At 68.1% G+C, this 56322-nt stretch carries 48 protein-coding genes and 6 tRNA genes (1 of these 54 only partly in view); 28 read left to right on the plus strand and 26 right to left on the minus strand.

From position 1 onward, the window contains the following. Positions 1 to 212: 212 nt before the first annotated feature. Together ACZY0Y_RS11255 and ACZY0Y_RS11260 are read right to left on the minus strand one after the other, a co-directional pair. Positions 213 to 1061 (minus strand): cytochrome, encoded by an 849-nt coding sequence (locus tag ACZY0Y_RS11255; RefSeq protein ID WP_463886672.1) that lies wholly within the window; start codon positions 1059 to 1061, stop codon positions 213 to 215. Between the two features lie 87 nt (positions 1062 to 1148). Continuing rightward, positions 1149 to 1220 (minus strand) — tRNA-Val (locus tag ACZY0Y_RS11260). 316 nt (positions 1221 to 1536) lie between these two features. Between ACZY0Y_RS11260 and ACZY0Y_RS11265 the strand changes: the two genes are divergently transcribed. The 6 genes from ACZY0Y_RS11265 (at position 1537) to ACZY0Y_RS11290 (ending at position 2527) form a co-directional block, all read left to right on the plus strand. Further along, positions 1537 to 1609, plus strand: a tRNA-Gly gene (locus ACZY0Y_RS11265). Between the two features lie 45 nt (positions 1610 to 1654). After that, positions 1655 to 1725, plus strand: a tRNA-Cys gene (locus ACZY0Y_RS11270). A gap of 39 nt (positions 1726 to 1764) precedes the next feature. After that, positions 1765 to 1839: transfer RNA gene (locus ACZY0Y_RS11275), tRNA-Val, on the plus strand. A 56-nt stretch (positions 1840 to 1895) separates the two neighbouring features. Further along, positions 1896 to 1968 (plus strand) — tRNA-Gly (locus ACZY0Y_RS11280). A 39-nt stretch (positions 1969 to 2007) separates the two neighbouring features. Beyond that, positions 2008 to 2082 (plus strand) — tRNA-Val (locus tag ACZY0Y_RS11285). 175 nt (positions 2083 to 2257) lie between these two features. Continuing rightward, complete coding sequence (locus ACZY0Y_RS11290) at positions 2258 to 2527, plus strand: antitoxin (protein WP_463958054.1); 270 nt, start codon at positions 2258 to 2260, stop codon at positions 2525 to 2527. 199 nt (positions 2528 to 2726) lie between these two features. Here the strand turns inward: ACZY0Y_RS11290 and zapE are convergent, their stop codons facing one another. After that, a complete protein-coding gene (zapE, locus tag ACZY0Y_RS11295) occupies positions 2727 to 3764 on the minus strand; it encodes a cell division protein ZapE (protein WP_463958056.1) in 1038 nt (345 codons plus the stop codon). Positions 3765 to 3993: 229 nt separating this feature from the next. Between zapE and ACZY0Y_RS11300 the strand changes: the two genes are divergently transcribed. The 3 genes from ACZY0Y_RS11300 (at position 3994) to ybaK (ending at position 5962) form a co-directional block, all read left to right on the plus strand. Beyond that, positions 3994 to 4911 carry a sulfurtransferase gene (locus ACZY0Y_RS11300; RefSeq protein WP_463958057.1) on the plus strand — a complete coding sequence of 306 codons (918 nt, stop codon included), beginning with the start codon at positions 3994 to 3996 and terminating at the stop codon, positions 4909 to 4911. Between the two features lie 61 nt (positions 4912 to 4972). Then, positions 4973 to 5431 carry a SufE family protein gene (locus ACZY0Y_RS11305; RefSeq protein ID WP_202129104.1) on the plus strand — a complete coding sequence of 153 codons (459 nt, stop codon included), beginning with the start codon at positions 4973 to 4975 and terminating at the stop codon, positions 5429 to 5431. A 33-nt stretch (positions 5432 to 5464) separates the two neighbouring features. Further along, complete coding sequence (gene ybaK / locus ACZY0Y_RS11310; protein WP_463884458.1) at positions 5465 to 5962, plus strand: Cys-tRNA(Pro) deacylase; 498 nt, start codon at positions 5465 to 5467, stop codon at positions 5960 to 5962. Here the strand turns inward: ybaK and ACZY0Y_RS11315 are convergent. Then, the gene (locus tag ACZY0Y_RS11315) at positions 5959 to 7272 is read right to left on the minus strand and encodes an alpha/beta hydrolase family protein (protein WP_463958058.1); all 1314 of its coding nucleotides are present in this window, start codon (positions 7270 to 7272) and stop codon (positions 5959 to 5961) included. The two genes, ybaK and ACZY0Y_RS11315, sit on opposite strands and share 4 nt — an antisense overlap. 118 nt (positions 7273 to 7390) lie before the next feature. Here ACZY0Y_RS11315 and ACZY0Y_RS11320 point away from each other — a divergent pair, with 118 nt between their 5' ends. The 9 genes from ACZY0Y_RS11320 (at position 7391) to ACZY0Y_RS11360 (ending at position 17816) form a co-directional block, all read left to right on the plus strand. Next, positions 7391 to 7879 carry a hypothetical protein gene (locus tag ACZY0Y_RS11320; protein ID WP_463958060.1) on the plus strand — a complete coding sequence of 163 codons (489 nt, stop codon included), beginning with the start codon at positions 7391 to 7393 and terminating at the stop codon, positions 7877 to 7879. Between the two features lie 14 nt (positions 7880 to 7893). Then, positions 7894 to 8394: a peptide-methionine (R)-S-oxide reductase MsrB gene (gene msrB, locus ACZY0Y_RS11325; RefSeq protein ID WP_463884454.1), complete on the plus strand. Its 501-nt coding sequence runs from the start codon at positions 7894 to 7896 to the stop codon at positions 8392 to 8394. A gap of 294 nt (positions 8395 to 8688) precedes the next feature. Next, positions 8689 to 10086, plus strand: a complete 1398-nt coding sequence (locus tag ACZY0Y_RS11330; RefSeq protein ID WP_463958062.1) for a DUF6421 family protein — start codon at positions 8689 to 8691, stop codon at positions 10084 to 10086. Further along, on the plus strand, positions 10083 to 10856 hold the full coding sequence (locus ACZY0Y_RS11335; RefSeq protein ID WP_463958064.1) for an SDR family NAD(P)-dependent oxidoreductase: 774 nt from the start codon (positions 10083 to 10085) through the stop codon (positions 10854 to 10856). Before ACZY0Y_RS11330 ends, ACZY0Y_RS11335 begins: the two co-directional genes overlap by 4 nt. Before the next feature lie 63 nt (positions 10857 to 10919). Beyond that, complete coding sequence (locus tag ACZY0Y_RS11340; RefSeq protein ID WP_463884468.1) at positions 10920 to 12008, plus strand: threonine aldolase family protein; 1089 nt, start codon at positions 10920 to 10922, stop codon at positions 12006 to 12008. Positions 12009 to 12105: 97 nt separating this feature from the next. Beyond that, the gene (locus ACZY0Y_RS11345) at positions 12106 to 12756 is read left to right on the plus strand and encodes a DUF3000 domain-containing protein (protein ID WP_463884466.1); all 651 of its coding nucleotides are present in this window, start codon (positions 12106 to 12108) and stop codon (positions 12754 to 12756) included. Positions 12757 to 12854: 98 nt separating this feature from the next. Then, positions 12855 to 14225 carry an HRDC domain-containing protein gene (locus tag ACZY0Y_RS11350; RefSeq protein WP_463884448.1) on the plus strand — a complete coding sequence of 457 codons (1371 nt, stop codon included), beginning with the start codon at positions 12855 to 12857 and terminating at the stop codon, positions 14223 to 14225. 151 nt (positions 14226 to 14376) lie between these two features. Next, positions 14377 to 15654, plus strand: a complete 1278-nt coding sequence (locus tag ACZY0Y_RS11355) for a thiolase family protein (RefSeq protein ID WP_463958066.1) — start codon at positions 14377 to 14379, stop codon at positions 15652 to 15654. Continuing rightward, positions 15651 to 17816: a 3-hydroxyacyl-CoA dehydrogenase NAD-binding domain-containing protein gene (locus ACZY0Y_RS11360; protein ID WP_463958067.1), complete on the plus strand. Its 2166-nt coding sequence runs from the start codon at positions 15651 to 15653 to the stop codon at positions 17814 to 17816. Before ACZY0Y_RS11355 ends, ACZY0Y_RS11360 begins: the two co-directional genes overlap by 4 nt. A gap of 9 nt (positions 17817 to 17825) precedes the next feature. Here the strand turns inward: ACZY0Y_RS11360 and ACZY0Y_RS11365 are convergent, their stop codons facing one another. From ACZY0Y_RS11365 to ACZY0Y_RS11400, 8 genes are all read right to left on the minus strand, one after another. Beyond that, the gene (locus ACZY0Y_RS11365) at positions 17826 to 18920 is read right to left on the minus strand and encodes a nucleoside hydrolase (RefSeq protein ID WP_463958069.1); all 1095 of its coding nucleotides are present in this window, start codon (positions 18918 to 18920) and stop codon (positions 17826 to 17828) included. Between the two features lie 72 nt (positions 18921 to 18992). After that, positions 18993 to 19970, minus strand: a complete 978-nt coding sequence (locus tag ACZY0Y_RS11370; protein WP_463884440.1) for an aldo/keto reductase — start codon at positions 19968 to 19970, stop codon at positions 18993 to 18995. A gap of 82 nt (positions 19971 to 20052) precedes the next feature. Next, complete coding sequence (locus ACZY0Y_RS11375; protein ID WP_463884438.1) at positions 20053 to 20271, minus strand: helix-hairpin-helix domain-containing protein; 219 nt, start codon at positions 20269 to 20271, stop codon at positions 20053 to 20055. A gap of 66 nt (positions 20272 to 20337) precedes the next feature. Then, positions 20338 to 20895: a hypothetical protein gene (locus tag ACZY0Y_RS11380; protein ID WP_463884434.1), complete on the minus strand. Its 558-nt coding sequence runs from the start codon at positions 20893 to 20895 to the stop codon at positions 20338 to 20340. 94 nt (positions 20896 to 20989) lie between these two features. Beyond that, positions 20990 to 22963 (minus strand): 1-deoxy-D-xylulose-5-phosphate synthase, encoded by a 1974-nt coding sequence (gene dxs / locus ACZY0Y_RS11385; RefSeq protein ID WP_463958071.1) that lies wholly within the window; start codon positions 22961 to 22963, stop codon positions 20990 to 20992. 141 nt (positions 22964 to 23104) lie between these two features. Next, positions 23105 to 25918, minus strand: coding sequence for an aconitate hydratase (locus ACZY0Y_RS11390; RefSeq protein ID WP_463958073.1), 2814 nt, complete (start codon positions 25916 to 25918; stop codon positions 23105 to 23107). 170 nt (positions 25919 to 26088) lie between these two features. Continuing rightward, a complete protein-coding gene (locus ACZY0Y_RS11395) occupies positions 26089 to 27435 on the minus strand; it encodes a class I SAM-dependent RNA methyltransferase (RefSeq protein ID WP_463958074.1) in 1347 nt (448 codons plus the stop codon). Then, a complete protein-coding gene (locus ACZY0Y_RS11400; RefSeq protein ID WP_463958076.1) occupies positions 27432 to 29411 on the minus strand; it encodes an APC family permease in 1980 nt (659 codons plus the stop codon). The genes ACZY0Y_RS11395 and ACZY0Y_RS11400 overlap by 4 nt, the downstream gene beginning before the upstream one ends. A gap of 167 nt (positions 29412 to 29578) precedes the next feature. Here ACZY0Y_RS11400 and ACZY0Y_RS11405 point away from each other — a divergent pair, with 167 nt between their 5' ends. Further along, positions 29579 to 30250, plus strand: a complete 672-nt coding sequence (locus ACZY0Y_RS11405; protein WP_463884424.1) for a potassium channel family protein — start codon at positions 29579 to 29581, stop codon at positions 30248 to 30250. Further along, complete coding sequence (locus tag ACZY0Y_RS11410) at positions 30251 to 30976, plus strand: potassium channel family protein (RefSeq protein WP_160666375.1); 726 nt, start codon at positions 30251 to 30253, stop codon at positions 30974 to 30976. Positions 30977 to 30994: 18 nt separating this feature from the next. Here the strand turns inward: ACZY0Y_RS11410 and ACZY0Y_RS11415 are convergent, their stop codons facing one another. The 4 genes from ACZY0Y_RS11415 to dut all read right to left on the minus strand — a co-directional run bounded on the left by ACZY0Y_RS11415 (position 30995) and on the right by dut (position 33586). Beyond that, positions 30995 to 31738: a DUF3159 domain-containing protein gene (locus tag ACZY0Y_RS11415; RefSeq protein ID WP_463884422.1), complete on the minus strand. Its 744-nt coding sequence runs from the start codon at positions 31736 to 31738 to the stop codon at positions 30995 to 30997. Then, complete coding sequence (locus tag ACZY0Y_RS11420) at positions 31735 to 32154, minus strand: hypothetical protein (protein ID WP_463884420.1); 420 nt, start codon at positions 32152 to 32154, stop codon at positions 31735 to 31737. Before ACZY0Y_RS11420 ends, ACZY0Y_RS11415 begins: the two co-directional genes overlap by 4 nt. Continuing rightward, on the minus strand, positions 32147 to 32869 hold the full coding sequence (locus ACZY0Y_RS11425; protein WP_463958078.1) for a DUF3710 domain-containing protein: 723 nt from the start codon (positions 32867 to 32869) through the stop codon (positions 32147 to 32149). The genes ACZY0Y_RS11420 and ACZY0Y_RS11425 overlap by 8 nt, the downstream gene beginning before the upstream one ends. A 177-nt stretch (positions 32870 to 33046) precedes the next feature. Beyond that, the gene (dut, locus tag ACZY0Y_RS11430) at positions 33047 to 33586 is read right to left on the minus strand and encodes a dUTP diphosphatase (RefSeq protein ID WP_463958080.1); all 540 of its coding nucleotides are present in this window, start codon (positions 33584 to 33586) and stop codon (positions 33047 to 33049) included. Between the two features lie 120 nt (positions 33587 to 33706). Between dut and ACZY0Y_RS11435 the strand changes: the two genes are divergently transcribed. Further along, complete coding sequence (locus ACZY0Y_RS11435; RefSeq protein WP_463958082.1) at positions 33707 to 34192, plus strand: DUF3093 domain-containing protein; 486 nt, start codon at positions 33707 to 33709, stop codon at positions 34190 to 34192. Here ACZY0Y_RS11435 and ACZY0Y_RS11440 read toward each other — a convergent pair. Continuing rightward, positions 34189 to 34488: a DUF4193 domain-containing protein gene (locus ACZY0Y_RS11440; protein WP_463958084.1), complete on the minus strand. Its 300-nt coding sequence runs from the start codon at positions 34486 to 34488 to the stop codon at positions 34189 to 34191. The two genes, ACZY0Y_RS11435 and ACZY0Y_RS11440, sit on opposite strands and share 4 nt — an antisense overlap. A gap of 357 nt (positions 34489 to 34845) precedes the next feature. Here ACZY0Y_RS11440 and sepH point away from each other — a divergent pair, with 357 nt between their 5' ends. Beyond that, positions 34846 to 36195: a septation protein SepH gene (gene sepH, locus ACZY0Y_RS11445; protein WP_463958086.1), complete on the plus strand. Its 1350-nt coding sequence runs from the start codon at positions 34846 to 34848 to the stop codon at positions 36193 to 36195. Positions 36196 to 36247: 52 nt separating this feature from the next. Here the strand turns inward: sepH and ACZY0Y_RS11450 are convergent, their stop codons facing one another. The 3 genes from ACZY0Y_RS11450 to ACZY0Y_RS11460 form a co-directional block, all read right to left on the minus strand. Then, positions 36248 to 37474 (minus strand): alkaline phosphatase family protein, encoded by a 1227-nt coding sequence (locus ACZY0Y_RS11450; protein WP_463884464.1) that lies wholly within the window; start codon positions 37472 to 37474, stop codon positions 36248 to 36250. Between the two features lies 1 nt (position 37475). Next, positions 37476 to 38219 carry a DUF5998 family protein gene (locus ACZY0Y_RS11455; RefSeq protein ID WP_463884408.1) on the minus strand — a complete coding sequence of 248 codons (744 nt, stop codon included), beginning with the start codon at positions 38217 to 38219 and terminating at the stop codon, positions 37476 to 37478. A gap of 108 nt (positions 38220 to 38327) precedes the next feature. Continuing rightward, positions 38328 to 41018 (minus strand): bifunctional acetate--CoA ligase family protein/GNAT family N-acetyltransferase, encoded by a 2691-nt coding sequence (locus ACZY0Y_RS11460; protein ID WP_463958088.1) that lies wholly within the window; start codon positions 41016 to 41018, stop codon positions 38328 to 38330. 67 nt (positions 41019 to 41085) lie between these two features. On the opposite strand from ACZY0Y_RS11460, the gene ACZY0Y_RS11465 reads away from it, so the two are divergent. Together ACZY0Y_RS11465 and ACZY0Y_RS11470 are read left to right on the plus strand one after the other, a co-directional pair. Then, complete coding sequence (locus ACZY0Y_RS11465; protein WP_463884404.1) at positions 41086 to 43617, plus strand: DNA gyrase/topoisomerase IV subunit A; 2532 nt, start codon at positions 41086 to 41088, stop codon at positions 43615 to 43617. Between the two features lie 682 nt (positions 43618 to 44299). Beyond that, complete coding sequence (locus tag ACZY0Y_RS11470) at positions 44300 to 44818, plus strand: DinB family protein (RefSeq protein ID WP_463958090.1); 519 nt, start codon at positions 44300 to 44302, stop codon at positions 44816 to 44818. A gap of 15 nt (positions 44819 to 44833) precedes the next feature. On the opposite strand, the gene ACZY0Y_RS11475 is transcribed toward ACZY0Y_RS11470, so the two are convergent. From ACZY0Y_RS11475 to ACZY0Y_RS11500, 6 genes are all read right to left on the minus strand, one after another. After that, a complete protein-coding gene (locus ACZY0Y_RS11475) occupies positions 44834 to 45826 on the minus strand; it encodes a GNAT family N-acetyltransferase (RefSeq protein ID WP_463958092.1) in 993 nt (330 codons plus the stop codon). Between the two features lie 21 nt (positions 45827 to 45847). Further along, a complete protein-coding gene (cydD, locus tag ACZY0Y_RS11480) occupies positions 45848 to 49375 on the minus strand; it encodes a thiol reductant ABC exporter subunit CydD (protein WP_463958094.1) in 3528 nt (1175 codons plus the stop codon). Positions 49376 to 49381: 6 nt separating this feature from the next. Next, positions 49382 to 50431 (minus strand): cytochrome d ubiquinol oxidase subunit II, encoded by a 1050-nt coding sequence (gene cydB, locus ACZY0Y_RS11485; RefSeq protein WP_463884396.1) that lies wholly within the window; start codon positions 50429 to 50431, stop codon positions 49382 to 49384. 28 nt (positions 50432 to 50459) lie between these two features. After that, the gene (locus ACZY0Y_RS11490; RefSeq protein WP_463884394.1) at positions 50460 to 52055 is read right to left on the minus strand and encodes a cytochrome ubiquinol oxidase subunit I; all 1596 of its coding nucleotides are present in this window, start codon (positions 52053 to 52055) and stop codon (positions 50460 to 50462) included. A gap of 196 nt (positions 52056 to 52251) precedes the next feature. Further along, on the minus strand, positions 52252 to 52575 hold the full coding sequence (locus ACZY0Y_RS11495; protein ID WP_463958096.1) for a DUF6221 family protein: 324 nt from the start codon (positions 52573 to 52575) through the stop codon (positions 52252 to 52254). Next, the gene (locus tag ACZY0Y_RS11500) at positions 52523 to 53083 is read right to left on the minus strand and encodes a hypothetical protein (protein ID WP_463958098.1); all 561 of its coding nucleotides are present in this window, start codon (positions 53081 to 53083) and stop codon (positions 52523 to 52525) included. Before ACZY0Y_RS11500 ends, ACZY0Y_RS11495 begins: the two co-directional genes overlap by 53 nt. Before the next feature lie 349 nt (positions 53084 to 53432). On the opposite strand from ACZY0Y_RS11500, the gene ACZY0Y_RS11505 reads away from it, so the two are divergent. From ACZY0Y_RS11505 to ACZY0Y_RS11520, 4 genes are all read left to right on the plus strand, one after another. Beyond that, on the plus strand, positions 53433 to 54131 hold the full coding sequence (locus ACZY0Y_RS11505) for a GAF and ANTAR domain-containing protein (protein WP_463958100.1): 699 nt from the start codon (positions 53433 to 53435) through the stop codon (positions 54129 to 54131). A gap of 9 nt (positions 54132 to 54140) precedes the next feature. Further along, positions 54141 to 54854 (plus strand): GAF domain-containing protein, encoded by a 714-nt coding sequence (locus ACZY0Y_RS11510; protein WP_463882692.1) that lies wholly within the window; start codon positions 54141 to 54143, stop codon positions 54852 to 54854. Between the two features lie 267 nt (positions 54855 to 55121). After that, positions 55122 to 55508: a BlaI/MecI/CopY family transcriptional regulator gene (locus ACZY0Y_RS11515; RefSeq protein WP_024368330.1), complete on the plus strand. Its 387-nt coding sequence runs from the start codon at positions 55122 to 55124 to the stop codon at positions 55506 to 55508. A 6-nt stretch (positions 55509 to 55514) separates the two neighbouring features. Continuing rightward, positions 55515 to 56322, plus strand: partial view of a M56 family metallopeptidase gene (locus ACZY0Y_RS11520; RefSeq protein WP_463958102.1) — the 5' portion only. It continues 182 nt past the right edge of the window; 808 of the gene's 990 nt are visible here — the first part of the coding sequence; it begins with the start codon at positions 55515 to 55517; its stop codon lies off the right edge, out of view.

Here is a 56322-nt window from a genome sequence, read left to right on the forward strand (position 1 = left end):
ACAAGGAACACTGGAGCATCCAGGTCCGTACCGGCATCCCCTGGTTCATCCCGCCACCACACCTTGACCCCCGCCAAAAACCCCGACGCAACCACTACTTCCGCCCCGCCAACCTCGACACCCCCGGCTGACTTTGGGCCGAAAAGTCGCAAGCGGGCGGGGACCCGCATGACAGGCGAGGGGTGCGTCGCCGATCCCGGCCAGTGTTGGGGCTACCGCGTGAGTGGCGGCGGGAGGAGTGGGAGCAGGGCCGTTCCGGCTGCCGTGGTGTCGGCGGACATTTCCCAGACGCGCCGCAGCGCGCAGAACTTCCACCAGTGGTGTTTGAGGACTTCGGGGTTGGCACGCAGCGGACGGACTTCGGTCTGCCCGATCGCGACCGCCAGCAGGATCGGGGATTCGCCGTGCTGCCAGGCTTCCCACTCCCCTGCCACCGGATCCACCAGGCTTTCCTCCGCCTTCATGCCGGCCACGAGCTGCATGACCACCTTGTCATCCAGCGGTTTGACGGTGCCATCACGGCTGGTGCCCTTGGTCTTGTAGTCGATGAGGCAGGTCCGGCCGTTGATCCTGGCGACAAGGTCCAGGGTGCCGGCGTAGCCGACGGTCTTGTTCCAGACCGTGATTTCCGGGGCGATCGGCTCCACCTGGAAGAGTTCCCACCACTCGTCGAACCGGGCCGCAAAGGCTTCTTCACCATTGGCGGCGAGGGCCTCGCGGGTTTCCTTCATCTGGTGCGGACGGCCCAGGGCCCGCAGGGCCACCTGCTCACAGTAGTTGTGCACCCGGTCCCCGCGCTTCGCGGCGTCGTCGCGGTAGGTCTCCGCCGCCTTGGCAGCACGGCTCACCGCCTGGCGCACCTTGGCCGGACTGCCGAGGATGCCTGGCAGGGTGGGGTCCTGGGCGAGGCTGTTGGCGCCCATGTACCCGAACCAGCCGTCCAGGCCGTGGGGCTGCTGGCCAATAACGGTGGTGATGGAGGGCACGGAGAACTGCTCCGAGGTGGAGCGCGCATACATCCGGCCGTAATCCGTGGCGTGGGCAAGAAGTGGGGCGGTCATGGCAAGACTCTTTCACGGGGGTGTGACAGTGGGCATCAACAAGAAAGGTCCGCCCCGCTGTGTGAGCGGAACGGACCATTCATTGGGTGGGCGATACTGGGTTCGAACCAGTGACCTCTTCGGTGTGAACGAAGCGCGCTACCACTGCGCCAATCGCCCCAATGCCATTGAATGCTAGTCCACCCCGGCGGAATTCAGAAATCGGCCGGCCTGGATGCGCTCTTGGCCCTCGATACGTCGTCCGCGGCTGCCCCGCCGAAGTCCGGCCGGGCACGGGGCCGCCTGGGCGGCGTTGTGAAAACGGCGCCTAATTACATGGCTGTAATTAGTAAAAACCCCTAGAACACAAGGATGCAGCGGTCCCGGCGTCCGCCGTCGTCGTCCCGATTTGTAAGTTCCCTGAACCTCCTATAGAGTTCTTACTCGTTGGAACGCGAGGAAATGCCGATTGCGGCAGGGAATTGCAGACTAAAATGCGGACGTAGCTCAGCTGGTAGAGCACCACCTTGCCAAGGTGGATGTCGCGAGTTCGAATCTCGTCGTCCGCTCGCAGGACACTGTCACGGTAAGGTTCTTCGGAATCCTATCTACACGGTGGGTTGGCCGAGAGGCGAGGCAGCGGCCTGCAAAGCCGTATACACGGGTTCGAATCCCGTACCCACCTCGGTGAAAACCCTGGTTTCCGGTTTAGATCGGATGCAAGGGGCGATTGGCGCAGCGGTAGCGCGCTTCCCTGACACGGAAGAGGTCACTGGTTCGATCCCAGTATCGCCCACCAAAGCAAGGCAACTTGCTTGATGCAGTACCACCGGCCCAGCCGGCATGGACTAAAATGCGGACGTAGCTCAGCTGGTAGAGCACCACCTTGCCAAGGTGGATGTCGCGAGTTCGAATCTCGTCGTCCGCTCTCTTCATTACAACTCCACTCCGGATCCTTCCGGGTTGCGGGCGATTGGCGCAGCGGTAGCGCGCTTCCCTGACACGGAAGAGGTCACTGGTTCGATCCCAGTATCGCCCACCACAAGAGCAGCTCCCCCGGGGCTGCTCTTTTTTCGTGCACTGCAGGTCCTTCTACCCTGTGCACCTGGTCCTCCAGTCTTTACTCTGCGGGCGGACACCCTTGGCACCCCCGCGGCCTCCCGCTAGGGTAGAAACCGCAAGGAGCGATCTGGCTCCGCGACCGAAGGGAGGTGCCCGTGGGTTTACTTGACGATCTAAAGGGCAAGGCTCAGCACATTATTGGTGGCAACGAACAAGCCATCAAGGACGGCATCGAAAAGGCCGGCGATTTCGTCGACTCGAAGACCGGCGGAAAGCACGCCGACAAGATTGATGCCGTGCAGCGGGGCGCTTCCGACTTCGTGGACAAGGCGAACGACCAGCCGAACACGGCCCCGGTCGCCGATCAGGCTCCCGTAGCCGGTGAACCCCCCGTAGCCGGGGAACCCCGCCAGCCAGGCCTCTGACCCAGATACGTCAGCGAGGTGCCGGTCCCGCCGAGAGGCGGCACCGGCACCTCCGGCATTTAAGGGCACCAAAGCTCCTTTTGCGCCGCCTCGCTTGAGGGTATTTAACGAAGAAACGCGGGGTCACCTACGGCCCATCCGGATGCACCGGATGGGCCGTAGGTGACCCCGCGTTGCTGTTGTTGGTGCCGCAGGAACGCTAGGAGGGTTCGCGGCTCTGGCCCTCGCGGGCCAGCGCGGTGAGCCTGGAGACAGCCCGGAAGTATTTCTTCATATACCCGCCGGTCATCATTTCATCGGTGAAGAGCTGGTCGAACGGCACGCCGCTGGCCAGGATGGGCACATCCTTGTCGTACAGCCGGTCTGCGAGCACCACGAAGCGCAGCGCCACTGCCTGCTCGGTGATGGTGTGGACGTTCTTCCAGACCACGCCCTCTATCCCGTCCAGCAACTGCCGGTAGCGGCTCGGGTGGACGCCGGCCAGGTGGTTGATCAGCGTGCTGAACTCATCGCGCGCCACCGTCTTGCCATGGAACTCATTCTGCATGTGGTGGGTCAACTGATCGTTCGGCAGCGGCTGCGGCGCGGCGGGCAGGCCGCGGTGGCGGAAGTCCTCGCCGTCGATCCGGACGACGTCGAACTGGTCTGCCAGTACCTGGATTTCCCGGGCGAAGTCGACGGCGGCAAAGCGGCCGTCGCCGAGAGAACCCGGCAGGGTGTTGGAGGTGGCCGCAAGCTTCACACCGGCGTCGGCCAGTTCGCGCATGAGCCGGGACATCAGCACGGTGTCGCCCGGATCATCGAGCTCAAATTCATCAATGCAGACCAGCTTGTAGTGGCTCAGGGCCTCGACGGTCTTGCGGAAGGAGAGCGCCCCGACCAGGTTGGTGTATTCGACGAAGGTGCCAAACGCCTTCGGACCCGGCGCGGCGTGCCAGAGCGAGGCGAGCAGGTGGGTCTTGCCGACGCCGAAGCCGCCGTCGAGGTAGATCCCGGCGCGGGACGTATCCTTCTTGCCGAAGAGGCGCTTGAAGAGCCCGTCGCCGTCGCGCGCGCCGACGTTGGCCGCAAAACCTTCCAGCGCCCTGACCGCGGCGGCCTGGCTGGGCTGGGACGGATCCGGCCGGTAGCTGGAAAACGAAACCTCACCAAAGCGCGGCGACGGATAAAACCCGTTGAGGAGTTCATCCACTGAAACTGCCGGGGTGCGGGCGGCGAGCTGTTCGATCTGTACCAAGGTGGTCCGTTCTGCTGGTCTCTTGTCCCCAGAAAGAATACCGGCAAAGCGCAGGCCCCTGTCGGCACACGGGCCCGGGGTGGACAGCACGTGACGAAGGCCATATTTCCGAGAGTGAACCGGGAGGGGCAATCCCGGCGGGGCGTGGCTAGTGTTGGAGGAGGCCCGGCGCCGCGTTCGATCCTTCCATGGCCCGGCCTCCTGACCGTTTCAGTGAAAGGCCATCCCCATGCCCTACCCCGTTGAGCAGAACGAGAAGTTCGCCGCGTACGCCCACCCCGAGCGTCTCGTGTCCACCGAATGGCTGGCCGCCGCGATCGGCTCCGGCGCCCTCAACGACGGCAAGCTCGTGGTGGTGGAATCCGACGAGGACGTGCTGCTCTACGAGGTCGGCCACATCCCGGGCGCGGTGAAGATCGACTGGCACACCGACCTGAATGACGAGGTCACCCGCGACTACGTCGACGGCGCAGCGTTCGCCGCCCTCGCCGCGGCCAAGGGAATCTCCCGCGACAGCACCGTGGTCATCTACGGCGACAAGTCCAACTGGTGGGCAGCGTACGCCCTGTGGGTCTTCGAGCTCTTCGGCCACGAGGACGTCCGGCTGCTCGACGGCGGCCGGGACAAGTGGATCGCCGAGGGCCGTGCCATCACCACGGACAAGCCCGCCATCACCCCCGGCGAGTACCCCGTCGTCGAACGCAACGACGCCCCGATCCGCGCCTTCAAAGAAGACGTCCTGGCCCACTTCGGCAAGCCGCTGATCGACGTCCGCTCCACCGAGGAGTACACCGGCCAGCGCACCCACATGCCCGCCTACCCCGAGGAAGGCGCCCTGCGCGGCGGGCACATCCCCACCGCGGCCTCCATCCCGTGGGCCCGGGCGGCTGCCGACGACGGCACCTACCGGACCCGCCCCGAGCTCGAGGCACTGTACCTCGGCGAGGCCGGCCTCAAGGAGGACGACGACGTCGTCGCGTACTGCCGCATCGGCGAACGTTCCAGCCACACCTGGTTCGCGCTCAAGTATCTGCTGGGCTTCGACTCGGTCCGCAACTACGACGGATCCTGGACCGAATGGGGCAACGCCGTCCGCGTCCCGATCGTCAAGGGTGCCGACCGCGGCACGGTACCGGCCGCCAGGTAGCCCAGCGCATCAGCGGACGCCGATCGGGACACAAGCGGCGCGCGTGCGTAAGCTGGAAGAGATGAATACTCCTGCCCTCCCCACCGCACTGGCGGAAATTGTTGATGACTTCCAGGCCGTCACCGAACCCGAACGGCTCCAGCTGCTGCTGGAGTTCTCCCGGGAGCTCCCGGAGCTCCCGGACCGGCTCAAGGACCACCCGGAACTGATGGAGCAGGTGGTGGAGTGCCAGTCACCGCTGTTCCTGACCATTGAAACGGAACAGTCCGACGGCGGCACGGCCGACACCGTCCGGCTCTTCTTCAAGGCACCCCCCGAAGCCCCCACCACCCGCGGCTTCGCGGGCGTGCTGCACGAGGGCCTCGACGGTCTGAGCCCGGCCGAGATCCTGGCCGTCCCGGACGACATGCCGGAGCTGCTGGGCCTCACCCGGGCCATCACCCCGCTCCGGATGCGCGGGATGACCGCCATGCTGGGCCGGATCAAGCGCAAGGTTGCCGCCCTCCCGCAGCAGCCCTGACAGGCACCCTGACACCCCGAATATCCGAACAGAATGGCACGCAAGCAGGCTTCCCAGGGAACCCCGGCCACCGCAGCACTGGCGGCCGCCGGGGTTCCCTTCGTCGCGCACCCCTACAGCCATGACCCGGCGGCGGCCAGCTACGGGCTGGAAGCTGCGGAGGTGCTCGGCATCGATCCGGCCCGCGTGTTCAAAACCCTGATGGTCGACGTCGACGGCCGGCTTGCCGTCGGCGTCGTGCCGGTGAGCGGCAACCTGGACCTCAAGGCGATGGCGTCGGCGCTGGGCGGCAAAAAGGCAGCGATGGCGGACCCGGCGGTGGCACAGCGCCGCACAGGCTATGTGCTTGGCGGCATCTCACCGCTCGGACAGCGCCAGCCCTCCCCCACGGTTGTGGACGACAGCGCACTGGGCCTGGACACGATTCTGGTGTCGGGCGGGCGGCGTGGCCTGGACCTCGAGCTGAGCCCGGCCGAACTGATCCGGCTCACCGACGCACGCACGGCGCGGATCGGCACCGGCAGGAACTAGACGGGCGCCGGATTTGGCTGGCCCGGGTTCAGGCGGGGCGCGAGCTGCTGCCCCAGCCAGGCCGTGACCAGCCGCTCCCAGCGCTCCGGATCCACGTTCCATTCCTTGGTGTGCCGGGCGCGGTCGAAGGTCTCGAAGGTGACCATCTCAGGGTTCTTCTCCGCCAGGGCCGCGGACGGGCCGTAGGGGACGTATTCGTCGTCGACACTGTGGATGATCAGCGTCGGCGTGCGCAGCTCGACCGCCCGGGAAACCCAGTCCATCGCTTTCAGGTCCACCGGCGCGGCGAGGCCGGTCAGCCGGCGTCCCAGCTTGTGGCTCATCATCAGCTGCCCGTACCGTCCCACCGCGGAGGGGATCCGGTTGAGTTCGGCGTGGTGTGCCAGCACGTTCACCCAGTTGATGACCGGGGCGTCCAGCACCATGGCGCGGATCAGCGGGTGGTAGCGGGACAAGTCCGCGGTCTGGAGGCAGATGGCCCCGCCCATGGACCAGCCAAAAAGCACCACTTCGCGGGCGCCCTGTTCCAGGGCAAAGCCGATGGCCGCCTCGACGTCGCGCCACTCGGTGGAGCCCAGGCCGTAACGCCCGTCCTGTGCCGAGGGGGCCATGCCGTCATTGCGGTAGGAGATCAGCAGGCTGGACATGCCCAGTTCCAGGGAGGTCCGGACCGCCCGAAGGCATTCCTGCCGGCTCGCTCCCCTGCCGTGCACCATGATGGCCCAGATGCCGGACTCCTGCGGGGCCCGGACCAGCCACGCCGGAGCGGTCCCGCCGTCGACGTCGATGTCCACGTCTTCCGCGGGCAGGCCGATGCTGGCAGGGTCCGGGTAGGCGGCGCCGCTCCAGTAGCCCCGGCGCGCCGTGCTGAGGTCGCCGCTGTAGACGGCCTCGACCTCCCGCTGCACGGTGCGCTCCGCCGGCGAATACGACACGATCCGGCCCATCCGGGCGTGTCCCCGGCCGCCGTCGAAGAACAATCCATAGACGCCTTCGACCGTGGCCTCGGGTGTGGCAGCCAGGATGACCTCCAGCCCGTGCCCGCCCCGGATGACCGCGAGGACTTCCTGGTCCTCCTCCTTGACCCGGGCGGGAGTAATCACGCGGCGCGCGAAATACAAGGCCAGGGCGGAGGAACCGGCAGCCAGCAGGCCGGCCGCAGCACTGCCGCCAATGATGCCGCCGAGCGCCCATTTGGCACTGCCCTTGACCGAAACTTCGGCCGCGGGCGCAGCCGCGGCGCGGGCGGCCTGTCCACGGGCGGTGGAGATCCGGCGCGGATCCGGCAGGAGGCGGGGGGAGGAAGCCATGGCACCATTCTTACCGAACTCCCCGCCCACCGTGGCATCCGTGGTTCAGAACGGCCACCGGGAAGCGCACGGGGACCCAATCCGTGCGGGCGTGCCGGCGCGGGACTAGGCTGGGGGCATGAGTGATCCAATCGTCATTTTGACAGAAGAGCCCCTCGGCGCGGACGACCGCGTCAACATCGAAACCCTGCTTGCCGGAGGTGATGTACCCCTGGTGGTCCTGGTTCCGGCCAGCACCGAGCGGCACCTGCTGGTGGATTTCCTGGAGAACCTCTCCTTGCTGGAAATCTCCAAGGCCTTCCGTGAACTGACGGCACACTCCGATCCCGCGGAGGAACGCGCCGAAGCCGCCGAAACCCTGTCCGTCTCGCTCGCGGCCCTGGCCGGGCTTGGCAGCGGCGTGACCGGCGAAATCGTCGAGGGCAGGGCCGTCGACGGAATGGTCGCCCGGGTCAAGGAAATCGGCGCCGGGCAGGCTGTGGTGATCACCCGCCCGCACGCCGTCGCGGACACCTTCCACACCGACTGGGCCACCAAGGCGCAGGACAAACTCGGGCTCCCGGTCCTGCATCTTTACGCCGGATCGGGATTTATCGGGGACTCCTGAGCGTTATTGAGGCTATGAGCATCTTTAGTAACAGGCCAAAAGTCTCGCCCGTCACCGCCCCCGCGGCCGCAAGCGCGGCCGGGTCCGATGCCGGGAGCGTCAACCCGCCCGTTGAAAAATCCGACGAGCAGTGGCGCCAGGAACTGACGCCGGAGGAGTACCGTGTACTCCGCCAGGCCGGGACCGAGCGTCCCTACACCGGCGAGTACTGGGACACGCACACCGCAGGCGTCTACCAGTGCCGTGCCTGCGGCACGGAGCTCTTCACCAGCAAGGAGAAGTTCGATTCGCACTGCGGCTGGCCCTCCTTCTGGGCCCCGCTGGCGGACGGCACGGTGAGATACATCCACGACCGGACGCTTGGCATGGAACGTGTCGAGGTCCGCTGCGCCCACTGCGATTCACACCTCGGCCACGTGTTCGAGGGCGAAGGCTACGGAACCCCGACTGACCAGCGCTTCTGCATCAATTCCGTCTCCCTCAAGCTGGTTTCGGCGGACGACGCGGGCCAGTAGCCCGAGCCCGACCCAACTACGCAGAGGACCCCCGCCAGGCGCCGCAACAGCGGTGCAGACCGGGGGTCCTCGGCCGTTCCCGGAACGCCGCGCACCCGGCGGTCCCGCCAGCGCCGCGGGCAACTGGGGGCCAGCCCCGCCGCCGCTGGAGCTGGCCCGGGCCGGGCGGCCGACTTGCCCCAGACTTTCTTATGCTCAAGCCAATTTTGCGTTAGGGATTCTGTTTTGCTTGCTACGCTCGTTTTAGCTACTGACGAGCGACGCTCCCAGCAAATAGAAAGGCGCCTGCTGACGATGACTACCACCGCTATCACCACCACTGCCCCGATCTCGGCCGACTCCCCGGAGTGGCTGCAGCTCAAGGCTGCCGCCACCGCATTGCAGGCACTCCAGGCCCAGGACGGTTCCGTTCCGGAGGCCGCCAACCACGAATCCGCCGCCGGGCATGTCCGCACGATCGCTGCGGCCATCCAGGCCCTGGCACCGTCCTTTCCGCACGACGCCGACTACCTCGCCCTCCTTGTAACCGACTTCGGCCGCTGGGCCGACGGCGGCTTCGGCGTGCCCGACTTCCTGGACTCCCTGCAGGCCTTCCAGCCGCAGCGGCACCGCGTGAACAGCCTCCAGCACCTCGTCGTGTTCCCGATGTACACGCAGAACGGCAGCAGCAACCGCCTCGTCGAGGCCGTGCTGATCGAGGTCATCTGGCCCGAGTTCGTCGCCGGCCTCGAGGAGGGCGAATACTCCAACAAGCTCTTCGTCCCGATCCGTTTCCTCGACTTCACCCCGGGCTACAACACCAACTCCGCCGTGCTGTTCCCGGAGACCGTCGCCGTCCGCGAAACCCCCACCTTCACGTGGGGCGCCATCTTCGCCGACCGCGAGGCCGCCCGCTTCCGCCGGGTGCTCCGCGCCGCCGCGGACATCACCTCGCTGCACCTGCCCGAGGACGCGGCCGCGCTGCTGGAGGACCAGGAGCTGACGCAGGAAACGTTCGTGATGTGGGACCTCATCCACGACCGCACCCACATGCGCGGCGACCTGCCCTTCGACCCGTTTATGATCAAGCAGCGCATGCCGTTCTTCCTATATTCCCTCGAGGAACTGCGCTGCGACCTGACCGCCTTCCGCGAATCCGTGAAGATCGAAAAGGACGAGGACGCCGATCCCGAGGCACGCCGGCACGCCAAGCTGGTCCAGTACGCCGTCATCTTCGACCGGATCTTCCGCTTCGCCATCACCGGCAGCCGGGTCCGCAACTACGACGGCCTCGGCGGCCAGCTGCTCTTTGCATGGATGCACCAGCACCACGTCCTGCACTGGACCGACAGCAAACTCAGCATCGACTGGGACCAGGTTGCCGACGTCGTGGTTGAACTCGGCGCCAGGATCGAGGAACTGTACTGGCGCTCGATCGACCGTCCCAAGATGGCACACTGGCTTGCCGCGTACGAGCTGATCTCCGGCACCGTCACGCCCAACCCGGCCTCCGTGTGGGCCAAGGGCCCGGATGCGCTGCCGCTGGCCGGCCCGCCGCGCGGCCTCACCGACCAGGTGCTCGACGACGAGTTCCCGCTGTCCATGTTCTACGAGGCCCTCGAGAAGAAAATGCGCCCCGTCATCGAATCCACGGCCGGCATCACGGGTACATCTGATACCGGGACAGCCATCAATCCCATGAACGCCGGATGAGCGCCGCCCGCGCCCTGAACGTGCTGGTCACGGGCGGCAGCGGCCCTTCGGGTATCGCCGCCGCCCGCGCCCTGCACAACGCCGGGCACACCGTCTTGACCGTCGGCTCGGACCGGCCCCGGATTGAGGCGGCCGCCGCGGAAGCCGGCAGCGGCATCACGCCGCTGGTGTGCGACCTCGCCGACCTCGCGGAGGTCCGGAAGCTGCACGCCGCCGTGCGGGCGGCGCTGGCCGGAACCGGCGGGGCCATCGACGGGGTCATCCACCTGGTCGGCGGCTGGCGCGGCGCCAAAGGCATCACCGACCAGAGCGATGAGGACTGGGAGTTCCTGGAACGCGGCGCCATCAGCACGCTGCGGAACGTCACACGGGTCTTCTACGACGACCTCGCGGCCTCCGACGCCGGGCGCTTCGCCATGGTCTCCTCCACAGCCGTGAGCAAGCCGACGGCGGGCGGCGCCAGCTATGTGGCCGCCAAAGCCGCCGCCGAAGCCTGGACCCTGGCCGTCGCCGACGGCTTCCACCGCGGGCAATCGGGGGCCGCCGGCCCCGGCAGTGACGCCGTCCCCGTGGAACAGCGCAGCGCCGCGGTGATCTTCGTGGTGAAGGCCCTCGTGGACGCGGGCCTTCGGGCGAGGTCCCCGGAACGCACCTTCCCGGGCTTCACCGACGTCGAGGACCTGGCCGCTGCCGCCGTCGGGCTCTTCACCTCCCCCGCGGCGGACCTGAACGGCCAGCGGCTGCTCCTGGGCGCCGGTCCCAGACCCTGACCCGCAGCCCTGGACTTAGCCCCGGGGCCCGGACCTCCCTAGACTGAAAGCGTGAGCAAATCGATGACGAGCACAGTTGAAACTGCCCCTGCCAGCACTGCGGTGCGGCTCCACGATCCTTCCGTCCGCGGCTTTGCCTCGGACAACTACTCGGGCGTCCATCCCGAGGTCCTGGCCGCCCTGGCCGCTGCCAACGAGGGCCATCAGGTCTCCTACGGCGAGGACGACTACACCGCCCGGCTGCAGCAGCTGATGGAGGAGCACTTCGGCGATGGCATCGAGTGCTTCCCGGTCTTCAACGGCACCGGCGCGAACGTGCTGTCGCTGCAGTCCCTGCTGCCGCGCTGGGGCGCCGTCATTTGCGCGTCCACCGCGCACATCAACATGGACGAGAACGGCGCCCCGGAACGTATCGGCGGCATCAAGCTGCTCCAGGTCCCCACGGAGGACGGCAAACTCACCCCCGAGCTGATCGACAAGGAAGCCTGGGGCTGGGGCGACGAGCACCGCGCGCAGCCGCTGGCCGTGTCCATCACGCAGACCACCGAACTCGGCACCTGCTACACGCCGGACGAAGTGCGGGCGATCGCTGAGCATGTCCACTCCAAGGGCATGAAGCTGCACATGGACGGCGCCCGGCTGGCCAATGCCGCGGCCCACCTGAACGTGCCGCTGCGGGCCTTCACCCGCGACGCCGGCGTGGACATCCTCTCCTTCGGCGGCACCAAGAACGGCCTGCTCTTCGGCGAGGTGGTCATCGCGCTGAACCCTGCCGCTGCCCAGGGCCTGATCTACCTGCGCAAGATGAACATGCAGCTGGCCTCCAAGATGCGGTTCATGTCCGCGCAGTTCATCGCACTGCTCGAGGGTGACCTGTGGCTGCGCTCCGCCTCGCACGCCAACGCCATGGCCACCCGGCTTCGTGCCGGCGTCGAGTCCATCCCCGGCGTCGAGCTGAGCCAGAAGACGGAGTCCAACGGCGTGTTCGCGATCCTGCCGGCAGGAGTGGCGGACCGGCTGCGCAGGTCCTTCCGTTTCTACGACTGGAACGAGGCAGCCCGCGAGGTCCGCTGGATGTGTTCCTTCGACACCACCGAGGACGACGTTGATTCCTTCATCGCTGCCATCAAGCGCGAACTCGCTGCCGGCTGATCCAGCCGGCAGGTCCGCCGCCGTCGCCCGCCGAAACCCGGACCGGGCAGCGGCGGCGAGCCTGCCGGGCTTGGGAGCGCCCCTTGCATAATCTTCCATTGTGAACGCACTCGATCAGGTTCCGGCAGATTTTGTCTTTGCCCTGGGAACCCTTCGGCAGGCACGAACCCGGAGTGAACTGCGCCTGGAGGAGATCCCGGCGCCCGCGCGGCTGGCGCCGTTCGCCGTCGCGCTCGGCGCGGAAGTTCTCGCCCCCGGCGAACCGGCGCCCTCGGGGGCCGTGCACGGCCCTGCGGCCGCGGCCCTGGCACGTGCCTCCGGAAGCGACGACGTCGAACTCGCCACCGGCCGCTTCATCCTGCTGCACGATCCCAACGGCTCCGCTGTCTGGGAAGGCGAATTCCGGATCGTCACCTACATCCGCGCCCAGCTGGAACCGGAAATGGGCAACGACGAAATGCTCGGCTCCGTCGCCTGGACGTGGCTCGTCGAGGCACTGGAAACCCACGCCGCGCCGTACCGCTCAGCCGGCGGGACCGCGACGCGGGTGCTGTCCGAAAGCTTCGGAACCCTTGCGGACCGGCCCAATTCGATCGACATTGAGCTCCGGGCATCCTGGACTCCGGCCAGCCCTGACATCACCTCGCACCTCGAGGCGTGGTCCGATATGGTCTGCACCTTCGCGGGCCTTCCCCCACTGCCCGAAGGCGTCACGCCCCTGCCGCGCCGGCGCCGCGGACAGGCCTGACATGGGAGCTGGTTTGGGAGCGCGACAGGTGGGCAAACCGCTCCGTTTTGGCGGATGCGCGGCCCGCAGCACTGTGTTGTCGCTAAACTGAAGTCATCATGACCCCTCATATTCCGGAAATCACCGCCGCGGGCGCGGCCACCAACACAGCTCAAAATAAGACAGAGGCCGCTGACACCACAGCCCACATCGCGGTGGACGGCTTCGACAGCCTGGTTCCCGAGGTGATCGACCTCGATGCCCCCCGCGACGGTGTGCCGCTCGTCATTGAAACCCGGTCCGGCCTGGAACGCTGCGCCGCGGCCCTCGCCGCAGGCCACGGCCCCGCGGGGGTGGACGCCGAACGCGCCTCCGGTTTCCGCTACGGCCAGCGCGCGTTCCTGGTCCAGATCCGCCGTGAGGGCTCCGGCACCTGGCTGATCGATCCGGAACCCTTCGGGGACCTGGGCATCATCAACGACGCCCTGCGCGGCGTCGAGTGGATCCTGCACGCCGCCAGCCAGGACCTGCCCTGCCTGTCCGAACTCGGCATGTGGCCGGACAAACTCTTTGACACCGAACTCGCCGCCCGCCTCGCAGGGCTGCCCCGCGTGGGCCTCGCCGCCGTGATCGAACAGCTCCTGGGCTTTGGCCTCGCGAAGGAACACTCCGCCGCCGACTGGTCCACCCGCCCGCTGCCGGAACCCTGGCTGCGCTACGCCGCCCTCGACGTCGAGGTCCTCACGGAACTGCGCGAGGAACTCATCGAACTGCTCGTCGCCGACGGGAAGCTGGACTTCGCCGAACAGGAATTCGCCGCCATCCTGGAGGCCGGACAGGCGCCGCCGCGTGTCGACCCGTGGCGCAAGACGTCCGGACTGCACCAGATCCGCGACCGGCGCCAGCTGGCCGCGGTCCGCGAACTGTGGGTTGAACGCGACTCGCTGGCCCAGAAGCGCGACGTCGCTCCCGGCCGGCTGATCCCCGACTCGGCCCTCGTCGCGGCCGCCAAGGCCATGCCCACCACCGTGCCGCAGCTGCTGGGGACCAAGGGCTTCCACGGCCGCGCGGCCCAGCGCGAGGCACCGCGGTGGCTGCGCTGCATCAGCACGGCCCGGACCCTCGAGGACCTCCCTCCCCTGCACCTGCCCACCAACGCGCCCCCGCCCCCGCGGGTGTGGGCCGACCGGGACCCGGAAGCAGCCGCCAGGCTCGCCACCGCCCGGCCCCTGCTGCAGGTCAAGGCCGAGGAACTGAACATGCCGGTGGAGAACCTGCTGACACCGGATTACCTCCGCCGCGTCGCCTGGCGTCCGCCGGTGGAGACCAGCGAGGAAGGCATCGCCGAGGAACTGGCGAACCTTGGCGCCCGCCAGTGGCAGATTGAACTTGTCACCCCGCTCATTGCCGAGGCCTTCCGGAACCCGCAGCCGCTCCCGGTCAAGGAAGCCAAATCCGCGCCCGCTACGGAGCCCGACACGGCACCCTAGGCCCGCCCGCCCGGACTTCCGCCACCGCACTCCTTGCCAGCTATGTTACTGACGAGTAACATGTTGTCTGATGTCGCCTGGATCACTGTTGCCCTTGGCTTTTGCGCCCGGGCTGCGTATCCGGCACCCAGGTCCCGATGAGGAGTAGCACGTGAGCCAGCACCCGAGCAGCGGAACACACAGCGTTGGAAGAAACAGGACCATCCGCGAGGTCGTCTTCGTCGATGGCGTCCGCACCCCGTTCGGCCGCGCCGGCGAGAAGGGCATCTACGCCGGAACGCGGGCCGACGACCTCGTGGTCAAGTGCATCCGCGAACTGATGCGCCGGAACCCGTCCCTGCCGGCCGAACGGATCGACGAAGTGGCCATCGCGGCGACGACGCAGACCGGCGACCAGGGACTGACGATCGGCCGCACCGCGGCCCTGCTCGCCGGACTGCCGCGGACCGTCCCGGGATTCGCGATCGACCGGATGTGCGCAGGCGCCATGACCGCCGTGACCACGACGGCGAGCGGCATCGGCTTCGGCGCCTACGACGTCGTGATCGCCGGCGGCGTGGAACACATGGGCAACCACCCGATGGGCGCCGGCGCGGATCCCAACCCGCGCTTTATGTCCGAACGGATCGTGGACCCGGCAGCCCTGAACATGGGAAACACGGCCGAGAACCTGCACGACCGCTTCCCCGCGATCACCAAGGACCGCACCGACGCCTACGCCGTCGCCTCCCAGGACAAGCTGGCGGCGGCCTACGGCAAGGGCCAGATCCAGCCGGACCTGGTCCCGGTCGCGACGATGAAGCCGGGCCAGGGCTGGACCGTGAACACGGTGGACGAGCCGCCGCGCCCGGGGACCTCCGTGGAGGACCTTGCCTCGCTCAAGACCCCGTTCCGCGCGCACGGCCGGGTCACTGCCGGCAACGCCGCCGGCCTCAACGACGGCGCCACCGCCGCCCTGCTGGCCTCCGCCGAGGCCGCCGAGGAACTGGGCCTGCCGGTCAAGATGCGCCTGGTCAGTTACGCCTTCGCCGGCGTTGAGCCTGAGGTCATGGGCATCGGCCCGGTCCCGGCCACCGAAAAGGCCCTCAGGAACGCCGGTCTGGGCATCGGGGACATCGGCCTGTTCGAAATCAACGAGGCCTTCGCCGTCCAGGTGCTCAGCTTCCTGGACCACTTCGGGATCGCCGACGACGACCCCCGGGTCAACCGCTATGGCGGGGCGATCGCCGTCGGACACCCCCTCGCGTCCTCCGGCGTCCGGCTGATGAACCAGCTGGCCCGCCAGTTCGAGGAGGACCCCACGGTCCGCTTCGGCATGACCACAATGTGCATCGGCCTGGGCATGGGCGCCACCGTCATCTGGGAAAACCCGCACCACGCCGACTACGGCACCGAATACACCACCACCGAGACTGGAGCCGCAGCATGAGCGCCGCCGATTTCCGCAAACTTGCCGAACTGTTTCCGAACGAATCGGTGACGCATTCCTACGTCCAGGACATCGAGCTCCCCGCAGTCAACGGCACGAGCCCCGGCACGTTCGCCCTGGTCACACTGGATAACGGCCTGGACCACTCCAAGCCCACCACCCTGGGTCCCAACACCCTGATCGAGCTCGGCACCGTCCTGGAAGGACTCAAGGAGCGCGCCGCCCGCGGCGAGATCGTGGGCGTGGGCGTCACCGGTAAGCCCTACTTTCTGGTCGCCGGAGCAGACCTGTCCACCGTCAAGTCCATCAGCGGCCACGAACACGGTCTCTGGATGGCCCAGCTCGGCCACGACGTCTACGGCACGCTGGCCAACCTGGGTGTCCCCAGCTTTGCCTTCATCAACGGCGTGGCCCTGGGCGGCGGGCTGGAGATCGCCCTGCAGTCCACCTACCGCACCGTGTCCACCGGCGCCGGGGCGCTGGCCCTCCCGGAGGCCTTCATCGGCCTCATCCCGGGCTGGGGCGGCGTCTACATCCTGCCGCGCCTGATCGGCCCGGAAAACGCCGTCAAGGTGATGATCGAGAACCCGCTCAGCAACAACCGAACCCTCAACGGCCCGCAGGCCTTCAACCTCGGCGTCGCGGACGCCATGTTCGAGCCCGCGGACTTCGTGGAGCAGTCCGTCGCCTGGGCCGCGCAGGTCATCGCGGGCGCCGTGGCCCCGGAACGTGCCAACGCCGTCGACCCCGCCGCCCCGGAGGTCGCCGCCCGCTGGGCCGCCGCCATCGCCTCCGGCCGGTCGCTCGTGGAGGCCCGGACCTCCAACGCCTCCCCGGCGCCGGCCAAGGTCCTCGAGGTCATGGAAGCCAACCGGACGCTGACGCAGGCCCAGTCCGCGGAGCTGGAATGCGAGACCCTCGCGGACCTCATGCAGACGGACGAGTTCCGCTCCACCGTCTACGCCTTCCTGGACCTGGTGCAGCGCCGCTCCAAGCGTCCCGCCGGCGCGCCGGACCGCAAGCTCGCCCGCCCCGTGACCAAGATCGGCGTTGTGGGAGCCGGCCTGATGGCCAGCCAGCTCGCCCTGCTCTTCGCCCGCCAGCTCAAAGTGCCTGTCGTGATGACGGACATCGACCAGGCCCGGGTGGACAAGGGCGTCGGCTACGTCCACGCCGAGGTGGACAAACTGCAGCAGAAGGGCCGGATCAGCCCAGACGCCGCCAACCGGACCCGGGCGCTCGTCACGGGATCGGTGTCAAAGGACGCCTTCGCCGACGCCGACTTCGTGATCGAGGCTGTCTTCGAGGAGCTCAACGTCAAGAAGCAGGTCTTCAAGGAGGTCGAGGCGATCGTCTCTCCCGAGTGCATCCTTGCGACCAACACCTCCTCACTGTCCGTCACCGCCATGGCCGAGGACCTGGAGCACCCGGAGCGCCTGATCGGCTTCCACTTCTTCAACCCCGTCGCGGTGATGCCGCTGCTGGAAATCGTCCGCGCGCCGAAGACCGACGACGCCGTGCTGGCCACCGCGTTCGAGCTCGCCAAGGGGCTCAAGAAGTCCGCCGTGCTCGTCAAGGACGCCCCGGCGTTCGTGGTGAACCGCATCCTGCTGCGCCTCATGGGCGAAGTGACGGCCGCCTTCGACGAAGGCACCCCCGCGGAGGTCGCGGATAACGCGCTGCGCACGATGGGCCTGCCGATGACGCCGTTCGTCCTCGGGGCCATGGTAGGCCTGCCGGTCGCGCAGCACGTCCAGGAATCCCTGCACGCGGCGTTCCCGGAGCGCTTCACGGTGTCGGAAAACCTGCAGAAGCTGATCGACAACGGGGTGACGTCCATCTGGGCTCCGGCCTCGGTCCAGGCCGGCAAGCCCGCGATCCCGGCCGGGACGCTCGCGCTGATGTCCTTTGGCAACACCCCGTCCACCGGCGAGGAGGTGCTGCGCCGCACGCAGGACGCCCTGGCCGAGGAAATCGGGCTGATGCTGGCCGAGGGCGTCGTCGCCGGCCCGGAGGACATCGACCTCTGCATGATCCTCGGGGCGCGCTGGCCGATGTTCCTCGGCGGCATCACCCCGTACCTGGACCGGGTGGGCGCCTCCGAGCGGGTCAACGGCCGGAAGTTCCTGGCGCCCGGCGTGGCGTCCGAACCGGCAGCCTGAACAACCCGGCTAACCGGCGTCCCCCAGCGGCGGCGGGCAACAGATGTCCTGAAGCCCGCCGCAGCTCCCAACCCAACCAGCGGCGGGCGGACCGGAGGACATGCTCCGCCGTGCCAGCGCCCCCACCGAGGCAATCAGCTCCTCGAAGCACCGCTCCGGGTCGTTGGAGGAGACGATCCGGGCGTTGGGCGGCAGGCCCCACAGCCCGCGGAAATCCGCCACCGTGGTGCCGACCAGCAGGGGTGAGCCGGTTTCGACGTCGACCGTGGCCAGCCGGGTGCTGAACGGGGTGCGTCCGACGGCGGCGCAGGCCGCGAAGGCGTCGTGCATGTGCGCCACGTAGCCCTGCTCGTAGAGCCGGTGGAATTCCATGTAGAACCGGATCGCGTCCGAGAGGCAGGCCACGATCGGGTTGGCTGAGGAGCTGCGGAGGCTCTCAGCCTGCTCCGGCAGGACCAGTTCCGGTCCGGCCCCGGCGGCTTCGCCGAGGCGGCGGAGGTGATCCGGCAGCATCTCAATGCGCTCCGTCGTTTCCAGCGCGCACACCACCGGCAGCTTCTCCTCCGGAACTCCGCGGTAAGCGGCGAAGACTTCCCTGGCCGCGTGCGGGTCCACCGAGACGTTCCATTCCGCTGTCGGCGTGGTGTTGCCCTGGTAGTAGAAGCTGCCGCCCATGATGACGAGGCCCTTGAGCAGCCGCGGCAGTTCCGGTTCGCGGCGCAGGGCGAGGGCGAAGTTGGTCAGCGGTCCCGTGACCAGTCCGGTGATTTCGCCCGGGTGCGCCCGCACGTCCTCCACCCAGACGTCGACGGCGTGGCGGCGGGAGATCTGCTGGGCGGGTGCCGGTAGTTCGGCGTAGCCGATGCCCTGCGGTCCGTGGGTCTCCTCGGTGGTGACCAGCGGAATTTCCAGCGGCACCTCGGCGCCGATGGCCACCTCAATGCCCTGCCGCCCGCACAGCTCCAGCAGCGCCAGGTTGTTCAGCGCAACCTGGCGGGCACCGACGTTCCCCGCCGTGCAGGTGATGGCCTGGAGGTGGACCTCCGGCCGGGAGAGCAGGTAGACGAGGGCCAGGGCGTCGTCGATTCCGGTGTCGACGTCCATCAGGATTCTCTGCGTTGGAGCGGGGATCCCGGGCAGGGGGCTGCCCGTGGTCCCCGGCGAAACGGGCTCCATCTAGAACAGTGCGACCTTCGGGGTGCGCGGGAAGAGGTCGTTGAGTTCGGCACGTTCCGCGGCGCTGGGGATCCAGGCCACGGCGGCGGCGTTCTGCCGGACCTGCTCGGGCCGGGTGGCTCCGGCGATGACGCTGCTGACCGAGGGCTGGGCCGCGAGCCAGGAGAAGGCGACCTGGATCTCGGTCAGGTCCCGTTCGGCCGCGAAGGCGCTGAAGGCAGCCAGCTGTTCCCAGTCGGCGTCGTGGACCAGGTTGGTGCGGGTGTGGCTCAGGCGCGAGCCCTCGGGTGCGGTGTCCCTGGCGTACTTGCCGGTCAGCAGGCCGTTGGCGAGGGGGAAGTACGGCAGCACACCCAGGCCGTAGGCTTCGGCCGCCGGCGTGACCTCGAGTTCGGCCCGGCGGTCCAGCAGGTTGTAGTGGTTCTGGCTGGAGATGAAACGGGCTCCGCCGCGGGCGCGGGCCGTGAATTCGGCCTCGGCGATCTGCCAGCCGGCGCGGTTGGAGTGGCCGATGTAGCGGACCTTGCCGCTGGTGACGAGATCGTCGAGGGCGGCGAGGGTCTCCTCGATCGGGGTCAGCGGGTCGGGCGTGTGGAACTGGTAGAGGTCGATCCAGTCCGTGCCGAGCCGGCGCAGCGAGGCCTCCGCGGCCTTGATGATGTACCGGCGGGAGCCGCGGGCGCCGAAGTCGTTGCCGTTGGCCCCGCGCATGTCCATGCCGAACTTGGTACCGATGACGGCGTCGTCGCGGCGGCCTTGCAGGGCCTTGCCCAGCATCGTCTCGCTGAGGCCAGGCTCCCGGCCGTAAGTGTCAGCGACGTCGAAGAAGGTGATTCCGCCGTCCAGGGCCGCATGCACGACGGCGTCAGTCCCCTCCTGCGACTCGGTCGCCGTATTGGCCCGGCCCAGGTTGTTGCAGCCAAGCCCTACGACGGAGACGGTCAGCCCGGAATTTCCTACGCGGCGGTATTCAGTCATGGGATTCAGCCTATAACGGCCGGGAGCGGCTCCGGGGCAGCGCCGGCCGCGGGCGGTTGGCCGGCGGCAGGGCTCCCCCGAATCAACCTGCGGGCAGTTCCAGCCCTCGTTCGTCCAGGGCATCCTCGAGCTGGGCAAGGGTCCGCGGGCAGATTCCGTGCATCCCGGCAAGCCGACGCCGGCCGAGCTGCACGAGGTGCTCGAGGGTCTCGACGCCCGCGTGCGCGAGCGACTTGCGTGCCGGCGCCGCCAGCCCCGCCGGGAGCGGGGTGCTGCCTGGTTGAGAGGATCTGCGCGTCATGGCGTTGCCTTTCAGTCGGTTGCCCCAAACTGATGCGAGCCGTGCCCGGCCCCTTGCAGGTGTTACCTAGAGCGTGAAGCTGTTGGCCGGCTTCGGCGCGTACTTGAGCTTGAAGGAGGTCTCGCCGAAGGCTGCGGCGCCGATGCTCAGCTTGGTGAAGTCCAGGTCCTCGCCCCGGATGCAGACCTTGATGGCGTTGACGGCCTTGTTGACGTCCGGGGTGAGGATGAAGATGTTGAGCTTGGCATCGGAGAATTCCGAGCGGTCCACGATTCCGAGTCCCCGCCACGCCAGGTGGCTGATGAGCGCGTCCTTGGCCTTTTCCTCAAGGTAGCGGTCGCGGTCCGTGCCGTCCTTGGTCTTGAGGGCGTACTGGGCCACGACCCAGGACTGCTCGTCCTCGGGAATTTCCACAAAACCGTCTTCGGCGCACTGCACAGCAAAGGCGTCCATCAGGCCCTCGGCGGCAGCGGCGTCCGCGACGTCGGTCTCCTCCGTCTTGCTCTGGTGCCCGACGACGCCGTGGTTCATCACGAACTGGCTGTAGTCCTCGTCGAACCAGGCCTCCCTGAATTCGAGGACCCCTTCGTCGTTGCGTTTGTAAACCCGGATAATCCCGCTCATGCCCGTCCTCTCCTGAACCATTCGCGGTCTGCGCCGTCGAAGGGTGGCTGTTGTGCCTTGACGGCCTGGTAAAGCTGGTCCGATGCCTGGTGCATCACAGAATCGGCAGGCTGCCGGTGCTGGGGTGTTCCTGGCCCGGGAGGGGACGCGCGAACGGCACCTTGGTCCCCAGGACCTGGGCCACGACGTCGTGGGTGATCTGCTGGGCGGTCAAGCCGACCCGTTCGAGCACCTGGCTGCGGGTTCCGTGGTCCAGGAACTCCACCGGGAGGCCGACCTCGTTCAGAGCGGTGTCCACTCCGGCGGCACGCATTTCCTGCCGGATCCGGGACCCGACACCGCCGGCGCGGACCCCGTCCTCGATGCAGATGACGAGGCGGTGGTGGGAGGCGAGGGCGACGATGGATTTCCGGACCGGAAGCAGCCAGCGGGGATCCACGACCGTGGAGCTGATGCCCTGCGCGCCGAGCCGGTTCGAGACGTCCAGGGCGAGTTCGGACATCGCACCGACGCTGACGATCAGCACGTCGTTTTCGCTGGAGCCGGCGGGGCGGCGTGCCAGCACGTCCACACCGTCGCTGAGCCGTTCGACGGCCTCAACCTCGGCACCCACGGTGCCCTTGGAATAGCGGATGACGCTGGGGGCGTCCTCGATGGCGACGGCTTCGCGGAGTTCCTCGCGCAGCCGGCTGGCGTCGCGGGGCGCGGCCAGGTGCAGTCCGGGAACAATCTGGACCATGGCCATGTCCCACATGCCGTGGTGGCTGGGGCCGTCGGGCCCGGTGACGCCGGCCCGGTCCAGGACGATGGTGACACCGGCTTTGTGCAGGGCAACGTCCATCAGGAGCTGGTCGAAGGCGCGGTTCAGGAAGGTCGCGTAGACCGCGACGACGGGGTGCAGTCCCCCGAATGCCATGCCGGCGGCGGAGGTGAGGGCGTGCTGCTCGGCGATGCCGACGTCGAACACCCGCTCCGGGTGCCGCGCGGCGAACTTGTGCAGCCCGACGGGGATCAGCATGGCGCCGGTGATGCCGACGATGTCCTTGCGCTCGTCCGCGATGTCGGCGATCTCGTCGGCGAAGACGGCAGTCCAGGACTTCGCGCCGCCAACCTCGGTGGGTTCGCCGGTCTCCGGGTCGATGATCCCGACGGCGTGGAACTGGTCCGCTTCATGGGCGCGGGCGGGTGCGTAGCCGTGGCCCTTTTCGGTCATGGCATGCACGATCACGGGACCGGCGTAGTTCCTGGCGGTGGACAGGGCGATCTCCATGGCCTGGAGGTCGTGGCCGTCCACGGGGCCGATGTATTTCATCCCGAGGTCCTCGAACATGCCCTGCGGGGCCCACCAGTCCTTGACGCCCTTCTTCAGGGCATGCAGGCTGCGGTAGGTGAACTGGCCCGCGGGTCCGCCGTTCTGGAGTTTCCGCCGCCACCAGTCCAGGGTGCCTTCGTAGGCGGGTGCGGCGCGGAAGGAATCAATGGTGGGGCGCAGCGAGGCGAGGTAGTCCGCGAAGCCGCCCACGGTCGGGGCGTAGGAGCGGCCGTTGTCGTTCACGACGATCACGACGCGGCGCTTTTTGTCCGCGGCAATGTTGTTGATGGCCTCCCAGGCCATGCCGCCGGTGAGTGCGCCGTCACCGACGACGGCGATGACGTAGCGGTCGCCGTCGCCGGTCAGCTGCCGGGCCCGGGAGATCCCGTCCGCCCAGGAGAGCGAGGAAGACGCGTGGGAGCTTTCGACGATGTCGTGTTCGGATTCGGCGCGGTCCGGGTAGCCGGACAGGCCGCCCTGCTGGCGCAGGGTGCTGAAGTCCTGGCGTCCGGTGAGGAGCTTGTGCACGTACGACTGGTGGCCGGTGTCGAAGACGATGCTGTCGCGGGGGGAATCGAAGATCCGGTGCACCGCGATGGTGAGTTCCACGACGCCGAGGTTCGGACCCAGGTGCCCGCCCGTCTGGGAGACGTTGCCGATCAGGAATTCCCTGACTTCGGCTGCGAGCTGATCCAGCTGCGCCCCGGACAACTTGCTCAGGTCCTGCGGATTCCGGATGGTCTCCAAGATTCCCAACGGCCCCTCCTTCGGGTGGTAGACATGCCTTTTAACTCTAACGCCTCCGGGGAAGCCCTGGTGCCGGTCGGTTGCCGGAACCAGAAAGCCCCGGTCCGTCGGTGACGGGCCGGGGCTTTCCGTTGGACTGCTGGGTCTGCGCTAGTTCGCGGAGATCTGGCGCAGCACGTACTGCAGGATGCCGCCGTTGCGGTAGTAGTCAGCCTCGCCCGGGGTATCGATGCGCAGGACCGCATCGAAGGACGTGACAGTGCCGTCTTCGGCCGTGGCGGTGACCTTGAGCGTCTTCGGCGTGGTGCCTTCGTTGAGGGCGGTGACGCCTTCAACGGCGAAGGTTTCCGTACCGGTCAGCCCGAGGCTGGCAGCGTTCTGGCCGGCCGGGTACTGCAGGGGCAGGACGCCCATGCCGATCAGGTTGGAGCGGTGGATGCGCTCGTAGCTTTCGGCCACGACAGCCTTGACGCCCAGGAGCGCGGTGCCCTTGGCTGCCCAGTCACGGGACGAGCCGGAGCCGTACTCCTTGCCGGCCAGGACGACCAGCGGGATGCCGGCGGCCTCGTAGTTCTGCGCGGCATCGTAGACGTAGGCCTGCGGGCCGTCGGCCTGCGTGAAGTCGCGGGTGAAGCCACCCTCGACGCCGTCCAGGATCTGGTTCCTGATCCGGATGTTCGCGAACGTTCCGCGGATCATGACCTCGTGGTTGCCACGGCGTGAGCCGTAGGAGTTGAAGTCCTTGCGCGCCACACCGTTGGCCAGCAGGTACTGCCCGGCCGGGGTGTCCGACTTGAACGACCCTGCCGGGGAGATGTGGTCCGTGGTGACGGAGTCGCCCAGCATCAGCAGCACACGGGCGCCGGTGATGTCCGTGACGGGCTCCGGCTGTGCCTTCATGCCGTCGAAGTACGGGGGCTTCCGGACGTACGTGGACTTCGGATCCCAGGCGAAGGTGTCGCCGGCCGGGGTGGAGAGTGCCTTCCAGCGGTCGTCGCCTTCGAAGACTCCCTCGTAGCCGCGGGCGAACATTTCCTTGTCGATCGAGGAGTCGATGACCTGCTGGACCTCGACCGGGTTCGGCCAGATGTCCTTCAGGAAGACGTCGTTGCCGGCCTCGTCCTGTCCCAGGGCGTCGTTCTCGAAATCGAAGTCCATGGTTCCGGCCAGGGCGTACGCGATGACCAGCGGCGGGGAGGCCAGGTAGTTCATCTTCACGTCCGGGTTGATCCGGCCTTCGAAGTTGCGGTTGCCGGAGAGCACGGCGGTGACGGAAAGGTCGTTGGCCTGGATGGCCTCGGAGATTTCCGCGTCGAGCGGGCCGGAGTTGCCGATGCAGGTCGCGCAGCCGTAACCGACGATGTAGAAGCCGAGCTTCTCCAGGTACGGGGTCAGGCCCGACTTGTTGTAGTAGTCGGTGACAACCTTGGACCCGGGAGCCACGGAGGTCTTGACCCACGGCTTCGAGGTCAGGCCCTTGTCGACGGCGTTGCGGGCCAGCAATGCGGCGGCCAGCATCACGGACGGGTTGGACGTGTTGGTGCAGGACGTGATCGAGGCGATCGACACTGCGCCGTGGTCCAGTTCGAACTCGCGGCCGTCTGCGGTCTTGACGCTGACCTTGTTGGACGGGCGGCCGTCCGACGCCGGGCCGTGCGAGTGCGGAGCCTCGTCCGTGAGGTGGCTTGCGGAAGCGGTGAACGACGGCGCATCCGACGCGGGGAAGCTTTCGTCGATTGCCTCGTCCACACTTCCGCCAACCAGCTCTTCCTTCACGTAGTTGCGCAGGTCCTGGCGGAACTGGTCCTTGGACTCCGTGAGGATGATGCGGTCCTGCGGGCGCTTCGGGCCGGAAATCGACGGAACAACCGTCGACAGGTCCAGCTCCAGGTACTCGGAGAACTTGATCTCCTTGGAAGGATCGTGCCAGAGGCCCTGTTCCTTCGCGTAGGACTCCACGAGGGCAACGTTCTCGTCCGAGCGGCCGGTGAGGCGCAGGTAGTCGAGGGTGACGTCGTCGATCGGGAACATGGCGGCCGTGGAGCCGAACTCCGGGCTCATGTTGCCGATGGTGGCGCGGTTGGCCAGCGGCACAGCCGCGACGCCTTCGCCGTAGAACTCCACGAACTTGCCGACCACACCGTGCTTGCGCAGCTGCTCGGTGATGGTCAGGACGACGTCGGTGGCGGTTGCGCCGGCCGGGATGGACCCGGTCAGCTTGAATCCCACGACGCGCGGGATCAGCATGGAGACGGGCTGGCCAAGCATGGCCGCCTCGGCTTCGATGCCGCCGACACCCCAGCCCAGCACACCCAGGCCGTTGACCATGGTGGTGTGGGAGTCGGTGCCGACGCAGGTGTCCGGGTAGGCCCGGACGACGCCGTCAATTTCCCGGGTCATGACGGTGCGGGCCAGGTACTCGATGTTGACCTGGTGCACGATGCCGGTTCCCGGCGGGACGACCTTGAAGTCGTCGAACGCTGTCTGGCCCCACCGCAGGAACTGGTACCGCTCGCCGTTGCGCTGGTACTCGATCTCCATATTGCGCTCCAGTGCGCCGGCGTTGCCGGAGAAATCGATCTGCACCGAATGGTCAATCACCATTTCGGCAGGAGCCAGCGGGTTGACCCGCTTGGGGTCACCGCCGAGTTCCTTGACTGCTTCACGCATGGTCGCAAGGTCCACAACGCAGGGCACGCCAGTGAAGTCCTGCATGATCACGCGCGCCGGCGTGAACTGGATTTCAGTGTCGGGCTCGGCGCTGGGGTCCCAGCCGGCCAGTGCTCGGACGTGATCGGCCGTAATGTTGGCGCCGTCCTCGGTCCTCAACAGGTTTTCAAGCAATACCTTGAGGCTGAACGGAAGGTTTTCTGCACCTTCAACGGAGTTCAACCGGAAAATTTCGTATTCGGTACCGGCTACATTAAGTTTGCCTTTTGAACCGAAGCTGTCCACAATGCTCATCGCAGGACTCCTCTCGCAACAGTTTTATCTTTGTCGCACCGCAGACCCCCTGCTAGTTAGGGTGGCCTAACTAGCGCCGGCCTTGTTAGCACAAGGACCAGCACAAGGTGCAGGAGGTCAGCCGTGATTACGGAGCGCGACGTCGGACTACTCCGCCCATCCTAGTGGCCTCAGCCCCGGGGAGTCAGCAGCGCCACAGTCTCCATGTGGTGGGTGTGCGGATACAGGTCAAAGGCCCGGAGCCCCGCCAGTTCCCAGCCGGACTGCTGGAAGTAGCCCACATCGCGGGCAAAGGACGCCGGATCGCAGGACACATAGGCCACGGCCCGGGGTCCCGCCCCGACCAGCTGGTTGACGACGGCCTTGCCGGCACCGGCCCGGGGCGGGTCCAGCAGGACGGCGTCGAAGCTGCGTGCTTTCTCGCGCAGGACCCGGTCCACCCGGCCCTGCACGATCTCCACCTGGGCTGCGTCATGGAGGTTCTTGCGGGCGTCACGGCTGGCGCCGGGCGATCCTTCCACGGACAGCACGGACCCGGTGGCCCCCACGGCGTCCGCGAGCGGCGCGGTGAACAGCCCCGCCCCGGCGTAGAGGTCCGCCACCACGGAGCCTGGTTCCAGGAAGCCGCCGTCGTGCAGGAAACCGGTCACGGCACCGACGAGGGTGTCCGGGGCGTCCCGGTGGATCTGCCAGAAACCGTCGCCGGTGACGCGGTAGTCGTGGCCGGACGCGGTCTCCTGGACGTAGGTGCGTCCGCGCAGCCGCAGCACCTCGCCCTTGACCGGATCGAAGCTGGCCACGGAGATGTCCTCGGGCAGCTGGGCGAGGACCGCACTGAGCCGCTTGGCCCGGGTCCCCGCGGCCGGGACGAGGAGCACCAGCGGGCGGGAGCCGTTCGCCGGGGCGGCGACCTCAAGGCGTTCGATGCCCTGCAGGTCGATGTCCCAGAGCCGGAGGGAGTTGATGGCGTCCACGGCCAGGGGCATCTCCCGGACCGGGAGGATTATGTCGGAGCGGTGCGCGTGCATGCCGAGCTTTCCGGCCGGGGTCACGGCGAAACCTGCGCGGGTGCGCCAGCCAAGGCCCGCCGCCGCCGGCGTTCCGGGCTCCCCCACGGCTTCCACCGTTACCGGGCCCTCGACGCCGGCCAGGCGGTGCAGCTGCTCGGCCAGCACCTCGGCCTTGAGGCGGCGCTGGCGTTTGAGGGAGATGTGGCCGAGTTCGGCGCCTCCCACGGGCGGGTGGCGGTGCGACCAGGACCGCGCGGAATCCGCCAGGTCCCAGAAATGCTCCACCCGGTCGGGGGATGCCGCCAGGACTTCGACAACGTCGCCGCGCCAGAACTTGGCGTCCGGGCCGGACTCGGTCAGGCGGACCCGGACCTTCTCGCCGGGGATGCCGTGGCGGACGAAGACCACACGTCCCTCGTGCCGGGCCACGCAGTGCCCGCCGTGGGCGACCGGCCCGACGTCGACAATCAGTTCGGTGTGGGCTTGCGTCTGGGTGTCGGAACTCATTTTTGGATGTCCTGCAGTCTCTTGGCTTCTTCGGAGGATTTCAGCTGCCACGGCACGCTGGCCACCATCACGCCCGGCTCGAAATGCAGCCGGGTCTTGATGCGCAGTGCGGTCTGGTTGTGGACCAGTTGCTCCCACCACTTACCCACAACGTACTCGGGGATGTAGACGACAATCAGGTCGCGGGGCGAATCGCGCCGCATGTTCTTGATGTACTCCATGATGGGGGTGACCGTTTCGCGGAACGGGCTGGCCAGCACCGTCAACGGTACCGGGATTTCCAGCTTCTCCCAGTCCGCGATCGTCTGTTCGGTCTCTTCGCTGCTGATGTCCACTGTGATGGCGTCCAGCCGGGACGGCCGTGACGCGCGGGCGTAGGCAAGCGCCCGCAGCACCGGCTTGCGGACGTGCGAGACGAGCAGCACGGCGTGCACGCGGGTGGGCAGTGCCCGCGGCGAGGAGTCCTCGTCCACGGCCAGTTCCTTGGCCACGTTGTCGTAGTGCGCCCGGATGCTCCACATGATCAGGAACAGCGCGAGCATGGCCAGCAGCGCGATCCACGCGCCCTGCTGGAACTTGGTGATCAGCACAATCACCAGGACCAGCGCGGTCATGCCGAAGCCGATCGTGTTGATGGTGCGCGACTTGAGCATACGCAGCTTGACGGCGGGGTCCTTCGCGAGCTTCAGTTCCCGGCCCCAGTGCCGGATCATGCCGAGCTGGCTGATCGTGAAGGAGATGAAGACGCCCACGATGTAGAGCTGGATGAGCTTGGTGACGTCGGCGTTGAAGGCGATGATCAGCACCAGCGCGCCGGCGGCCAGCGCCAGGACGCCGTTGCTGAAGGCGAGCCGGTCCCCGCGGGTGCGCAGCTGCCGGGGCAGGTAACCGTCCTGGGCCAGGATCGAGCCAAGCACCGGGAAGCCGTTGAACGCCGTGTTGGATGCGAAGACGAGGATCACGCCGGTGGCGGCGACGACAATGAAGAAGGGGATGGAGCCTGCGCCGAAGATGGTCTGCGCAATCTGGCTGATCGCCGGACTCTGGATATACCCCTCCGGCAGCAGCTTGCCGTCCAACAGGAACTCGGTCGCCGGGTCCAGCACGATGTGCACCTTGGTGGCGTTGGCGAGGTAGATGATCCCGGCCAGCATGGAAGCGGCGATCACGCCGAGCAGCAGCAGGGTGGTGGCCGCATTCTTGGACTTGGGCTTCTGGAAGTTCGGCACGCCGTTGCTGATGGCTTCAATCCCGGTCAGCGCCGCTGCGCCGGAAGAGAAGGCCCGGAGCAGCAGGAAGGCGCCGGCGAGGCCGACCAGTCCCTCGTCGAAGCCCGCCGCAGGCACGATCGTGAAGGCTGCCGAGGGGGCCTCGCCCAGCTGGCCGGTGGCCGCCTGGAAGATGCCGATGGCCGTCATGCCCAGGATGGAGGCCATAAAGATGTAGGTGGGGACGGCGAAGACGCTGCCGGCTTCCTTGATGCCGCGCAGGTTCACGAGGGCCAGGATCACGACGCCGATCACCGCGATGGCGGCCTGCTGGCCGTGCAGTGCGGGCACCGCGGTGGTCAGGTATGTCGCGGCCGAGGACATCGACACCGCAACGGTCAGCACGTAGTCGACCAGCAGCGCGGAGGCGACGGTGAGCCCGGCATATTTGCCCAGGTTCTCGTTCGCGATCTCGTAGTCGCCGCCACCGGAGGGGTAGGCATGGACGTTCTGCCGGTAGGAGGCGACAACGGTCAGCAGCACCACCATGACGGCCAGCCCCACCCAGGGCGAGAATGCCACGGCGCTGACGCCGGCCAAGGCCAGGGTCAGGAGGATTTCGTCGGGCGCATAGGCCACGGAGGACAGGGCGTCGGAGGCGAAGATAGGAAGCGCGATCCGCTTCGGAAGCAGGGTGTGGGCCAGGCTGTCGTTCCGGAAGGGCTTGCCTACCAGCACCCGCTTCACGGCATTGAAAATTGTCGGCACTCCACAAAACTAGTCGCATTCGGGCGCGATGTCATGACGGCGGCCGGCCGCAGCCCCACGGCGGCTCCCGCGCGCCCCGCACCGGACGCGGCGGGGCTGGCTCCGCGCGGCGCCGTGGCCGGTAGAGTTTTACGCAGCAGCAGACACAAGAGTTTGAGGAGGCACGGTTGGCGCACTTCGTGATTATGGGTTGTGGCCGCGTGGGGGCAACCCTGGCGCACACGCTCGAGGATGCGGGCCACTCCGTGGCCATCATCGACCAGGACGACCGCGCCTTCCGGCGGCTCCGCACGGGCTTCACCGGCCGCAAGGTCACCGGCGTCGGCTTTGACCGCGAGACCCTCAAGCAGGCCGGCGTCGCGGAGGCCTATGCCTTTGCGGCCGTCTCCAGCGGCGACAACTCCAACATCCTGGCCACCCGCGTGGCCCGTGAGACGTTCCATGTCCCCCACGTTGTCGCCAGGATCTACGACCCGGGCCGCGCGGAGATCTACCAGCGCCTTGGCATCCCCACTGTCGCCGCCGTGCGCTGGAGCGCGGACCAGGTGCTTCGGAGGATCCTGCCCGAACAGCACCTGGCGGGCGACTTCCGGGACCCCTCGGGCCGCCTCGTGCTGGCCGAGGTGGACCTGAGTACGGAGTGGATCGGCCACCCGGTCACCTCGATCGAGAAGGCCGCCGGGATCCGCGTCGCCTACCTGACACGGTTCGGCGAGGGCATGCTGCCGGTCGCCGGCACGCTGTACCAGGACGGCGACACCGTGCACGCCATGCTCGGTGTGGACCGCAGCAGCGAAGTCGCCCATATTCTTGCCAAGTCCCCCGCCAAGGAGTCCTAAGTGAAAGTCGTTATTGTCGGGGCGGGAAGCGTGGGTTCCTCGATCGCGCGCGAACTGCTGGCCCACAAACACGAGATCCTGCTGATCGACCTCAAGCCTGAGGTGATCGGGCGCAGCGGCCTGCGCGGCGCGCACTGGCTGGTGGGCGATGCCTGCGAGCTGAGCACCCTCCAGGACGCGAAACTCGAGGACGCCGACGTCGTGGTTTCCGCTACGGGTGATGACAAGGTCAACCTGGTGGTCTCGCTGCTGGCGAAGACCGAATTCGGCGTCGGACGCACGGTGGGCCGGGTCAACAACCCCAAGAACGACTGGATGTTCGACGACTCCTGGGGCGTCGACGTCGCGGTTAACACCCCGCAGCTTATGACCGCCCTGGTCGAGGAGGCGGTGGAGATCGGCGACCTCGTCCGCCTGCTGACGCTGCAGACCGGCGTGTCATCGCTGGTCGAGTTTACGGTCCCGCACGATTCGCACGTGGTGGGCCTGACCGTAGGCGACATTGAGTGGCCCGAGGATTCGACCCTCGTGGCGATCCTGCGGGACCAGGCGCCGATCACGCCGAGCCGTGATGACGTCATCGACGGCGGGGACGAGCTGTTCTTCGTGACCACGATCGCGGCTGAGGACGAGCTGCGCGCCCTGCTCTCGCCGGAGTCGCAGGGCGAGGACGAGCACGCCGACGGGCAGCAGCCCGTCACCTCGGACGACGGTTTCGACGGCTAGCCAGGTTGAGCCGGCAGCTCAGGCGGGCGTTTCGTCCGTTTCGGCGGGAGCTGGCCGGGTCAGCAGCCACGCGACCCAGATGCCCAGGATGTACAGCGGAGCACCCATCAGCAGCCGGGTCGTGGCGAGGGCAGCGAAGCCGGGCTCGCCCATGAAGTACAGCGGAACCTGGACCAGAAGCCGCAGCGCCAGCACTCCGATGATCACCCAGGTGCCGATCTGGTAGGCCTTCACCCGGGCCGGTTTCTTCCGCCAGTCCAGGCCTTCGTTCCGGATGAAGCCGAAGATCAGGCCGGCAAAGGGCCAGCGGACGGCAATCGAGACCGCCATCGCCACGATGTAGGCGGCGTTGGTGAAGAACCCCGGGACGTAGAAGTCCTCAGCTTTGCCTGTGCTGTTGGCAAGCCAGGCGGAGACCCCGACGCCGGCAATCCCCGCGAGTGCCTGGGTCAGCGGTTTGCGCTGGACCAGCCGGGCGACGGTGAACGCCGCGGCCACGGCCAGTGACGAGACCAGGGCCAGGGGCAGTTCGCGGGTGATCGTAAAAGCGACCAGGAAGACCAGGCCGGGGAGGATGCTCTCGGCAATGCCCTGGATCCCGCCGGCGCTCTTGAGCACGTCGATGTTGCCGTTGCCGGAACGGTGCAGTCCGGCCTTGGCCGCATAGCCTTCCGCAAGCTGCGCCACTGTTGGCTGGTCAGCTGCCGGCTGCACTGCCGTCGGATGGACTGCGGCGGGCTCGGGCTTCTCGGGCACGGTCATTGCTCCTCCTGGCGGGAGAGTATTTCGTAGCGGGGATTGAACATGGTGGGCAGGCCGTCGCGCACGGTGACCATGCCCTGCAGGCGGAGTTCCGTGCCGGCGTCGACCCCGGGAATGCGGCGGCGTCCGAGCCACACCACCCGGAGCCGGTCCTTCGGAACGGAGGGCCGCTGGCGCCGCGGGCCTGCCTCGGGCTTGGCGGCAGGCGTGTCGGATCCGGCTGGACGTGCCGCAGCCACGCTCTTCCCGGCCGGCGGCGCATTATGGTCGACAACAATCGCGGTGAAGGCCGCGACGTGGCTTGCCGGAGCGTAGGTGACCGACTCGATGTAGCCGTGGCACAACACGCGGCCACGGTCCGGCAACCCCCTCACGGAGACGGAGGAGGCCGGTTCCTGGCGGGGGGCATCAGCCAATCTGGGTAATCTCCGGTCCACGTTCCGGCTGCTCCAGGTCCGGGGCGGACTGCGGTGCGGGCACGGCGTTGTCCTTGGGCAGGCGGAGCTGCAGCAGGTCGCGGGGCGGCATGGGGCTTTCGCCGCGCACCACCACGAGTTGGCGGAACAGCCCCTCAAGCCCGGCGGCCGCGTCGCGGTCAACAGCGGCCTCGCCGCCGAACACGCCGCGGAGGAACCAGCGCGGACCGTCGACGCCGATGAACCGGGCGACCCGGTAGCCGTGGCTTCCGCCGGCGCCGCTGGCCGGGAGCTTGGCGAGCAGTTCGGTGCCGAAACCGCCCTGGACCTCCTCGACCTGGCCGCCCTGGCTGCCAACGGACTGGCCGATCTGCTCACGGATTTCGTCCCACAGGCCTTCGGAGCGGGGCGCAGCGAAAGCCTGGAGCTGGAGGCTCGAGCCGTTCAGGTCCATGGTGACGGCGACGACGCGCTGGGTGGCTTCCTCGACCTCGAGCCGGAGCTGCAGGCCTTCGGCGGGAGCGATCAGGAGCGCGCCCAGGTCAACGTAGCCGTCCTGGTCCTCGATTTCCGAGACGTCGAAGGGACCCGTAGCACCGCGAACGGGGGCAGCCCCGGCCGAGTCCTCGGCGGACGCGTCAGCAACTGCCTCCTGGGTTTCCCCGGCGTCTGTCAGCTGGTCCTGCTTGGCTTTCCTGCCACGCCCAAAAACCATGGGGTCGTCTCCTTAGTTGTGATCCTGTGCCGCAGTTGTGATCCTGTGCCGCCTGTCGTCCCGCGTCCGCGGGGCGCCTGCTGTCTCATGCTGCTTCCTGCAGCCGGCTGATCCGTCCTGCAAACGGGTCCTGTTCATAAGTCCCTGGTAAATACTGCGGGTCCCGCAGGTTTCCGGTCAGACCGGCACGCCGAAACCGCCAGTGGATCCGAAGCCTCCGCCGCCGCGAACGGAACCGCCGAGTTCCCGGACCGGCAGGAACCGGGCGTACTCCACGCGCTGAATAACCATTTGTGCAATTCTATCGCCGCGTTTGAGTTCAATCGCCTGGTGGCGATCTGTATTCAACAGTGTCACCGCAATTTCTCCGCGGTAGCCGGCGTCGACGGTCCCGGGGGCATTCACGACGGTGAGTCCGTGCTTGGTCGCGAGCCCGGACCGCGGGTGGATCAGGGCCACAAAGCCGCCGGGGAGGGCAATGGAAACGCCAGTGGGGACCAGCCTGCGCTCCCCCGGTTCCAGCACAACATCCTCGCGGGCGCGCAGGTCCGCTCCGGCGTCGCCGGGGTGCGCATACGACGGCGGTTCCAGGCCGTCGTCGAGCATCTTCAGCTCAACCGTGAGGGTGGGGGTTCCGTACTCTGCCGCTGGCGGGGCTTCCGGCATGCCTTCCGGCGTTGCTTCGGCGGCGTCCACTGCAGTCGTTTCTTCAGTCACAGTCCCTCACTCTAACGCCAGCGGGGAAGATCGGCCTAGCCGCGGCCGTCGGGCGGGGAAGCCCGCACCCGCTGCGGCCGCCAAGGTGAAATAGCCCGGGAAAAGTGGAAAGCTGGGCTTATGCCCGAATCCAGTGCAGCCGTGCCTGCCCCCCACAGCACCCCCAGCGACGCCACCGCTGTGTACAACGAGAAGCTCTGGCCGAACTTCTGGATCTGGCTGGTGTCGGCGGGTCTGTCGGGCGCCGGGATCCTCGTGTTCGCCCCCATCAGCATCACGGCCGGGCTCACCGCGGCCGTGGTCCTGTTTGCGATCATCACTGTGCTGCTGGTCCTCTCGACCCCCGCCATCACGGTCACCGGCTCCACCTTGCGCGTCGGCCGGGCCACCATCGAACGCCGCTTTGTGGGCGCCGTATCCGGGTTCCGCGGCAAGGAGGCAACGGCCGAACGCGGCACCCGCCTCAACGGCCTGGCCTTCCTGTGCATCCGCGGATGGATCGACCCCGTGGTCCGCGTCGAGATCACCGATCCCTCCGACCGCACTCCGTACTGGCTCACCTCCACCCGCCACCCGGACGAGTTGCTGGCCGCCCTGAATTCCTAGCCCGCGCAGTCCTTGCAGTACTTGCGGCCATCCTTTTCGCGCGCAATCTGCGACCGGTGGCGGACCAGGAAACAGGAGGCACAGGTGAATTCGTCGGCCTGGGCCGGCAGGACCCTGACCAGCAGTTCCTCCCCGGACAAGTCCGCGCCGGGGAGTTCGTAGCCTTCCGCGAGGTCCGTTTCGTCTTCGTCGACCACCGCGGAAGGCTTCTCCGTACGCCGCGCCTTCAGCGCCTCAAGGGAGTCCTCACTGAGGTCCTCCTCGGTCTTGCGCGGCGCATCGTAGTCTGTCGCCATTGTTTCTTGCTCACACTCCGCAGTTGTTCGGTGGGATTGCCCGGCCCGGGTAAACCCCAGCGGCGGTAGCCCTGGGACCCCGGGAGCGGTTCTCCGGTGTCAACGCCGGCCACGCGGTTTTTGTGCCCGATGTCGGGTCATTTTTGCTTAAGCCTCCGGTGAAAACCAGAGGCCTCTGGTCCGCAGCGCCGGGCTCCGGCCGCGGCATCCCGGACCGGGCCGGCACCAATCCCTGAGACGGCCCGAAAAGTCGCGTAAATTCGCGGAAAGTGACGGCGCGCCCTCCGTCCTCACCCGATTTGGCCCGCATCGGTGGCAGAGTTTCGATTGATAGTAATGCCAGGGTGGAGGATTTGTATGCAGGATCTACGGCTTGTAGGCGTCCACGACGACGGGGAGCATCTCCTGTTGAGCGGCACCGGCGGCGAGATGTTCCAGCTGCCAATCGATGAAGCACTTCGGGTGGCAGCCAGGACGTCGGCCAAGGCCGGCGCGGTCGCCGCGCCCATTGCCATGTCGCCGCGCGATATCCAGGCGCGGATCCGCAGCGGCTCGACGGCGGAAGAGGTGGCGGAGCTCTCCGGAATTCCGCTCGCGAAAGTCCAGCGCTACGAGGGTCCGGTGCTCGCCGAGCGCGAGCACGTCGCCCAGCAGGCCCGCAAGGTGGAGGTCGCCGCGCCCGCCCCCGGCCACGACGTTTACCGTTCCGTGTTCGGTGACCACCCGGCGTCACTCGCCGACATGGTGGCCCACCGGCTCAGCGCCCATGGCATTGAAGCCTCCACCGTGGAATGGGACTCGTGGCGGCGCCCCGACGGCAGCTGGAACGTGGTGGCGCGCTTCGAGGCGAAGCCCGGCGGCACGGTGGGCATCGGCGAGGAACCACCGGCCATGTGGACGTTCAGCCCGGCCCGGAAATCCCTGCAGAATGCCAACCGCTGGGCGCAGCAGCTCAGCGAACTCGAGCCCCTCGACGGTCCCGTCCCGGCCCGCCGGCTCACCGCTGTCTCCGACCGGCCCTTTGATTTCGAAACCGACGCCGACGCAGCCGCGCGGACCGCAACCGCCCAGCTCCAGGTCGTCCAGCAGCTGAAGCTGCAGCAGGAACAGGAAGCCGACGGGTTGCTGGACATGCTGCGCTCCCGGCGCGGGCAGCGCCTCGGCGTGGACGAAGACGCCGACGACGCCCTCGCCCAGCTCCTGACCAACGGCGTCCCCGCGGCCCACCCGCGGCCCTCGGAAGTCCTTGCGGAGGTACCGGCCGAGCCGGAACCCGCCGATTCCGGAGCCGGAACCCCGGAGCCTGAGGCAACCGAGGCAGCGGAGCCCGAACCCCGTCCTGCCGCCGATCCCTGGGAACGCCGCCGCGACGGCCGGCCCTCGATCATGTCCAGGCTCACCCTGGCTCCCCATCATCAGGAGGAACCGGACGACGCCCTGAAACTGCATGACGGCGTCAGTACCGAAACCCGGGAAATCACCATCGTCGCGTCGCAGTTGCGGCCCGTCGCCAAGCCGGGACCGACGTCCAGCCCGGGCCTCGAGGAGCTCCTCGGCGGCGGAACGTCACGGCGCCAGCACCGTGAACCACCTGCGGCGGCCCGGGATGACCGCGATGCGGAGCAGCCGGAGCGCCAGCCCGCGAAGCCGAAGCGCTCCAGCATTCCGAGCTGGGACGAAATCGTCTTCGGAGCCCGCGGGGACTAGCTGACGTCCGGGAGGCCAGGTTCTCCCGCGTTTCAGGGCCCTTCGCGCGCAGTCAGGCGCGGGGGGCCCTTTTTCCGTCGGCCTGGAAACACAGCAGCGGGACTTCGCGTTCGGCTTTTGTCAGCGAGCCGTGCTGGCCCACCACGTCAAGGGCCGTCGGCCGGACCCGCCTCGTGTCATAGAAGGCCAGGGCATCCCTGGCCGCGATCATCACGTCACCGATCCGCGGAGCGACCTCGGCCCGGACCTCGCCGAAGAGCCCCGCCGCGATGGCTTCCTCCCGGGTGAAGGCCCAAATCCGGTCGCCGAAGCGGGCCCGCCAGGCCTCCAGCAGCCGTACCCGCCCGGCGTCGCCTTCCGTCTCCTCCAGGTACAGGTGGAGCATTCGCGGCTCACCCGCGGTGTGACGGACCCCGGCCACGAGGGCCGGGTCCGCTGAATAGTCAATCCGCTGGGATTGCGGCACGTCCAGCATGCCGTGGTCCGCCGTGAGCAGGATGGTGGTGCCTGCCGGCAGGGTGGCGCTGAGCCGTTTGACGGTGGCGTCGAGTTCCTCGAGCTGGTGCTCCCACTGCGGTGACTGGCAGCCGTGGCGGTGCCCCGCCTTGTCCAGTTCGTTGACGTAGAAGTACATGAGCGACCGCCCGGCACCGGCCATCGCCTCCGCGGCGGCCGCGGTCCTGGCGTGCGAGGTGGTGGCCGTGACGTAGTGGCCGCCCCTGAGCGCGGCCCGGGTCATGGCGGAGTCGCTGAACTGAGGAAGACTGACGGTAGTGACCTGAACATGCTCCGCGGCCCGCTGGAAGACGGTCGGGAAGGGCTGCCACCGTTCCGGATCGACGCCCGCGTCCCAGCCGCCCAGCATATTGACCACCCGGTCCTGGTCCGGGTCCAGCACGTCGTAGCCGACCATGCCGTGCTGCCCGGCCCCGAGGCCGGTGCCGAAGCTGGCCAGGGACGCTGCAGTGGTGGACGGGAATGCCGAGTCCAGGGAGACGGGCACCTGGCCCTGGCCGGACTGCATCATAGCGCGCAGGAACGGCGTGTGCGCCGACTTCTGTTTCAGGAGGTTGCGGCCCAGCCCGTCGGCGAGGACGACGCAAATGCGCTTGGCCGCGGGGAGCTTGAGGCGGTTCTCGAAGCCCGGCACCCCCACGCTGGCAGCAGCGCTCGTGAGCACCTCGGCGATGGAGCGGTCACCGAAGGCCGGTGCTGCCGGCAGGTTCTGGGGAAGGGTCTGGGGGGAGGACAGGGGCTGGGGCACGCGGACCGGCGCCATCTCAGCGCTGGTGGCCGCGGCTGACGCGGCTTCCGAAGACACCCATCCGCGGGCGCGGCGGAAGTCCCGGGCCGGTGTGCGGCGCCGGGGCGGAGGAACCGGTGTTCACCGCGCGGAGGGCACGGGCGAACAGCTTGGCGTCCTGGACGGCCTGCAGGCCGTCGGCCTCGGCGCTGATCCGGAGCACAATGTCCTCCTGGGCGATGGTGCCGCTGTAGCCGTGGTCGGCCTCGCACTGCGGGTCGCCGCAGCTCGCCGGGCCCATGTCGAGGCGCTGGCCGCCGGACCAGGCGATGGACAGGGTCAGTTCGCGGACCGGATCCGACGGTTTGTAGTCCTGGGGCTGGGCGTACACGTAGCTGAGCACCACGGAGCGGATCTGCGTCACAGGCACGGATTCCGTGGAGACCTGCGCGACGATCTGCTCGCCTGCGTCGTCGAGCTGCTGGTCGTCCACGTGGGTGATGACCAGCATGTCCTCGGTCAGGACCAGCACGGTGATGTGGCGGCGGACCTCGGCGCGGTCGAAGTGCGTCTCAAGGTGCACCAGGTGGGCCACGCAGTCGCGCCCGTCGAGCGCGTCGGCGACGACGTCGGCCACTAGCGGTGGATAGAAACCGGCCTGTTGGAGGGCCCCTTCCAGGCTTTGACCCTGCGCGCTGTGGTCATGCAGGCCTTGGTGGTGCGCGCCCGGGCGCCCGGAGACGGCCGCCTGGTGCTTGGGTGTCGGAGACTGAAAGCTCATGGTCTCCATTTTCACAGATCGGCTGGGGACATGCTAACCGTTGCTGCCTGCGGGGTGCCCCCTCCGCTCCCCCGGTCCCTGCCGCTGTTCCGCCGCTGTCCCGCAGAGTCAGCTGCGCATGGCGCGGCGGGCGCTGTCGGTGCGCTGCGCGGCGTTGGCGATCCGGACGTCGGCCGCGAGGATGGCGGCCCCCTCCGGCCCGGCGAGCACGGGGTTGAAGTCGACGAGGGCGATTTCCGGGTGGTTGTCCTTGAGCCGGGTCAGCCGGGCAGCAAGGTCCTCGAGGGCTCGGGCGTCCACGGCCGGGAGCCCCTGGTAGCCGAAGAGCTTCCGTGAGGCCCGGGGGGCCCGGATGAAGTCATGCAGGTCCGAGCCGGAGAGCGGCGGCACCCGGTGGGCCCAGTCGTCCAGCAGGTTCACGGCGTCGCCGGCCAGACCGAAGGAGACTACGGGGCCCAGCAGCGGATCCTCGATGGCGCGGAACGTGCAGGCCTGCCCCACCGGGGCCATGGTCTGCACCTCGAGGGACGGCGAGCCGTAGCGCTCCAGCGACTTGCGCATTTCCAGGACGTTGCGGCGCAGCGAGTCCGCGTCCTGGATGTCCAGGCGCACCCCGCCGAGGTCCAGGCGATGCCGCAGCGCGGGGTCGGTGGTCTTCAAGGCCACCGGCCAGCCGAGCCTGTCCGCGGCCGCGACGGCCTGGTCGGCCGTTTCGAAGCCGACGGACGGGACCACCCGGATGCCGTAACGGGCCAGCAGGCTCGCGGCCGTGTCCGGGTCCAGCCGGACCAGGTGCTCGCCGCCGACCTTGTCCAGCAGGCGTTCCAGCTCGTCGTGGGTGCCGTCGGGGTCGCAGCCCTCGGGTTCCACGAAGAGTCCCTGGTCCCGGTCCAGCCACTGGGCGTAGCGGACCACGGCAGCCAACGCCGCGACTGCGGCGCCGGGGTTGGAGTAGCAGGGAACCACAGTGGCCCCCGCTTCGTCACCGACCATCCCCTCCACGTAGATGGACGGGTCCAGGAGCCCGCTGAATGCCGCGACCACGGGCTTGCCCGCCGCCACCGAACATTCGGCCAGCACCCCGGCGATCTTCTCCACGGTGAGGCCGTGGGCCGGCAGCAGCGCGACCACCACGGCATGGACGGTGTCCGCCGTGAGGACTTCCTGCAGGCTGTGCCGCAGCGCGGGAAGTGCAACCGACATTCCGGTGTCGAGGTCGACGTCGGTAACGATGCGATCCACACCCAGTCCCTGCGCCGCCGCGCTGTCCGCGACGACCTTCCCGAGCGCCCGGGAGTTGCTGAAGACGGCGATTCCCGGCCCCTTCGGCAGGGGCTGGCTTGAGACGATCTGGGCGACGTCCATAAGCTGTTCGATGGTTTCGACCCGGATCACGCCGGCCTGGCGCATCATCGCGTCGACGGCCTCCGGCGGGGCCTGGGTGGTGCGGACGGCGTGGCCGGGAGGCAGCCCCAGGCCCATCGCGTCGGACTTCGCCACGATGACGGGTTTGGTCCGGGCCAGTCGCCGGGCCAGCCGGGAAAACTTGCGCGGGTTGCCGATCGATTCAAGATAGAGCCCGACGGCGGTCGTGTCGGCGTCGTCCTCCCAGAACTGCATCATGTCGTTGCCGGAGACGTCGGCGCGGTTGCCGGCCGAGAGGAACGTGGAGATCCCGACGCGGCGCCGGCTGGAGGCGGCGTAGAGGGAGACACCGATCGCTGCCGACTGGCTGAACAGGCCCAGGCCGCCGCGGCGGGCCAGCGCGGGCGCCATCGAGGCGTTCAGCGACACGGCAGGGTTGGTGTTCATGATGCCCAGCGAGGCGGGGCCGATCACGCGCATGCCGTTGGCGCGGGCCTGCCGGACGAGTTCGCGCTGCCGGGCGAGGCCGCGTTCGCCGTCGTCCGCGTACCCGGCCGTGGCCACCACGATCCCCTTGACCCCGGCGGCGCCGCATTCCTGAACGACCTTGGGAACCTCGGCGTACGGGACGGCGATGATGGCGAGCTTGACGGGGCCGGGTACCTCGGAGAGCCGGGCGAAGGAGAGCATGCCGGCGAGCTCGAAGGCTTCGGGGTTGATCGCGTAGACCGGGCCGGTGAAGCCGCCTTCGATGATGTGCTCCAGCAGCTGGTAGCCCACGGTGCCCCATTTGCGGCTGGCGCCGATCACCGCGACGGAGGACGGGGCGAGGAGTTCCTGGATGCTGCGGGCCTCGGCCCGGTGTTCGCGGGATTCCATCACGGCGCGTGACTTGTCCGTGGGGTCGATATTGAATTCAAGGCTGACCACACCGTCGTCGAAGTGGCGTTTGACGTCGTAGCCGGCGTCGGAGAAGACCATAAGCATCTTGCGGTTTTCCGGGAGCACCTCCGCGCTGAATTTCCGGATCCCGTTCTCCCGGGCGGCGGCGGCGAGGTGTTCGAGCAGGATGGACCCGATCCCGCGGCCCTGGTGCGCGTCGGAGATGTTGAACGCGACTTCCGCTTCCCCGGGATCATCGAGCCGGTCGTAGCGGCCGATGCCCATGATCTCCCCGCCGATGGTGATCACGAGGGCCACCCGGTCCTTGTAGTCCACCTCGGTGAACCGTTTGAGTTCCTTGGCGGAGAGTTTGGACTTGAACGCGAAGAAGCGCATGTAGATGGACTTCTGCGACTGTCCCACGTGGAAAGCCTGGACGGCGTCCGCGTCGGAGGGGTGGATCGGGCGCAGATGGGCCGTCCCGCCGTCGCGCAGGACAACATCAGCTTCCCAATATTCCGGATATACGCCGTCCGCGGGCTGATCCACCATAGGCTTAGCCTAGTCATAAACTTACGCAGCTTTCGTTCTGCACCGCTCAGAAGGACCCACCAGCCTCATGGCACGCCGCCAAAGCCCGCCCCCGGCAGGGGAAGCAAGCCCGGATTTCGTAGAGAACTTCGTAGAAAATATCGTCGACATCGACGTCACGAAGGAGATGGAAGGATCGTTCCTCGAGTACGCCTATTCGGTGATCTACTCGCGGGCCCTTCCGGACGCCCGCGACGGCCTCAAACCTGTGCAGCGGCGCATCCTGTACATGATGAGCGAGATGGGCCTCCGGCCGGACCGCGGCCACGTCAAGAGCGCCCGCGTGGTGGGCGAGGTAATGGGCAAGCTGCACCCGCACGGCGACACCGCGATCTACGACGCGATGGTGCGGATGGCGCAGGACTTCTCGCTGCGGCTGCCCCTGATCGACGGCCACGGCAACTTCGGTTCGCTTGACGACGGCCCGGCGGCTCCCCGGTACACCGAGGCCCGCCTGGCAGCGGCGGCCCTGACGCTGACGGACCACCTCGATGAGGACGTCGTCGACTTCGTCCCCAACTATGACAACCAACTGACCCAGCCGGATGTGCTGCCTGCAGCGTTCCCGAACCTGCTGGTCAACGGCGCCACCGGCATCGCCGTCGGCATGGCCACGAACATGGCCCCCCACAACCTGGTGGAAGTGATCGCCGCTGCCCGGCACCTGATCGAGCACCCGGACGCCACGCTCGAGGACATCATGAAGTTCGTCCCCGGCCCGGACCTGCCCACCGGCGGCCGGATCGTGGGCCTGGACGGCATCCGCGACGCGTATGCGACCGGCCGCGGCTCGTTCAAGACCCGCGCCAAGGTGGAGATCGAGCAGCTCTCGGCCCGCCGCACCGGGCTGGTGGTCACGGAACTGCCGTACATGGTGGGGCCGGAAAAGGTGATCGAGAAGATCAAGGACGCCGTCAACGGCAAGAAGCTCACCGGCATCAGCGACATCGTGGACCTCACGGACCGCAAACACGGCCTGCGCCTCGTGATCGAGCTGAAGAACGGCTTCAACCCGAACGCCGTGCTCCAGCAGCTGTACCGCTACTCGCCGATGGAGGATTCCTTCGGCATCAACAACGTCACGCTCGTGGACGGCCAGCCGCAGACCCTCGGGCTGCTGCAGCTGCTCTCCGTGTACGTGGAGCACCGCATCAACGTAGTGCGCCGCCGCACCGCCTTCCGCCTCGGCAAGAAGAAGGACCGCCTGCACCTGGTCGAGGGGCTCCTGGTCGCGATCGTGGACATCGACGAGGTCATCCAGATCATCCGCTCCTCGGATGAGGCGGCCGCGGCCAGGACCCGGCTGATGTCCATCTACGACCTCTCGGAGATCCAGGCCAACTACATCCTGGAGCTCCGGCTCCGGCAGCTGACCAAGTACTCGCGGATCGAGCTCGAGAAGGAGCAGGAGGAGCTGCGCCGCGAGATTGCCGAGCTCGAAGCCATCCTCGGCTCGAGCGAACGGCTCCGCGCCCTCGTGTCCTCCGAACTGGCCGAAATCGCCGAGAAATACGGCACGCCGCGCCGGACCGTGCTGCTCGAATCCGAGGCCGTCTCCCCCACCGTCGCCGCCCTGGCCGCCGCGCCGGGCGCCAAAGGCAAGGCCGCGCCCCTGGCCCTCGAAATCGCAGACGATCCCTGCTGGGCGATCCTGACCGCTTCGGGCCAGATCGCGCGCACCGCCAACCAGGACAGCCTCGCCGAGTCAGGCCCGCGGACGCGGCACGATGTGTTCACCTCGGTGCTGAAGTCGTCTGCGCGCGGAGAGATTGCCGCCGTCACATCGCAGGGCCGCATGCTCCGGCTCCAGGTGATGGACATGCCCGTGCTGCCGCCGACCTCGGGAACCCCGAACATGGCAGGCGGAGTCCCGGCCAAGGACTTTATTACGCTGCTCAAGGGCGAATCCCTCGTGGCGTTCGCGCCGCTGGATGAGGTGCTGGCGATCGGCACGGCCCAGGGCGTGGTCAAGCGCGTCCAGCCCGATTATCCGCTGAACCGCGAGGACTGGGAGGTCATCGCGCTCAAGGACAAGGACACCGTGGTGGGTGTGGCCCCCGCCGGCTCCGACGACGTCGACCTCGTCTTTGTGACCCGGCAGTCCCAGCTGCTGCGCTTTGCCGCCTCCGCCGTCCGTCCGCAGGGCCGGACCGCCGGCGGCATGGCCGGAATCAAGCTGGCCGCCGGGGACCGGGTCATGTTCTTCGGCGCCGCGAGCCCGGACGACACCGCCGCCGTCGTCGTGACCATCGCGGGCACGGAGGGGGCGCTCCCGGGCACCGCTCCGGGGGCCGCCAAAGTCACCGCCCTCTCCGAATACCCCGCCAAGGGCCGCGCCACCGCCGGGGTCCGGGCGCACCGTTTCCTCAAGGGTGAAGACACCCTGCTGCTCGCATGGGCAGGCCACGGCCCGGCAAAGGCTTCCTCGCTGGCCGGGGTGGCCCGTTCCCTTCCCGGGGAACACGGCCGCCGCGACGGCTCCGGCATTCCGCTCTCCCAGGCCATCGACGCGATTGGTCCGAGCATGTCCTGGGAGCCGGCACCCGGGGCCGAAGCGTAGGTTAGCTGGGGCCTGGGGCCGGGGGTGGGGCCCGGGGGTGGGTCATTTGGCAACGCCCAGGACACTCGTCACGCCCGCGGCTCGCCCATTCACCACGAATGGCCGCCATAAGGCTCGTCATTGCGGCCATTCGTGGTGAACAGCCGCGGTGGACCCACCTTCGGGCTCGGGATTATGCGAAACAACGGTGTCGAGCCCACTGAGGAATCTGCGACTTCGACTTCGAGGTGAGGTGCCACCGGCGGCATGGGCTGCAGAAATAGACCCCCGTGGGCGGCTTACGTCCCCGCGCCCATGACTTTCTTTGTACCGCCGAAAAGGCGAGCTCTGCAGACCAGAGTGTTTGATAAGGGATTTTCGGGCAAACGGACATAGGTTTAGGTCCTGAATTGCGGCGAACTCGGCACGCTCTAGGTCGTGCCCCGCTCGAGGGTGCACACCCTTATGGATGCTAGGCCCACGGCTGGAACCGAAGGCTCATATCCTTCAGGTTCCACTTGCGGGAAGCATAGTCTCCGCTTGGATTGAACCGCAAGGCGACAGGCCCGAGCAGGCAACGGGACGTTGCTGTGTCCCCAGCGGTTTAGCTGTGCGGAAGGCAATGGCCCTTGTCCGACGGCGTAGTCTCCCGTCGATCCTCCTCCCCCGCCCGACTCCGCCGGAATACCCTTAGACTGCTCGCATGCCTATCATCCCGGATATCAAGGACTGGACCTGGGTCCTGCAGCGGCCCTGCCCCGAGTGCGGGTTCGATGCGTCGGCCGCGACGCCCGCCACGGCGCCGGGGATCGTGGAAAGCATGCTCCCCCGCTGGCGTGCGGCGCTGCGGCGTCCGGACGTGGCGGAACGCCCTGACGAAAACACGTGGTCGGTGCTGGAGTACGCCTGCCATGTCCGGGACGTCTTCAGCCTCTTTGACTACCGGCTGGACCTCATGCTGCGCGAGGAGGACGCCCGGTTCCCGGACTGGGACCAGGACCTCACCGCGGTCGAGAAGGACTATGCCAACGCGGACCCGGCCAAGGTCAGCGCGGAGCTCACCACGGAGGGTGAGCAGATCGCGGCTTCCTTTGGCCGGGTCCCGGAGGACCAGTGGGGCCGCAAGGGAACCCGCAGCAACGGCTCGGAGTTCACCGTCCTGACGTTCTCGCAGTACTTCCTGCACGACGTCGTCCATCACCTCCACGATGTGGACGGCTAGCGCGTGGACGGCTAGCTACAGATCCTTGTCCCAGGCCATGCTGCTGTTGACGGTGACGTAGCCCATCTTGGCGTAGAGGGCCAGGGCGCCGGTGGGGTTCTCCGAGTCGACGTCGAGGGATGCCGTGTCCATCCCGGCCGCGGCGAATCGGCGCATCGCGTCCGCCAGGAGGGCCTGTGCCACTCCGCGGCCGCGGAACTCCCGCCGCACGCCCAGCAGGTCCGTGTAGCCCTCTTTGTAGCCCCGCACCTCCGCGCTGACCGTGTCATGGCTGGCAAGCTGGTATCCGGCAACCCTGCCGGTGGACTGTTCGACAACCACGGCGCTCAGGTCAGGCCGGGCCAACGGATCGCTGACGACCAAGCCCCAGGCTTCCTCGTCGCGGGGCTCGCTGCCCCAGTGGTCCCGGAAGGCGTCGTTGTGGGCCAGCCGCACGGGCTCGTGCAACCCGGGACCGAATCCCACGAGGTCCAAGCCGCCGTCCAGCACCACTGCGGGGAGGCCGTCCTGGAGCGGCCGGTGCATCTCGTTGTAGTAGCGGACTGTCCGGTAGCCGGCGTCCGCGAACAGCGCCGCCTGGTGCGTATGCTGCTGTTCCATATGGAGCCGCAGCCTGGGGGTGGCGTCCGGCACGGCGTCCTCGGCAAAGCGCTGCCGGGTCCTCGCCTCCATCCAGCCCAGCAACCCGGTGCCGATCCCGTTCCCCTGCCATCCGGGATCGACGCCGCCGTACCCGATCGCCTTCTCCCCCTCCGGGTTCTTGGTGATGCGGCCATAAGCCCTGGCCACGCCCTGCGCGTCGAAGCCGAGGATGGTGTCCGCGGCGGCCGGGTTCTTCTTCGATTCGAGGACCTGTTCCAGGTCGGCGCGGCGCTCGTACCAGACTGGCCGTTCGACGGCGGCCGTCCGGGCGATCAGCGCCGCCCAGCCGTCCAGGTCCGCGGTCCCGGCGGCCCGCCACTGCAGGCGGGGGTCCAGGCTGGCGTGGGGCCCGGCGCGTCCGTTCATGGCAACAGGCTAACGTCCGGCCTACCCCCGCGCCAGCAACGGCGTTGACTCCCGGGAATGCGCTGTGTGGCGGGCCGCCGCGCGGTCCAGGTCCAGGCGGATGTCGTCCGCGGCGATGTCCTCCGGATTGTGCGTCACGAGGACCACCGTGCGCTCACGCAGGCCAAGCCGGAGCTCGGCCAGCATCGCCAGGCCGGACTCAGCATCCAGGTGCGCGGTGGGTTCGTCCAGCAGGATCACGTCGGCTCCGGTCAGGAGGGTGCGGGCCACGGCGAGGCGCTGCCGTTCGCCTCCGCTGAGGAAGGCCCCGCCGGGTCCGATCCGGGTATCCAGGCCGTGTTCCAGCCGCCTGATCAGCGGCCCGAGGCCCACGGCGGCCAGGGCGTCCTGCAGCCGCGGCTCCGGCGCATCCCCGCGCTGGCCCTCCGGAAGCCCCAGCAGCAGGTTGCCGCGGATCGTCGAGTCGAAGAGGTGCGCCTCCTGCGGGCACCAGGCCGCCCGCCCGCCCAGCAGGATGTGCCCCCCTGCGGCCGGGAGGAAGCCGAGGACGACGGCGAGCAGGGTGGACTTCCCGGAGCCTGAGGCCCCGGTGACGGCGAGCCAGCGCCCGGGTTCGGCGGTGGCGGTAAGCCCGGTGAAGACCGGGGGCCCGCCGGGCCAGGCAGCGGCGAGGTTCCGCAGTTCGAGCCCGGGCTTGCCTCCGGTCCTGCCGGCCACGGGGACAAGCCCGGCGGAAGCCTCGGCGGTGTCGTCGTCCAGAACACCCGCTTCGCCGATGCGCTCAAGGACGGCCCGCAGCGCAGGGTACTGGCGGACCGCCGTCGTGATGGCCGCGTAGGGCTCCACAAGCGCGAGCTGGAGCAGCACGACGACGGCGACCGTCGAGGCGTCGACCGCTCCGCTGAGGGCCAGTGGAGCGGCCAGCACGGCACTGGCGAGGGCGGCGGTCCCGCAGGCCAGCACCGTCAGCCCCTGGCCGAGTCCTTCGGCCCAGGCCGAGCGCTGTGAGGCGGCCGTGGCGGAGCGGTCGGCGCTGGTGATGGCGGCGAGCACCGGCGCGGAGACGCTGTTGGCGTGGAGTTCGGCGCGGGCATCGAGGGCTGCCGCCACCAGGCGGAGGACGCCGGAGCGCAGCCGTTGCTCGGTGCCGGCGGACATCCGGTCGGCTGCGAGGGCCAGGGCGGGGGCGGCCACGAGGCTCAGCAGGGCGGCGGCAATCACGGCAGGGAGCGCCGCCGGCAGGAGCAGTGCGATGCCGGTGACGGCAGCGGCCGCAACGGCCACGGCGGTCAGCGGTGGCAGGACCACCCGGGGCAGCAGCTCCCGGACCGTGTCGACGTCGTCCACCACGGTGCCCAGGACGTTGCCGCCCTGCAGCAGCCGGCGCAGCGAGAGGGCCCGCCGGCTCAGCGACTCCCAGAGCTGGCCGCGGAGCCGGGTCAGGGCGGCAAAGACGGCGTCGTGCAGCAGGAGGCGTTCAAGGTAGCGCAACGCGGCCCGGCCGATGCCGAAGAAGCGCACTCCCACGATCGCGGTGAGCAGGTAGAGAATGGGCGGCTGCTCGCTGGCGCGGATGATCAGCCAGCCCGACAGTCCCGAGAGGGCGACGGCGAACAGGGCCGCCAGCGTACCGACGGCGCCCGCTGCGGCGAACTTGACCCGGACCGGTGCGAGCAGCCGGCGGAGCCGGGCTGCCGTCGCACCGCGGGCGGCAGGTGCGGCGGCACCGGCCTGCGGCGTACGGGGTTCACTGTCATCGACCAGCGGGCGTTCAGCAGGCAGTCGCCCGGCTGCCTGGAATTCAGCAGGGTGGAATTCAGGGTGGGACCCGTCAGGCCGGCCCTCCGTCTGCGGGTGGACACCCGGCGCCTCGGCGGCGGACGGTTCGACACCCGACGCCGTCGCTGCGCCGGGAGCCACGGCCACCAGCTCATCGGCAAGTTCCCGGGTCTGCCGGTCATGGGCCACCAGCAGGACGGTGACCCTTCCACGCAGCCCGGCGATGGCGCCGCTGACGGCGGTGGCGGATTCCCGGTCCAGGTGGGCGGTGGGTTCATCGAGGAGCAGCACCGTGGCGCCTGCCTCGATCCGGGCCAGGCCGCGGGCCAGTGCGACACGGCGCAGCTCCCCCGGGCTGAGTTCGGCGGGGTGCTTCGGGGCGAGGTGCTCCGCGGCGCAGGCGGCCAGGCAGCGCAGGGCCGCGGCCCCGCCAGCGTCGGACCCAGCGCCGACCGAGTCACCGCCCGCTGCGGCTCCCAGATAGAGCAGGACTTCCTCCAGCACGGTCGGGGCGACCATCACGGGATGCTGCGGCACCCAGGCGAGGTCCGCCGTCGTGAACCCTTTGAGCCGGCCGGTGACTGTGGTGTGGCGGCCCGGACCGCCGCCGGTCCCGATGGTGCCGGCCAGCACCCCGAGGACCGTGCTCTTGCCGGCGCCGCTGGGGCCGTCGAGGGCTGTGATCCGGCCCGGGGCGGCGGTGAAACTGAGCGGCCCGACGGCGGCGTCCGTCCGGCCGCCGTAGCGGACAGTCAGCCCGGCCACGTGCAGCGCGGGCGGATGCGCGGCTCCTCCCGCCCCGGCAGCGGCCAGGGCATCGGGCCGCAGCGGCGTGGCCTCGGGGGCCCCGAGGACGGCGGTGGTTTCGGCAAGAGCGGCGCGGCCGTCGTCGCTGGCGTGGTGGGCGGTGCCGAGTTCCCGGAGCGGGAGGTAGCAGTCGGGGGCGAGGATCAGGGCCAGCAGACCCGCTTCCAGTGCCATGTCGCCGTGGACCAGGCGGACGCCGATGAAGACTGCGACGACGGCCACGGAGATGGTGGCGATGAGTTCCAGCGCGAGGGCGGAGAGGAAGGCGGTCCGCAGGGTCCCCATGGTCCGGTGGCGGTACTCCTCGGAGAGGTCCTCGAGGGCCTTGCGCTGTGCGGTGGCACGGCCCAGCCCCACAAGGACGGGCAGGCCCTTGGCGAGCTCCAGCATGTGTCCGGACAGCTTGGACAGGGTCGACTGGGCTTGCCGGACGCGGTCATCGGTGTAGCGTCCGATCAGGATCATAAAGAGCGGCACCAGCGGAACGGTCAGCACAATAACGACGGCGCTGATCCAGTCGGCGTAGAGGATGCGCGCGCCCAGCAGCAGCGGAATCGCCGCGCAGTTCACCAGGGCCGGCAGGAACTGCGTGTAGTAGTTGTCCAGGGCGTCCAGTCCCCGGGTCGCGAGAATGGCGAGGCCGCCGTCGGAGGGCCCGGCGGACCGGGTGCCGTTGCGCAGCGCGCGCTCGAGCAGCTGCGAGCGCAGTTCTTCCTTCACGCCCAGCGCCGCCCGGCGCGAGGCGACAGCCTGTGCCCAGACGGTCAGGGACCGCAGCACGACGCCGGCAACTCCCCAGTACAGCTGCCCGCCCCAGGCTGGATCGCCGGCCATCAGGCCCGCCAGCATGGACGCGACCGCCTGCCCCATCAGCACGAGGGACAGCGCCTTCAGGGCCGCGAGCAGGCCCAGCAGGTAGAGGGCGGCGCGGTTGGCGGGGCCTGTGGGGAACTGCGGTCTCATCAGGTGCTAGTCCTTGGGTGCCAGGGCTTTGGCGGCGATGGCCGGGAGGAAGCTGTGGGCTTCCGGGATGTGCGCGTCGCTGACCCGGCGCCGGAACACCCAGTACGTCCATGCCTGGTAGACGAGGACCAGCGGCAGCCCGATGCAGGCGACGATCGTCATCAGCCCGAGGGTGTAGTCCGAGGAGGAGGCGTTGGAGATGGTCAGGTTGAAGTCCGGGTTCAGCGTGGACGGCAGTACCACGGGGAAGGCTGCGCCGAAGATCGAAGCGCTGCCAAGCAGCAGGAACGCGCCCAGGGACAGGAACGCGCGGCCCTCGGCGCCCCTGCGGGCGAAGTTCCAGGCCAGGGCGGCGGCCACGACGGCGGCGACAACGGCCAGCACGGTCCAGATCTCGCCGCTGAGCAGCTGCAGGCTCACCGCCCAGCCCGCGATCGGCAGCAGGAGCACGGGCAGGAGGCGGACGAACCACTGGCGTGCGCGGTGCCGGACGTCGCCGTCGGTCTTCAGGGCCAGGAAGGCGAGGCCGTGCAGCAGCGAGAACCCGACGACGGCGAGGCCGCCCAGCACGGCATAGGCGCTGAACCACGCGAACGGGCCGCCTTCACGGTCGCCGTTGGCGTTCAGTGGCAGCCCGGTGGTGGTCAGTGCCAGGGCGGCTCCGACGCCGAAGGCGGCCACGAGGGATCCGAGCGAGATGGCCCAGTCCCAGCGGGCGCGCCACCGGGGGTTGTCGACTTTGCCGCGGTATTCGAAGGCCACGGCGCGGAAGATGAGGGCCACGAGCACCAGGAGCAGCGGCAGGTAGAGCGCGGAGAACAGGGAGGCGTACCAGAGCGGGAAGGCCGCGAAGGTGGCACCGCCGGCCGTCAGGAGCCAGACCTCGTTGCCGTCCCAGACCGGGCCGACGGTATTGAGCAGCACGCGGCGTTCGGTGTCGTTCCGGGCAAAGCCCTTGAACAGCATCCCGACGCCGAGGTCGAAGCCCTCGAGAAAGAGATAGCCCGTCCACAGCACCGCGATGGCGATGAACCAGATGGTGGGAAGCAGTTCCATGCTGAGTATCCTCTGCGTTTCGTGGGGCTTAGTAGGCGAAGGCCAGGACGTCGTCGGCATCCCCGGGCTTGCCGGGACCGCCTCCCTTGGGGGTGGCGTCCTCGTCGGCTGGGACGTGGGCGAGTTCCGGCATGGCTGCGACCACCCCGCCGCGGATGTACTTGACTAACAGCTTGACCTCGACCACCAGCAGCACCGCGTACACGCTGGTCAGCACGATGAGGGAGGTCAGGAGCTCGCCGGCCGAAACTCCGGGTGAGACGGCTGCGGCGGTGAACATAAAGACCTGGTCGATCCCGCTGGGATCCGGGTTGGGGGCGACGACGAACGGCTGCCGGCCCATCTCGGTGAAGATCCAGCCGGCGGCGTTGGCTCCGAAGGGTGCCAGGATCCCGAACACGGCCAGCCGCATGAGGCCTCGGGAGGCGGGAACGGTCCCCTTGCGGGTAACCCACAGGGCTGCCAGCGCGGCCATGGCCGCCACTGCGCCAAAGCCGATCATCATCCGGAAGCCCCAGTAGGTGACTTCCATGACCGGAACGTACTGGATCTCCTGCCCGGCCCGTTCCCCGTAGATGGGGTTGTCGGGCAGGTTGGTGCCGTAGTCGGCCTTGTACTGGTCCAGCAGGCTGTTGACGCCCTTGACCTCGGTGGTGAAGTCACCCTTGGCGAGGAAGGACAGGATCCCGGGGACCTCGATGACGGCGACGACGTCATCGCAGTTCTTCGAGCCGACGTTGCCGATGCTCAGGATGGAGAAGCCGGTGCCGTCGTGGCAGGCCGCTTCGGCGGCCGCCATCTTCATGGGCTGCTGTTCGAACATGAGCTTGCCCTGCAGGTCGCCGGTGATGGCCGTGCCGGCGAAGGAAATCATGGCGACGACGGCGCCGATCCGGAGGGAGCGGATCCAGACGGCGTGGTCGGTGCGGTCGCGGCCGGGGATGGCGGCCTCGCCGGGAATGACCCTGCCGTCCGCGCCGATGGTGTCGATTCCATCGTGGCGGCGGCGCCACAGGTGGTACCAGGCAATGCCCAGCAGGAAGGCGCCGGCGACGGCGAGGGCGCCGAAGAGGGTGTGCGGGACGGCCACCAGGGCCGTGTTGTTGGTGAAGACCGCCCAGGCATCGGTCATCACCGGACGGCCGTTGATCATCTCGACACCAACCGGATGCTGCATCCAGCTGTTCGCCACGATGATGAAGTAGGCGGAGAAGACCGAGCCGATCACGGCGATCCAGAGGCAGGCGAGGTGGACGGCGGGCTTGAGCTGCTTCCAGCCGAAGATCCACAGACCCAGGAAGGTCGACTCTACGAAGAACGCCAGGAGGGCTTCCATGGCCAGGGGCGCGCCGAACACGTCGCCGACGAAGCGGCTGTACTCGCTCCACGCCATGCCGAACTGGAACTCCTGCACAATGCCGGTGGCGACACCCATGATGAAGTTGATCAGGAAGAGCTTGCCCCAGAACTTGGTCATCCGGAGGTACTCGGGTTTGCCGGTCCGGTGCCACATCGTCTGGATCACGGCCACGACGAGGCCCAGCCCGATCGTGAGCGGCACCATCATGAAGTGGTAGACGGTGGTGATTCCGAATTGCCACCGTGCGATTTCCAAGGCGTCCAAGGCAGTCCCTAACTTTGCTGGGCGAGCAACTTCTACATCACGTAGAAAGCTTCTTCTACAGAGTGTAGAACATTGTGGAGGTTCCCTGCACCCGGAGTCCCACGGCTCCCAACGGCCCGCAGTGGATCGGCCGGGGCCCGAAGAGCGCTGCCGCCCGGGCAGCCGGAGCAGCCGCTGGTGCGCCGGGCCATGCGTTTCAGACCTTGGAAGGCTCCTGGGGAGTATCTATTGGCAGGTCGGGCGCCCAGGCCGGGTCGTAGTCGGGATGGTCACGATGCGAGCCCGCGAGAATGGTGAGCATCGACCTGCGGGCGATGGCAACTGTCCCTTCGGCGTCGTTGAGCTCGGTGCAGGAAAGTCGACGGTCCCTGCGGCGAAAGTTCCCGCCCGGATGGCTGATTCCTGCTCTGCGATGCGCGTTTCCAGAAACTCCACGAGATGGGTCCATTCGACTTCGACGGGGCCGGTCATTCGCCGGTACCTGCCGTATGTTCCCGGGGGGTTTCGTTGGTCGAGTCATAGTCCCGGGCCGAGGCTGCCTGGAGGAACAGCTTGCGTGACGCGATTTCAATCCCCAGGGCGGTCGCGGCTATATCCTCCAGCGCATCCTGAATCCACACCACGGCAGTCTCGTTGGCTGGTTCCGCGGCAAGTCCGAATGAATGGCCGGCCCGTGACGAGGAGTACCGGGCCACGTTCTCCTTGAGCGCCCTGGCGAGTTCCTCGATCTCTGCCAACAGCTGATCCCGCCATATCCCGGAATCCTGCCCCTTACCGCGGCCTCCGGCGGACGACGGCAGCTGGTCAAGACCCGGTTCCTGCCGCCTCCACAGGAATTTGGCAAGCTCAGCCGCCGGCACCTGTCGGAGTGCCTGGGCCGTCGGCGCCGGCATGTCCCCGAAGTCATCCGACTGGACGATCTGCTGTTCGTCGGCCTTCCGGTCCTCGGGGCACGGAGGATCAGTGATGACCAGGGGACGGTGGAACGGGTGTACGGAAGGGGCTCTAAGCTTGGGGTTGCCTGGCATCAGTGGAATACTCCTGGATAGTTCGCCGAATAATGGCGCTACCGGGGTCCGGGGCAACACGGCCATTTTATCTGAACTTGAACCAAGACGATAGGGCGCCCGCGGCGGGTCCATACCGCCGTGCCAGCGATGGCAGAAAAGGGGAACTAATGCCCGCCATCGGGCTCACGTCGGGGCAGGCACAAACCGAAACAACCACCCAGGGTTTCCATCGCGATTGATGGCACTCCGACCAGGCTGAGGAGGCACGACCCCATGGCCAGTATTTTGTACCGGACCGTTGAGTGGCACCCCTCTCCCCCGGCGGGAAAAATCGGCTTCATGGATTCCACCGGCCCGGCTGCCCGGCATGGGTGATGGCACAGACTCCATGGCGGAGGGACTGGATGCCGGCCTGTGCGCCGGCTTCCTTGAAGCGTTGCCCATCTCCGGGGCGGCGATCTCAGTGTTCACCGGGCTGGCGCCGGAGACAATGGTGTGTGCCAGCAATGCCGTCTCCGCACGGATCGACGAACTGCAGTTCGACCTGGGTGAAGGCCCGCGCTGGGAAGCCTTGCAAACCCGCAGACCCGTGCTTCTGCCGGATGTGCGCAAGGGAGCGCATGCCGCCTGGCCGGTCTTTGCAAAATCCCTCATGGAGCTGGATGTTGCGGCACTCTTCGTTTTCCCGCTCACGCTCGGCGCGTTGGATATCGGTGTCGTGGAGCTTTACAGTTCTGAACCCGGCCCCCTGAGCCCGGCAAAGCATTCCACAGCCCTGCAGCTCGCCGACGCCGCAACCTGGAACCTGCTGCGCCAGCTCCTGACCCTTGACCCCGCAGACGGCGCTGACGCCGCGCCGGATGGCTCTCCTCTGTCACGGCGCGAGGTGCACCAGGCCACCGGCATGGTACTGGCCCAAAGCGGAACGACTGCCCGGGACGCACTGCTGCTGATACGGGCACACGCATTTGCCCATGGACGTACCGTCCGGGAGGTCGCCCGGGACGTGGTCAGCCGAAGCCTTGACTTCAGCCCCGGAGGCGGCTCAGCCGGGCGAGTGCAGTAGAATCCGAATATGGCGATGATAAGCCGCGCCGGACGCGTGAGTGCCGCATTCGTCAAGATAGCGGACACACTCGTGGCGGACTACGACGTCTTCGACCTCCTCCACACACTGGTGGATGAATCCGTCGGCATTCTTGACGCCGCCGCTGCAGGACTCGTTCTGGTCGATCCGGACGGGGACCTCCAGGTAATGGCCTCGACGAGCGAGGAAAGCCAACTGGTGGAAGTCCTCCAGCTCGAGGCCGGTGTCGGTCCGTGCGTGGACTGCTACCGGACCGGAGCAGTCGTAGCCATCGATGACATCGCGGCGCAGGGCTCCCGATGGCCGCTGTTCCAGTCCTCTGCACTTTCACAGGGATTCCGGTCCCTGCACGCCGTCCCCATGCGCCTGCGCAGCCGGACCATCGGCGCCTTGAACCTCTTTGGACACGAGGTCGGTCCCCTCACCGCCGACGACGCCGCCATTGCCCAAGCCTTCGCTGATGTGGCAACCATCTCGCTCCTGCAGGAACGCGCCGCGAGGGAAAGCGCCCTGATCAACGAACAGCTGCAGCGTGCCCTCAACAGCCGCATCCTGATCGAACAGGCCAAGGGCGTCATCGCCCACACTTCCAACGTCGACATGAACGCGGCATTCGCCCTGATGCGCGGCTATGCCCGCGCCAACAACCAGACCATCTACGAAACAGCCGACAAGATCATCAACCGCAGAATTACCCTCTAGCCTACAGAGCAATGGCTCCAGCAGGTTGATCGATTGTCGCCGCGCTGCTCCCCCGCCCCTCCACCGGCGCACTCCCTGCTGATGCATTGGCGGCCGGCCTTCAGCGGCGGGCAATCCGGTAGGCAGCAATCAAACGGGCGACACGGGACGGCACTTCTACCTCATGTAGAAACTATCCGCAAAACACGGTAAATTTAAGACTGAAGTATTCACGGACCGCGCGGCAGAGTCGATTGGCCGGAGCGGCACTCACGAAGGACGTACGGAATGGCAAGTCTCGGTGAACTGGAACGGGCAGTGATGGATCTGCTCTGGGCAGGCCATGAGGCTGCAACAGCGAACACCTTGCGGGACCTGCTCGCACAGAGCACACGCGCCGAAAACGGCACCGCAGGACACGAGGGCAAGGATCTGGCCGTCACGACGGTACTGACCGTGCTCTCCCGCCTTGAGCGCAAGGGCCTGGTCGAGCGTGAACGCGGCACCCGCCCGCACCGCTACCAGGCAGTCTCCAGCCGCGAGGACCACACTGCTGAACTGATGCACGAGGTCCTGGGCTCCGCGCCGGACCGCGAGGCAGTGCTGGCGCGCTTTATTGGTTCCGTCACCGATACCGAGGCAGAAACGCTGCGCAAGCTGCTGGGACTCAGCTAGCGCCCGATGTTCTGGACCTCATGGTTTCTGGCGGTCCTCGCGATAGTGCTGGCCTGGCCGGTGCCTGTCCTGCTTTCGCGCGCCCAGTGGCCGGCTCGTTCTCCGTTCACAGCCATGCTGCTGTGGCAGGCGATCGCCCTCGCCGGCGGGCTGTCCATGATCGGCGCCATGCTGGTCTACGGCCTGGAGCCGGTCGGTGACAACCTCCTGGCCGGCCTGCGTGCCCTTGCCGGGATGGTCTTCAACAACGCGCCCACCACCGCGCTGGGCTTCTGGCACATTTTCGCACTGTCCGCCGCGGCCCTGCTGACGGCCCACCTGGTGTTCACCCTGCTGCTGACCTACTACAAGATCCAGCGCCAGCGGCGGCGCCACCGCGAACTGCTGGCGCTGCTCGCCTCACCCTCCACCGACGGCCCGCGGACCATGGTGATCAATGTCGACTCGCCCGTCGCGTACTGCCTGCCCGGAGGCGCCCGCTCGGTCACCGTCCTCTCCGACGGTCTTATGGCGGCCCTCGAGCCCGCCGAGCTCCGTGCGGTCCTGAACCATGAGAACGCCCACCTGGACCAGCGCCACCATCTGCTGCTCTGGGCCTTTGCAGCCTGGCGGCAGGCCCTACCGTGGCTGCCCACCACCCGCCTGGCGCAGGAGGCGGTCAACTCGCTGATCGAGATGCTCGCCGACGACGTCGCGCTGAGAACCGAAACCAAGGCGACATTGATCAAGGCGATCGCGATTGTCGCCAGTGGCTCCCCCGGCGCCCCCGGCGCACGGATGGCCTTCGGCGAGCCGGAACTGTCCGACGTCGAAC

This window comes from Pseudarthrobacter kochi, from assembly GCF_055412805.1.

Excerpts from the sequence above, each read along its gene's own strand:
- ACZY0Y_RS11475 (WP_463958092.1), bottom strand. The coding sequence starts at position 45,826 with ATGAACGGACGCGCCGGGCCCCACGCCAGCCTGGACCCCCGCCTGCAG.
- ACZY0Y_RS11515 (WP_024368330.1), top strand. The coding sequence starts at position 55,122 with ATGGCAAGTCTCGGTGAACTGGAACGGGCAGTGATGGATCTGCTCTGG.
- ACZY0Y_RS11500 (WP_463958098.1), bottom strand. The coding sequence starts at position 53,083 with ATGCCAGGCAACCCCAAGCTTAGAGCCCCTTCCGTACACCCGTTCCAC.
- ACZY0Y_RS11450 (WP_463884464.1), bottom strand. The coding sequence starts at position 37,474 with ATGGCGCCGGTCCGCGTGCCCCAGCCCCTGTCCTCCCCCCAGACCCTT.
- ACZY0Y_RS11435 (WP_463958082.1), top strand. The coding sequence starts at position 33,707 with ATGCCCGAATCCAGTGCAGCCGTGCCTGCCCCCCACAGCACCCCCAGC.
- cydD (WP_463958094.1), bottom strand. The coding sequence starts at position 49,375 with ATGAGACCGCAGTTCCCCACAGGCCCCGCCAACCGCGCCGCCCTCTAC.
- ACZY0Y_RS11315 (WP_463958058.1), bottom strand. The coding sequence starts at position 7,272 with ATGGCTTCCTCCCCCCGCCTCCTGCCGGATCCGCGCCGGATCTCCACC.
- ACZY0Y_RS11455 (WP_463884408.1), bottom strand. The coding sequence starts at position 38,219 with ATGAGCTTTCAGTCTCCGACACCCAAGCACCAGGCGGCCGTCTCCGGG.
- ACZY0Y_RS11390 (WP_463958073.1), bottom strand. The coding sequence starts at position 25,918 with ATGAGCATTGTGGACAGCTTCGGTTCAAAAGGCAAACTTAATGTAGCC.
- ACZY0Y_RS11440 (WP_463958084.1), bottom strand. The coding sequence starts at position 34,488 with ATGGCGACAGACTACGATGCGCCGCGCAAGACCGAGGAGGACCTCAGT.
- ACZY0Y_RS11335 (WP_463958064.1), top strand. The coding sequence starts at position 10,083 with ATGAGCGCCGCCCGCGCCCTGAACGTGCTGGTCACGGGCGGCAGCGGC.
- ACZY0Y_RS11465 (WP_463884404.1), top strand. The coding sequence starts at position 41,086 with ATGGCACGCCGCCAAAGCCCGCCCCCGGCAGGGGAAGCAAGCCCGGAT.
- ACZY0Y_RS11460 (WP_463958088.1), bottom strand. The coding sequence starts at position 41,018 with ATGGTGGATCAGCCCGCGGACGGCGTATATCCGGAATATTGGGAAGCT.
- ACZY0Y_RS11375 (WP_463884438.1), bottom strand. The coding sequence starts at position 20,271 with ATGACGCGCAGATCCTCTCAACCAGGCAGCACCCCGCTCCCGGCGGGG.
- ACZY0Y_RS11305 (WP_202129104.1), top strand. The coding sequence starts at position 4,973 with ATGAATACTCCTGCCCTCCCCACCGCACTGGCGGAAATTGTTGATGAC.
- ACZY0Y_RS11365 (WP_463958069.1), bottom strand. The coding sequence starts at position 18,920 with ATGGACGTCGACACCGGAATCGACGACGCCCTGGCCCTCGTCTACCTG.
- sepH (WP_463958086.1), top strand. The coding sequence starts at position 34,846 with ATGCAGGATCTACGGCTTGTAGGCGTCCACGACGACGGGGAGCATCTC.
- ybaK (WP_463884458.1), top strand. The coding sequence starts at position 5,465 with ATGGCACGCAAGCAGGCTTCCCAGGGAACCCCGGCCACCGCAGCACTG.
- ACZY0Y_RS11255 (WP_463886672.1), bottom strand. The coding sequence starts at position 1,061 with ATGACCGCCCCACTTCTTGCCCACGCCACGGATTACGGCCGGATGTAT.
- ACZY0Y_RS11510 (WP_463882692.1), top strand. The coding sequence starts at position 54,141 with ATGGCGATGATAAGCCGCGCCGGACGCGTGAGTGCCGCATTCGTCAAG.
- ACZY0Y_RS11300 (WP_463958057.1), top strand. The coding sequence starts at position 3,994 with ATGCCCTACCCCGTTGAGCAGAACGAGAAGTTCGCCGCGTACGCCCAC.
- ACZY0Y_RS11350 (WP_463884448.1), top strand. The coding sequence starts at position 12,855 with ATGACCCCTCATATTCCGGAAATCACCGCCGCGGGCGCGGCCACCAAC.
- ACZY0Y_RS11495 (WP_463958096.1), bottom strand. The coding sequence starts at position 52,575 with ATGACTCGACCAACGAAACCCCCCGGGAACATACGGCAGGTACCGGCG.
- ACZY0Y_RS11415 (WP_463884422.1), bottom strand. The coding sequence starts at position 31,738 with ATGACCGTGCCCGAGAAGCCCGAGCCCGCCGCAGTCCATCCGACGGCA.
- ACZY0Y_RS11370 (WP_463884440.1), bottom strand. The coding sequence starts at position 19,970 with ATGACTGAATACCGCCGCGTAGGAAATTCCGGGCTGACCGTCTCCGTC.
- ACZY0Y_RS11395 (WP_463958074.1), bottom strand. The coding sequence starts at position 27,435 with ATGAGTTCCGACACCCAGACGCAAGCCCACACCGAACTGATTGTCGAC.
- ACZY0Y_RS11505 (WP_463958100.1), top strand. The coding sequence starts at position 53,433 with ATGGGTGATGGCACAGACTCCATGGCGGAGGGACTGGATGCCGGCCTG.
- ACZY0Y_RS11360 (WP_463958067.1), top strand. The coding sequence starts at position 15,651 with ATGAGCGCCGCCGATTTCCGCAAACTTGCCGAACTGTTTCCGAACGAA.
- cydB (WP_463884396.1), bottom strand. The coding sequence starts at position 50,431 with ATGGAACTGCTTCCCACCATCTGGTTCATCGCCATCGCGGTGCTGTGG.
- ACZY0Y_RS11425 (WP_463958078.1), bottom strand. The coding sequence starts at position 32,869 with ATGGTTTTTGGGCGTGGCAGGAAAGCCAAGCAGGACCAGCTGACAGAC.
- ACZY0Y_RS11330 (WP_463958062.1), top strand. The coding sequence starts at position 8,689 with ATGACTACCACCGCTATCACCACCACTGCCCCGATCTCGGCCGACTCC.
- msrB (WP_463884454.1), top strand. The coding sequence starts at position 7,894 with ATGAGCATCTTTAGTAACAGGCCAAAAGTCTCGCCCGTCACCGCCCCC.
- ACZY0Y_RS11470 (WP_463958090.1), top strand. The coding sequence starts at position 44,300 with ATGCCTATCATCCCGGATATCAAGGACTGGACCTGGGTCCTGCAGCGG.
- ACZY0Y_RS11380 (WP_463884434.1), bottom strand. The coding sequence starts at position 20,895 with ATGAGCGGGATTATCCGGGTTTACAAACGCAACGACGAAGGGGTCCTC.
- ACZY0Y_RS11340 (WP_463884468.1), top strand. The coding sequence starts at position 10,920 with ATGACGAGCACAGTTGAAACTGCCCCTGCCAGCACTGCGGTGCGGCTC.
- ACZY0Y_RS11320 (WP_463958060.1), top strand. The coding sequence starts at position 7,391 with ATGAGTGATCCAATCGTCATTTTGACAGAAGAGCCCCTCGGCGCGGAC.